General features: G+C 72.4%; 54 protein-coding genes and 1 pseudogene (1 of these 55 running past the window's edge). 14 read left to right on the top strand and 41 right to left on the bottom strand.

Annotated features, from left to right (window positions below):
* The 10 genes from pheT to AB0L06_RS38225 form a co-directional block, all read right to left on the bottom strand.
* Positions 1–1,225: the beginning of a phenylalanine--tRNA ligase subunit beta gene (gene pheT / locus AB0L06_RS38270; RefSeq protein ID WP_500236106.1), read on the bottom strand. 1,253 nt of this gene lie to the left of the window's left edge; 1,225 of the gene's 2,478 nt are visible here — the first part of the coding sequence; its start codon is at positions 1,223–1,225; its stop codon lies beyond the left edge, outside the window.
* Positions 1,225–2,334, bottom strand: a complete 1,110-nt coding sequence (gene pheS / locus AB0L06_RS38265; RefSeq protein WP_500236105.1) for a phenylalanine--tRNA ligase subunit alpha — start codon at positions 2,332–2,334, stop codon at positions 1,225–1,227. Before pheS ends, pheT begins: the two co-directional genes overlap by 1 nt.
* Positions 2,335–2,463: 129 nt before the next feature.
* On the bottom strand, positions 2,464–3,555 hold the full coding sequence (locus AB0L06_RS38260) for a sensor histidine kinase (RefSeq protein ID WP_500236104.1): 1,092 nt from the start codon (positions 3,553–3,555) through the stop codon (positions 2,464–2,466).
* A gap of 213 nt (positions 3,556–3,768) precedes the next feature.
* Entirely contained in the window at positions 3,769–4,302 is a 534-nt protein-coding gene (locus tag AB0L06_RS38255; protein ID WP_500236103.1) for an STAS domain-containing protein, read from the bottom strand.
* A gap of 365 nt (positions 4,303–4,667) precedes the next feature.
* On the bottom strand, positions 4,668–5,480 hold the full coding sequence (locus AB0L06_RS38250) for a TrmH family RNA methyltransferase (RefSeq protein ID WP_500236130.1): 813 nt from the start codon (positions 5,478–5,480) through the stop codon (positions 4,668–4,670).
* A 41-nt stretch (positions 5,481–5,521) separates the two neighbouring features.
* The gene (gene rplT, locus AB0L06_RS38245) at positions 5,522–5,899 is read right to left on the bottom strand and encodes a 50S ribosomal protein L20 (RefSeq protein WP_122195726.1); all 378 of its coding nucleotides are present in this window, start codon (positions 5,897–5,899) and stop codon (positions 5,522–5,524) included.
* Positions 5,900–5,972: 73 nt separating this feature from the next.
* Positions 5,973–6,167, bottom strand: a complete 195-nt coding sequence (gene rpmI / locus AB0L06_RS38240; protein WP_026415009.1) for a 50S ribosomal protein L35 — start codon at positions 6,165–6,167, stop codon at positions 5,973–5,975.
* 189 nt (positions 6,168–6,356) lie between these two features.
* The gene (gene infC / locus AB0L06_RS38235; protein ID WP_500236129.1) at positions 6,357–6,929 is read right to left on the bottom strand and encodes a translation initiation factor IF-3; all 573 of its coding nucleotides are present in this window, start codon (positions 6,927–6,929) and stop codon (positions 6,357–6,359) included.
* A gap of 208 nt (positions 6,930–7,137) precedes the next feature.
* On the bottom strand, positions 7,138–8,436 hold the full coding sequence (locus AB0L06_RS38230; RefSeq protein WP_500236102.1) for a CASTOR/POLLUX-related putative ion channel: 1,299 nt from the start codon (positions 8,434–8,436) through the stop codon (positions 7,138–7,140).
* Entirely contained in the window at positions 8,406–8,930 is a 525-nt protein-coding gene (locus AB0L06_RS38225) for a hypothetical protein (RefSeq protein ID WP_500236101.1), read from the bottom strand. The genes AB0L06_RS38230 and AB0L06_RS38225 overlap by 31 nt, the downstream gene beginning before the upstream one ends.
* Positions 8,931–9,191: 261 nt before the next feature.
* Between AB0L06_RS38225 and AB0L06_RS38220 the strand changes: the two genes are divergently transcribed.
* Together AB0L06_RS38220 and AB0L06_RS38215 are read left to right on the top strand one after the other, a co-directional pair.
* A complete protein-coding gene (locus AB0L06_RS38220) occupies positions 9,192–9,677 on the top strand; it encodes an NUDIX domain-containing protein (protein ID WP_500236100.1) in 486 nt (161 codons plus the stop codon).
* Complete coding sequence (locus AB0L06_RS38215; RefSeq protein WP_500236099.1) at positions 9,677–10,663, top strand: carbohydrate kinase family protein; 987 nt, start codon at positions 9,677–9,679, stop codon at positions 10,661–10,663. Before AB0L06_RS38220 ends, AB0L06_RS38215 begins: the two co-directional genes overlap by 1 nt.
* An 8-nt stretch (positions 10,664–10,671) precedes the next feature.
* Here the strand turns inward: AB0L06_RS38215 and AB0L06_RS38210 are convergent, their stop codons facing one another.
* Complete coding sequence (locus tag AB0L06_RS38210) at positions 10,672–11,358, bottom strand: HIT family protein (RefSeq protein WP_500236098.1); 687 nt, start codon at positions 11,356–11,358, stop codon at positions 10,672–10,674.
* A 130-nt stretch (positions 11,359–11,488) separates the two neighbouring features.
* Here AB0L06_RS38210 and AB0L06_RS38205 point away from each other — a divergent pair, with 130 nt between their 5' ends.
* Complete coding sequence (locus AB0L06_RS38205; RefSeq protein ID WP_500236097.1) at positions 11,489–12,862, top strand: prenyltransferase/squalene oxidase repeat-containing protein; 1,374 nt, start codon at positions 11,489–11,491, stop codon at positions 12,860–12,862.
* Positions 12,863–12,945: 83 nt separating this feature from the next.
* Here AB0L06_RS38205 and AB0L06_RS38200 read toward each other — a convergent pair whose 3' ends face one another.
* From AB0L06_RS38200 to AB0L06_RS38170, 7 genes are all read right to left on the bottom strand, one after another.
* Positions 12,946–13,773: a shikimate dehydrogenase gene (locus tag AB0L06_RS38200; protein ID WP_500236128.1), complete on the bottom strand. Its 828-nt coding sequence runs from the start codon at positions 13,771–13,773 to the stop codon at positions 12,946–12,948.
* Positions 13,770–15,509, bottom strand: coding sequence for an endolytic transglycosylase MltG (gene mltG, locus AB0L06_RS38195; RefSeq protein WP_500236127.1), 1,740 nt, complete (start codon positions 15,507–15,509; stop codon positions 13,770–13,772). Before mltG ends, AB0L06_RS38200 begins: the two co-directional genes overlap by 4 nt.
* Positions 15,510–15,514: 5 nt before the next feature.
* Positions 15,515–15,976, bottom strand: coding sequence for a Holliday junction resolvase RuvX (gene ruvX, locus AB0L06_RS38190; RefSeq protein ID WP_500236096.1), 462 nt, complete (start codon positions 15,974–15,976; stop codon positions 15,515–15,517).
* Complete coding sequence (gene alaS / locus AB0L06_RS38185) at positions 15,973–18,642, bottom strand: alanine--tRNA ligase (RefSeq protein ID WP_500236095.1); 2,670 nt, start codon at positions 18,640–18,642, stop codon at positions 15,973–15,975. Before alaS ends, ruvX begins: the two co-directional genes overlap by 4 nt.
* A gap of 1 nt (position 18,643) precedes the next feature.
* The gene (locus AB0L06_RS38180; RefSeq protein WP_500236094.1) at positions 18,644–18,964 is read right to left on the bottom strand and encodes a DUF6167 family protein; all 321 of its coding nucleotides are present in this window, start codon (positions 18,962–18,964) and stop codon (positions 18,644–18,646) included.
* Positions 18,961–19,389 (bottom strand): DUF948 domain-containing protein, encoded by a 429-nt coding sequence (locus AB0L06_RS38175; protein WP_500236093.1) that lies wholly within the window; start codon positions 19,387–19,389, stop codon positions 18,961–18,963. The genes AB0L06_RS38180 and AB0L06_RS38175 overlap by 4 nt, the downstream gene beginning before the upstream one ends.
* A gap of 191 nt (positions 19,390–19,580) precedes the next feature.
* Positions 19,581–20,849, bottom strand: a complete 1,269-nt coding sequence (locus AB0L06_RS38170; protein WP_500236126.1) for a replication-associated recombination protein A — start codon at positions 20,847–20,849, stop codon at positions 19,581–19,583.
* A 246-nt stretch (positions 20,850–21,095) separates the two neighbouring features.
* Here AB0L06_RS38170 and AB0L06_RS38165 point away from each other — a divergent pair, with 246 nt between their 5' ends.
* From AB0L06_RS38165 to AB0L06_RS38150, 4 genes are all read left to right on the top strand, one after another.
* Complete coding sequence (locus AB0L06_RS38165) at positions 21,096–21,563, top strand: hypothetical protein (protein ID WP_500236092.1); 468 nt, start codon at positions 21,096–21,098, stop codon at positions 21,561–21,563.
* Between the two features lie 76 nt (positions 21,564–21,639).
* The gene (locus AB0L06_RS38160; protein ID WP_500236091.1) at positions 21,640–22,356 is read left to right on the top strand and encodes a thioredoxin-like domain-containing protein; all 717 of its coding nucleotides are present in this window, start codon (positions 21,640–21,642) and stop codon (positions 22,354–22,356) included.
* Complete coding sequence (locus tag AB0L06_RS38155; protein ID WP_500236090.1) at positions 22,353–23,012, top strand: DUF305 domain-containing protein; 660 nt, start codon at positions 22,353–22,355, stop codon at positions 23,010–23,012. Before AB0L06_RS38160 ends, AB0L06_RS38155 begins: the two co-directional genes overlap by 4 nt.
* Positions 23,013–23,137: 125 nt before the next feature.
* Entirely contained in the window at positions 23,138–23,833 is a 696-nt protein-coding gene (locus tag AB0L06_RS38150) for a TIGR03086 family metal-binding protein (protein ID WP_500236089.1), read from the top strand.
* An 87-nt stretch (positions 23,834–23,920) separates the two neighbouring features.
* Here AB0L06_RS38150 and AB0L06_RS38145 read toward each other — a convergent pair whose 3' ends face one another.
* Positions 23,921–25,222: a DUF349 domain-containing protein gene (locus tag AB0L06_RS38145; RefSeq protein ID WP_500236088.1), complete on the bottom strand. Its 1,302-nt coding sequence runs from the start codon at positions 25,220–25,222 to the stop codon at positions 23,921–23,923.
* A 31-nt stretch (positions 25,223–25,253) separates the two neighbouring features.
* Positions 25,254–26,054 (bottom strand): peptidylprolyl isomerase, encoded by an 801-nt coding sequence (locus tag AB0L06_RS38140; protein WP_500236087.1) that lies wholly within the window; start codon positions 26,052–26,054, stop codon positions 25,254–25,256.
* A gap of 304 nt (positions 26,055–26,358) precedes the next feature.
* Here AB0L06_RS38140 and AB0L06_RS38135 point away from each other — a divergent pair, with 304 nt between their 5' ends.
* From AB0L06_RS38135 to aspS, 3 genes are read left to right on the top strand one after another with little or no spacing between them, the layout of a single operon-like run.
* Positions 26,359–27,054: an MBL fold metallo-hydrolase gene (locus AB0L06_RS38135; RefSeq protein ID WP_500236086.1), complete on the top strand. Its 696-nt coding sequence runs from the start codon at positions 26,359–26,361 to the stop codon at positions 27,052–27,054.
* A 9-nt stretch (positions 27,055–27,063) separates the two neighbouring features.
* The gene (gene hisS, locus AB0L06_RS38130) at positions 27,064–28,332 is read left to right on the top strand and encodes a histidine--tRNA ligase (protein ID WP_500236085.1); all 1,269 of its coding nucleotides are present in this window, start codon (positions 27,064–27,066) and stop codon (positions 28,330–28,332) included.
* Complete coding sequence (aspS, locus tag AB0L06_RS38125; RefSeq protein ID WP_500236084.1) at positions 28,329–30,104, top strand: aspartate--tRNA ligase; 1,776 nt, start codon at positions 28,329–28,331, stop codon at positions 30,102–30,104. The genes hisS and aspS overlap by 4 nt, the downstream gene beginning before the upstream one ends.
* Before the next feature lie 82 nt (positions 30,105–30,186).
* On the opposite strand, the gene AB0L06_RS38120 is transcribed toward aspS, so the two are convergent.
* A complete protein-coding gene (locus tag AB0L06_RS38120; RefSeq protein WP_500236083.1) occupies positions 30,187–32,361 on the bottom strand; it encodes a RelA/SpoT family protein in 2,175 nt (724 codons plus the stop codon).
* On the opposite strand from AB0L06_RS38120, the gene AB0L06_RS38115 reads away from it, so the two are divergent.
* Positions 32,360–32,665, top strand: a complete 306-nt coding sequence (locus AB0L06_RS38115) for a hypothetical protein (RefSeq protein ID WP_500236082.1) — start codon at positions 32,360–32,362, stop codon at positions 32,663–32,665. The genes AB0L06_RS38120 and AB0L06_RS38115 overlap by 2 nt on opposite strands.
* Before the next feature lie 521 nt (positions 32,666–33,186).
* Here AB0L06_RS38115 and AB0L06_RS38110 read toward each other — a convergent pair.
* The 17 genes from AB0L06_RS38110 to pgsA all read right to left on the bottom strand — a co-directional run bounded on the left by AB0L06_RS38110 (position 33,187) and on the right by pgsA (position 49,235).
* Entirely contained in the window at positions 33,187–33,711 is a 525-nt protein-coding gene (locus AB0L06_RS38110; RefSeq protein WP_500236081.1) for an adenine phosphoribosyltransferase, read from the bottom strand.
* Positions 33,712–33,863: 152 nt separating this feature from the next.
* Positions 33,864–35,039: a protein translocase subunit SecF gene (secF, locus tag AB0L06_RS38105; protein WP_500236080.1), complete on the bottom strand. Its 1,176-nt coding sequence runs from the start codon at positions 35,037–35,039 to the stop codon at positions 33,864–33,866.
* A gap of 2 nt (positions 35,040–35,041) precedes the next feature.
* Positions 35,042–36,841, bottom strand: a complete 1,800-nt coding sequence (gene secD / locus AB0L06_RS38100) for a protein translocase subunit SecD (RefSeq protein WP_500236079.1) — start codon at positions 36,839–36,841, stop codon at positions 35,042–35,044.
* Positions 36,842–36,925: 84 nt separating this feature from the next.
* On the bottom strand, positions 36,926–37,438 hold the full coding sequence (gene yajC / locus AB0L06_RS38095) for a preprotein translocase subunit YajC (RefSeq protein WP_500236078.1): 513 nt from the start codon (positions 37,436–37,438) through the stop codon (positions 36,926–36,928).
* Positions 37,439–37,681: 243 nt separating this feature from the next.
* Positions 37,682–38,731 carry a Holliday junction branch migration DNA helicase RuvB gene (gene ruvB, locus AB0L06_RS38090; protein WP_500236125.1) on the bottom strand — a complete coding sequence of 350 codons (1,050 nt, stop codon included), beginning with the start codon at positions 38,729–38,731 and terminating at the stop codon, positions 37,682–37,684.
* Between the two features lie 17 nt (positions 38,732–38,748).
* Positions 38,749–39,354 carry a Holliday junction branch migration protein RuvA gene (gene ruvA, locus AB0L06_RS38085; protein ID WP_500236077.1) on the bottom strand — a complete coding sequence of 202 codons (606 nt, stop codon included), beginning with the start codon at positions 39,352–39,354 and terminating at the stop codon, positions 38,749–38,751.
* Positions 39,351–39,962, bottom strand: coding sequence for a crossover junction endodeoxyribonuclease RuvC (ruvC, locus tag AB0L06_RS38080; protein ID WP_500236076.1), 612 nt, complete (start codon positions 39,960–39,962; stop codon positions 39,351–39,353). Before ruvC ends, ruvA begins: the two co-directional genes overlap by 4 nt.
* A gap of 144 nt (positions 39,963–40,106) precedes the next feature.
* A complete protein-coding gene (locus tag AB0L06_RS38075) occupies positions 40,107–41,264 on the bottom strand; it encodes a GNAT family N-acetyltransferase (RefSeq protein WP_500236075.1) in 1,158 nt (385 codons plus the stop codon).
* Positions 41,265–41,346: 82 nt separating this feature from the next.
* Positions 41,347–42,099 (bottom strand): YebC/PmpR family DNA-binding transcriptional regulator, encoded by a 753-nt coding sequence (locus AB0L06_RS38070; protein WP_500236074.1) that lies wholly within the window; start codon positions 42,097–42,099, stop codon positions 41,347–41,349.
* Positions 42,100–42,101: 2 nt separating this feature from the next.
* Entirely contained in the window at positions 42,102–42,719 is a 618-nt protein-coding gene (pdxT, locus tag AB0L06_RS38065) for a pyridoxal 5'-phosphate synthase glutaminase subunit PdxT (RefSeq protein WP_500236073.1), read from the bottom strand.
* A gap of 93 nt (positions 42,720–42,812) precedes the next feature.
* Positions 42,813–43,439 carry a DUF6928 family protein gene (locus tag AB0L06_RS38060; protein WP_500236072.1) on the bottom strand — a complete coding sequence of 209 codons (627 nt, stop codon included), beginning with the start codon at positions 43,437–43,439 and terminating at the stop codon, positions 42,813–42,815.
* 162 nt (positions 43,440–43,601) lie between these two features.
* The gene (gene pdxS, locus AB0L06_RS38055) at positions 43,602–44,528 is read right to left on the bottom strand and encodes a pyridoxal 5'-phosphate synthase lyase subunit PdxS (protein WP_500236071.1); all 927 of its coding nucleotides are present in this window, start codon (positions 44,526–44,528) and stop codon (positions 43,602–43,604) included.
* A 154-nt stretch (positions 44,529–44,682) separates the two neighbouring features.
* A complete protein-coding gene (locus tag AB0L06_RS38050; RefSeq protein WP_500236070.1) occupies positions 44,683–45,708 on the bottom strand; it encodes a DUF3048 domain-containing protein in 1,026 nt (341 codons plus the stop codon).
* A gap of 97 nt (positions 45,709–45,805) precedes the next feature.
* Positions 45,806–46,342, bottom strand: a complete 537-nt coding sequence (locus AB0L06_RS38045) for a LemA family protein (protein ID WP_500236069.1) — start codon at positions 46,340–46,342, stop codon at positions 45,806–45,808.
* Between the two features lie 9 nt (positions 46,343–46,351).
* Positions 46,352–47,536, bottom strand: coding sequence for a glycosyltransferase family 4 protein (locus AB0L06_RS38040; RefSeq protein ID WP_500236068.1), 1,185 nt, complete (start codon positions 47,534–47,536; stop codon positions 46,352–46,354).
* On the bottom strand, positions 47,533–48,507 hold the full coding sequence (locus AB0L06_RS38035; RefSeq protein WP_500236067.1) for a phosphatidylinositol mannoside acyltransferase: 975 nt from the start codon (positions 48,505–48,507) through the stop codon (positions 47,533–47,535). The genes AB0L06_RS38040 and AB0L06_RS38035 overlap by 4 nt, the downstream gene beginning before the upstream one ends.
* Positions 48,504–49,235, bottom strand: a complete 732-nt coding sequence (gene pgsA, locus AB0L06_RS38030) for a phosphatidylinositol phosphate synthase (protein ID WP_500236066.1) — start codon at positions 49,233–49,235, stop codon at positions 48,504–48,506. Before pgsA ends, AB0L06_RS38035 begins: the two co-directional genes overlap by 4 nt.
* Positions 49,236–49,471: 236 nt before the next feature.
* Here pgsA and AB0L06_RS38025 point away from each other — a divergent pair, with 236 nt between their 5' ends.
* Both AB0L06_RS38025 and AB0L06_RS38020 read left to right on the top strand, forming a co-directional pair.
* Complete coding sequence (locus AB0L06_RS38025; RefSeq protein ID WP_500236065.1) at positions 49,472–51,640, top strand: elongation factor G-like protein EF-G2; 2,169 nt, start codon at positions 49,472–49,474, stop codon at positions 51,638–51,640.
* Between the two features lie 128 nt (positions 51,641–51,768).
* On the top strand, positions 51,769–52,635 hold the full coding sequence (locus AB0L06_RS38020; protein ID WP_500236064.1) for a polysaccharide deacetylase family protein: 867 nt from the start codon (positions 51,769–51,771) through the stop codon (positions 52,633–52,635).
* A 163-nt stretch (positions 52,636–52,798) separates the two neighbouring features.
* On the opposite strand, the gene AB0L06_RS38015 is transcribed toward AB0L06_RS38020, so the two are convergent.
* From AB0L06_RS38015 to thrS, 3 genes are all read right to left on the bottom strand, one after another.
* Positions 52,799–53,419, bottom strand: a complete 621-nt coding sequence (locus AB0L06_RS38015) for an HIT family protein (protein ID WP_500236063.1) — start codon at positions 53,417–53,419, stop codon at positions 52,799–52,801.
* Positions 53,420–53,548: 129 nt separating this feature from the next.
* On the bottom strand, positions 53,549–54,139 hold the full coding sequence (locus AB0L06_RS38010; RefSeq protein WP_500236062.1) for a hypothetical protein: 591 nt from the start codon (positions 54,137–54,139) through the stop codon (positions 53,549–53,551).
* Positions 54,140–54,263: 124 nt separating this feature from the next.
* Positions 54,264–56,231: a threonine--tRNA ligase gene (thrS, locus tag AB0L06_RS38005; RefSeq protein ID WP_500236061.1), complete on the bottom strand. Its 1,968-nt coding sequence runs from the start codon at positions 56,229–56,231 to the stop codon at positions 54,264–54,266.
* Positions 56,232–56,292: 61 nt separating this feature from the next.
* On the opposite strand from thrS, the pseudogene AB0L06_RS38000 reads away from it, so the two are divergent.
* Positions 56,293–56,395, top strand: a pseudogene (locus AB0L06_RS38000) (50S ribosomal protein L2); the annotation flags it as partial.

Below are 56,395 nucleotides of genomic sequence, written 5' to 3'. Positions count from 1 at the left end.
GCTCGACCGGGGCCTCGGCGTGCGTGACGCCCGGGACGATCTCCGCTCCGCCCAGTTCGGCGAGCATCCGCGCCGCGCGCGCCGAAGCGTACAGCGGCAGCTCGCGGTCGACGCCGCGCTCGAACCGGTAGGACGCCTCGCTGTGCAGCTTGTGCCGCCGCACCATCCGCGCGACCGCGACCTCGTCGAAGTGCGCGGCCTCGATCACCATGTCCGACGACTTCTCGTCGATCTCGGTGGCGAGCCCGCCCATCGTCCCGGCCAGGCCGATCGGCCCGGACGCGTCGGTGATCAGCAGGTCCTCGGCGTCGAGCTTGCGCTTGACGTGGTCGAGGGTCTCCAGCTTCTCCCCCGCCGCGGCGCGCCGCACGACGATCGGGCCGTTCAGCTTGGCCCGGTCGAAGGCGTGCAGCGGCTGTCCGAGCTCCAGCATCACGTAGTTGGTGACGTCCACGGCGAGCGACACCGGGCGGACGCCCGCGCGGAACAGCCGCACGCCCATCCGCAGCGGCGTCTGGGCGGACGGGTCGAACCCGCGCACCTCGCGCAGGACGAACCGGTCGCAGCCGGACGCGTCGTCGATCGACGCCGGGTACACCTCGCCGGAGCCGTCCGGCAGCGCGACGTCGGCCGGGTCGTGGAACGGGACGCCGTAGGCGGTCGCGGCCTCGCGGGCGATGCCGCGGATCGACAGCGCGTACCCGCGGTCCGGGGTGACGGCGATGTCGAGGACGTCGTCGCGCAGGCCGAGCAGCTCCATGGCGTCGGCGCCGACGACGGTGTCCGGCGGCAGCACCAGGATGCCGTCGTGGTCGTCGCCGATCGCCAGCTCGCGGACCGAGCAGATCATGCCCTCGGACATGCGCCCGTAGGTCTTCCGCGCGCCGATCTTGAACCCGCCGGGCAGCTCGCCGCCGGGCAGGATGACCACGACGTGGTCGCCGACCGCGAAGTTCGTCGCGCCGCAGATGATCTGCTGCGGCTCGCCGGTGCCGTTGGCGTCGCCGACGTTCACCGTGCAGAACCGGATCGGCTTCTTGAAGCCGGTCAGCTCCTCGATGGTCAGCACCTCACCGACCACGAGCGGGCCGACGATGTCGGCGCCCGCGCGATCGACGGTCTCGACCTCGAGGCCCACGTCGATCAGCTTCGCGGCCAGCTCGCGGCCGGTGATCCCCTCGGGCAGCTCGACGTACTCGCGCAGCCAGGAAAGCGGGGCCCGCATCAGATCTCCATCCCGAACGGAAGGGTGAAACGGACGTCGCCCTCCACCATGTCGTGCATGTCCTCGACACCGTGCCGGAACATCAGCGTCCGCTCGACACCGAGGCCGAACGCCCAGCCGCTGTAGCGGGTGGTGTCGATGCCGCAGGCCACCAGCACGCGCGGGTTGACCATGCCGCAGCCGCCGATCTCGATCCAGCCCTCGGACGAGCAGGTGCGGCACGGCTCGCCGCCCGGCTCGGCCGACGCCCCGTGGCACACGAAGCACTGCATGTCCACCTCGGCGGACGGCTCGGTGAACGGGAAGTAGGACGGGCGGAACCGGGTCTTCAGGCCGCCGCCGAACATGCCGGTGACGAACGCGTCGATCGCGCCGCGCAGGTCGGCCATCGTCAGGCCCTCGTCCACCGCCAGGCCCTCGAGCTGGTGGAAGACCGGGGCGTGCGTCGCGTCCAGCTCGTCGGTGCGGAAGGTGCGGCCCGGCGCGACCACGTACACCGGCAGGTCACGCGACAGCAGGGAGCGGATCTGGACCGGCGAGGTGTGCGTGCGCATCACCACGTCGGACTCCTCCGACTCCACGAAGAACGTGTCCTGCATGGAGCGCGCGGGGTGGTCGGGCTTGAAGTTCAGGGCGTCGAAGTTGAACCAGCCCGCCTCGACCTCCGGCCCCTCGGCGACCTCGAAGCCCATGGCGACGAACACGTCGGCCATCCGCTCCTGGAGCGTGGTCAGCGGGTGCCGGGCACCGCGCGGCGCGCGGTCCCAGGGCAGGGTGACGTCGACGGTCTCCTCGACGAGGACGCGCTGGTCGCGTTCCTCCTCCAGCTCGGCCTGGCGCTTCTTCATCGCCTGGGCGACCGCGCCGCGGGCCGCGCCGACGCGCTTGCCCGCCTCGGCCTTGGCCTGCGGCGGCAGCGCGCCGATCTCCCGGTTGGCCAGGGCCAGCGGCGATCGGTCGCCCGCGTGGGCGAGCCGGACGGCCTTCAGGTCGTCCAGGTCGGTGGCGGCGGCGATCGCGGCGAGCGCCGCGTCTCGGGCCTTGTCGAGCTCCGCGGGTTGCAGCGCGGTCACCTCGACGGGGTCGTAGGACTTGTTGGGTGCAGACATGGTGATGTGATGACTCCGGTCGGCGTGGGACGTCCGCAGTCTAGTGCGCGGACGGGAAAGATCCGGAAAAGCGTGCGTCTGCGCGCCGCCCGCGCGGGGAGCCCGGTGCCGTGGCGGCTGAGCGGACGCTCAGGCGGTGGCGTGGTCGGGGGCCCCGGCGGGCACGGTAAATCGGAACTCGGCGCCGCCGCCGGGCGCGCGCCGCACGGTGATCGCTCCGCCGTGCGCCTCGACGAGGCCCTTCACGATGTAGAGACCGAGACCGGTGCCGCCACGGCGGCCGGAGGCGGGCCCGCGCCAGAACTGCCGGAAGACGCGCTGGGCGGCTTCGGGCGGAATGCCCTCGCCCTCGTCGCGTACCGACACCGCGGCTCCTTCTCCTTGTCCGTCCGGCTCCACCACGATCGTGACAGTACCAGCGCCGTGCCGCACCGCGTTTTCGACGAGGTTGCCGATGACCTGGTCCATCTTGTCGGGGTCGAGCCACAGCTCGGGCAGGTCGCCGCGGGCTTCGAAGCGGAACCGGTCGGCGGACTCGCCCGCCGCGACCCGGCCCGCGATGATCTTACGGACCTCCTCGGCGAGGTCCACCACCTGGCGGCGCATCTCCAGCCGCCCGGCCTCGATCCGGGACACGTCGAGCAGCTCGGTGATCAGCCGGGTCACCCGGTCGGCGTCGGCGTTCACCGTCTCCAGCATGACCAGCTTCTGGTCGTCGTTGAACCGGTGCCACTTGGACAGCAGGGTCGCGGTGAAGCCCTTCACGCTGGTCAGCGGCGACCGCAGCTCGTGCGCGACGGTCGAGACCAGGTCGGCGCGGTCGCGTTCGCGGCGGGCCCGGCGCAGCGCGTCCCGCAGCGTGACCGTGAATCGTTCCACACGTCCCTCCGCGTCCCGGCGGTAGGCGGCGCTCACCAGGAGCTCCGTGCCGTCCGGGAGGAAGAGGGTCTGCTCGGGGTGGCGCGTGCGGGTGGACAGGCCGTCGTAGGGCGCCGAGCACTTCCACCAGTCGCGGCCCTCGCCGTCGTGCAGCGGCAGGACGTCGCGGAAGTCACGGCCGATCGCCGCCTCCGCGGCGACCCCGGTGAGCCGCCGCGCGGCGATGTTGAACACCGCCACCCGGCCGTCCGGACCGGCGACGAGCAGGCCGTCCGGCAGGTCGTCGGGATCGAGCGCCCCGGGCCCGGGCGGGGCGACGTGCTCGGTCCTCGGACCGGGCACGCGCCGACGCGCGGTCGGGGAGTGCTCTCCACCCACGGACGGCCTCCAGAACACCGGACGGGACGCGGCCTGACGACAACAGACTCTATCCGGAGACGGCGACGCCGCGGGACCCGAGAGCCTCCGCCGGGCAAGCGTTTTGTGTCCCTCACGACCACCCGCGGCCCGGCCCCCGGCAGGGGTCCGGGCCACGGGGACGACGGTCGGCCGTGATCAGCCGCGGCCCGCGGCGGTGGCCGCCTCGGCGGCGGCGACCGCGCCCGCGACGTCGGCGTGCAGCGGGAACAGGGCGTCCAGGCCGACGACGCGCAGCAGGCGCAGCTGCGCCGGACGGACCCGGGCGAGCCGGACCCGGCCGCCGTGCGCGGCGAGGGCGTTGCGGACAGACACCAGCACGCCGAGGCCGCTGGCGTCGCAGAACCGCACCCCGCCGAAGTCGAGCACCAGGTCGGCGCAGGCGGGCCCGCCGTGCGGGACGGCGAGCTCGGTCAGCCGGGCGCGGAGCGCGTCGGCGGTGCGCAGGTCGATCTCGCCGGCGACGGCGACGACCGTGGTCGTGCCGCGGACGGCGGTGAGCTCGGCCCGCAGCTGCGCGGTGGCCGCGCAGCCGGTCTCGGCCCGCAGCTGTGCGGCGCGTCCCGCCGCCGGGGCGCCCGCCGGACGACCCGCGGGGACGCCGGTGTGGCATCGGACCTCGGGTCCGCGCCGGGCCGTGTGCCGGGCCGCCGTCCCCCTGTGGTCGGTCATTCGATCCCCCATCTCGCGGCGTCGTAGCCGTCCCACGGACTCACCGTAGGCGGCCGTCAACGCGTGTGAATCCCCCGCTGGACCGGTTCGGCCCTCCTCCCGAGGAAGGAACCGCCGGTCCAAGGCGTCCGGCCCCGACCCGCCGCCGCGCGGCGGGTGGCGCGGTCCCCGCCGCACCATCCGGACGGGGTCCATCTTCGCAGGCCGCGCGGGGTACGGCGGCCGTACGGCGCGGAACCGTCCGGTTGCGGTCAGCGCCGAACCGGACGGCCCCATGGCGCCGTCTTCTTTGGGACCTCGCACGGCCGTGACCAGGACATCCCCCGAAAACAGGGCGAAACGGATGTACCCGGCCGGGAGGGCCGTCAGGCGCGCTGCGCCCGCGCGGAGGCGTACAGGCACACGGCGGCGGCCGTGGCCAGGTTCAGGCTCTCGGCGCGGCCGTAGATCGGGACGCGGACCACCTCGTCCGCGTGCCGGAGGGTCTCCTCCGGCAGGCCCCACGCCTCGTTACCGAAGACCCAGGCGGTGGGACGGGCCAGCAGCCCGTCGTCGAGGGCCTCGTCCAGGGTCCGGTCGCCGGCGCCGTCGGCGGCGAGCACGGTCAGCCCCGCGGCCTTCAGGTCGGCGGCCAGGCCCTCGAACCGCGGGCCCGTCACCACCGGCAGATGGAACAGGCTGCCCGCGGAAGCACGGACGCACTTGCCGTTGTAGGGGTCCACCGACGCGTCGGTGAACACCACGGAGTCGGCGCCGGCCGCGTCGGCGGTGCGCAGCACCGTTCCCGCGTTGCCGGGGTCGCGCACGTGCGCGAGGACCGTCACCAGCTTCGGCGAGGCCGCCAGGGCGTCGCCGAGCTGGACGTCCACGAACCCGCAGACCGCCAGCAGCCCCTGAGGGGTGACGGTCTGGGCGAGTTCGGCCATCACCTCGCCGCTCACCCGCAGAACCGGCACGCCCGCCTTCTCGGCGGCCGTGACCAGCTCCGGGTGGCGGCTCTCCGCCTCGGCGGTGGTGAACAGCTCGGCGAGCCCGCCGGGAATGGCCAGAGCCTCGCGGACGGCCTGCGGCCCCTCCGCGAGGAACCGGTGCTCCTGGCGGCGGAACGCACGCTTGGCGAGCCGTCGAGCGGCCTTCACCCGTGGTGATCGGAGCGAGGTCAGCTCGCGGCCCGCCATGTTCACGCCGGTTCTCGTGCCTCTTGTCGTTCCGGCCGCGCTCAGGCGGCCTTCTCGCCCTCGGCCGGCAGCGCGGCCTTGGCGATCTCGACGAGCGCCGCGAACGCGGCGGCGTCGTTGACGGCCAGCTCGGCCAGCATGCGGCGGTCGACCTCGACCTCCGCGGCCTTCAGGCCCTGGACGAACCGGTTGTAGGTCATGCCGTTCGCGCGGGCGGCGGCGTTGATCCGCTGGATCCACAGCCGGCGGAACTGGCCCTTCCGGTCCTTGCGGTCCCGGAAGGCGTAGGTCATGGAGTGGAGCTGCTGCTCCTTGGCCTTGCGGTACAGGCGCGACCGCTGGCCGCGGTAGCCGCTCGACCGCTCCAGGACGACCCGACGCTTCTTGGCGGCGTTGACCGCCCGCTTCACGCGTGCCACGTGTTGAACTCCTTCGTGGGGGCCGGCGACTCAAGTGCCGGCCGGTCGTACGGACTGCTGGTCTGGCGGCTGCTTACTTGCGCAGCAGCTTCTTGATGTTCTTCGCGTCGGCGGGCGACACCACGACGGTGCCGTCGAGACGGCGGGTCCGCTTGGTGGGCTTGTGCTCGAGCAGGTGGTTCTTGTTGGCGCGGCGGCGGATCACCTTGCCGGAGCCGGTCAGCTTGAACCGCTTCTTGGCCCCGCTGTGGGTCTTGGTCTTCGGCATGGCGCCGTCGTCTCCCTCTCGTTCGGACCCCCGTGCTCGGGCACGGAGGCGCGCCTGATCGGCGTTGCACCACGGGTCGCGCGGTGCGACGCCAGGTCAGGCTCAATGTACGTGCGTCTTCGCCCCGCTGCCGCGGGGCACGCCCCGTTCACGCGGGGCACGGACGGCCCCGCCGGGGTGCGGCGACGCTCAGCCCTGGGCGGACTCCTGCTCGTGCTCCTGCTCCCGGGCGGCGCGCTCGGCCTTGGCCTCGGCCTTGGCCTCGGCCTTCTTCTTGTGCGGACCGAGAACCATGATCATGTTTCGGCCGTCCTGCTTCGGACGGGACTCGACGAAGCCGAGATCGTCGACGTCCTCGGCGAGGCGCTGGAGCAGCCGGTAGCCCAGCTCGGGGCGGGACTGCTCACGACCACGGAACATGATGGTCACCTTGACCTTGTCCCCGGCCTTGAGGAACCGCACCACGTGACCCTTCTTGGTCTCGTAGTCGTGCGGGTCGATCTTCGGCCGGAGCTTGATCTCCTTGATGACCGTGTGCGCCTGGTTCTTCCGCGCCTCACGCGCCTTCATCGCGGACTCGTACTTGAACTTGCCGTAGTCCATGAGCTTGGCGACGGGCGGGCGCGCGGTGGGCGCCACCTCGACCAGGTCGAGGTCCGACTCACGCGCGAGTTCAAGGGCCTTGGCGATGGGAACGATTCCCACCTGTTCGCCGTTCGGGCCGACGAGCCGGACCTCGGGCACGCGAATGCGGTCGTTGATACGCGGTTCGGCGCTGATGGGACCTCCTAGGAGCCGTACCTGTGCAAGCTTGCGACCGGTGTACCCCGGAGCCCTTCATGCGAAAAGCCCCGCACGACACGCATGCGGGGCCACCTTCGGTCGAGCGCATGCCCCCGCCGGGGCGGCGCGCTCAGGAACGGACACCGAGGTGCCGTCCACGGACCGGGACCCACCGGCCGATGGCCGGTCAGGTGGGAGGTGGCCTCCGCTTGAACGTCCGGCGCACTCCCTCCGCGAGGAAGAAGGCGCAGGACCGGTCGACCACCAAGACTAACACCTTCCTGGGACTCCTTGTTCCACCCTCACCGGGAACCGTCCGATTCGGCCGGGGCCGGCGCCGGAATTCCGGCTGGTCGTCCCGCTTGACGGGCCCGGGGTCAGCGACCAGGGGCGTCGGCGGGGCCGTCCTCGGTGAGAACGATGATCCGGTCGTCCTCGGCGAAGGTGAGCGGGAGGCCCTTGTCCGGGTTGAGCACCACGCCGAAGGAGGGCGGGACGAGGGCCTGCGCACCGACACGGTAGCCGATCGCCACGTCCCCTCTGCGGCGCACGGCCTCGACGACGGTGTGAAAGTCCATGGGCACGCCCGTCCACACGTAGTGGGTGACGGGCGTGAGGTAGATGTCAACACCCCGGGATCGAACAGGTGATCGAGCACGTCGGCCAGGTGCCGGTCCTCCGACAGCCGGACCATGAGCAGGCTGAGCAGCTTGTCCCCGACGACGAAGTCGTCCGCGCGGGTGACCTGGGCGAGCCGCCGGTTCCGCTCGTCGCTCATCTCGCTGACGATCGCGCACCGGCGGCCGTGCCCGGCCTGCATCTGGCGCAGGTGCAGCAGGGTGATCAGCGCGCGACTGTCGGCGTACTGGGCGTCGTCCTCGTCGTAGAGCACGATCACCTGGCCGTAGGACGCCGGGTCGCACGCCTCCAGCGCGGCGCGGGTGCCGGTGTCGCCGAGCGCGAACGCCACGTCCAGGCGGGTCAGGTCCGGCCGCGCCTCGTCCAGCTGGGACGCGCCGTCCGGGAGGTCGGCGACCACGTCGAGCCGGGAGCCCGCGGTGACGTGGGCGTCCAGGCGCCGGACGATCCCGGCGGCCCGCCGGTTCCAGCCGAGCATCAGGGTGCGGGACGGCCGGGTCCCGCGGTCGGGCGGCGGCGCGGCGGCCCGCTCGACGATCTCGCCGTCCCAGCGCACGGGGCCGGCGTCGCCGGCGGCGGAGATCGCGGTCACCTCGTCGCCGTCCTCGAACACCGCGTCCATCGGCGGACGCGGCTCCACCGGCCCGCGGGCCCGGCGGATCCCGACCACCGCGGCCCGCGGGTACAGGTGCAGCACCTCGCCGAAGGCGCGGCCGGTGACGGCGGGCTCGCGGGTCAGGGTGATCTCGTCCCCGGCGAAGTCGAGCAGGTCCTGGTAGACGACGGCGAGGCCGGACTGGAGGCAGGTCCGGACGATCAGCCGCGCGGCGATGTCGCCCGCGTCCACCAGGACGGTCTCGGCGCCCCCGGCGAGCAGCGCCGCCCAGCCCCGGCCCCGGCCAGTTCGGCGACCATGGGGAACACCTGGTCGGACCAGCCGATGATCACGGTGTGGCCCTTCTTCAGGACGGCCGTCCGGCCCTTGCGCAGCCCGTCGATCCGGTGGTGGACGCCGGAGGTGAGCAGGCCGACCAGGGCGCCGGCGAAGAACAGCCCGGCGAGGGCGAGGCCGATGACCCCGGCCCGGTGGAGCCAGCCGCCCCGGGCGGCGTCGCCGAGGTCGAACGCGTGGACCGCGTTCCGCCAGATCTGGGCGGCGGCGCCCGGGGCGGTGGGCCGCCGGTCGTCCACGACGACGAGCAGCGTGCTGAGCGCGATCACCAGCGCGACCGAGACGGCCGCCAGCCAGCCGATCAGGGCGGGCGTCCCCCGGGTCATGGTGTTGTCGAACCGGTAGCGCAACCGCTGCCGCGGCGTGGGACGTGGAGTGGGACCGTGCATCCGCTCTCCCCGGGACCATGATTACGTTGAGTAGCGAATATCTCACCCTTTGAAAAACGGGTCCGCTGCTCCGCGAGGGGCTGTCCAAAGGGCCTTGCCGGGGTGACCGCCGGAGGTGAGGTGCATCTTCCCGGACGGTGCGGACCGGCGGACCGATGCCGGGGTTACGGTTGGACCAGGACGGCCCGTCGGGCCGCGCTGCCAGGGGTTTCCGCCATGCCAGCATCCACCAGGCCAGCATCCGACGCTCCAGAACTCGCCGTGTCCTTTCCGCTGCCCGGCGCTCCGGCCCGGCTCGAGTTCGCGCAGAAGGCGTTCATCGTGTCCGGCGACCCGGTGTCCGGCGACCGGCTCCTGATGGTGCGCAAGGCCGACACCGATCCGCACCATCCGGGCCGCTGGGAGGTGCCCGGCGGTCGGCTGGACGTCGCCGGCGACCTCGATCTCGACGACCACATCCGGCGCGAGGTGTGGGAGGAGGTCGGGCTGAAGATCGATCCGGGGCCGCCGTTCCACCTGTGGGAGTGGTTCATGCCGGACGGGTCGGGCGAGCGGGTCCGGGTGGTCGCGGCGGCGCGGCACTGCCGCCCGCTGACCCTGGACGTCAGCCCGGAGAACCGGGTGCCGGACGACCACCTCGAGGAGTCGGCGTGGATACCGCTCGGCGCGGTGGCGTCGATGGACCTGATCCCGAGCCTGCGTCCGGTGCTGCGGGAGTTCCTCCGCCGGTACCCGGCGATCCGCTGATGCCTCCGCGCGACCGTCCGGACGGCGCGGCGGCGACCGGCGGACCGTCCGGGACGGCGGTCGGGGAGCCGGGGCTCGAGGGCGCGGCGCGGCGGCGGTTCTCGGTCGTGGTCATGGGCGACGTGCGCATCGAGGTGCGGGGGACGCTGACGGACGTCCGGTTCTCCGAGGTGACGGCCGACCGGCTGGCGTACGCGCCCGCGCGCGCCGTGGTCGGCGGGACGGCGGTGAACATGGCGCGCTGGGCGGTCCGGTACTTCCGGCGGGTGGCGGTGCTGGGCCGGATCGGCGACGACGGCTTCACCCCGGCCGTCCGGCGGGAGGTCCGCGGGATCGGGGCGCGTGACCTGCTGCGCGTCGAGCCGGGCGCCGCGAACGGCGTGACGGTCATGCTGCGTGACCGGGCTCCGGACGGCGGGCGCGGCGCGCGGCTGCTCGTCGCCGGGCGGGACGCGCCGGACCAGCGGCTCTCCCCCGCCGACGTGCGGGACGCGGCGCGTCCGATCCGCCGCGCCGACGCGCTGTGCTGCGACGGGTACGCCTCCCTCGCGCCGGTCTCGCGGGCGGCGCTGCGCACCGCGATGGAGACGGCGCGGGCGGCGGGCACGCTGGTGCTGTTCGACCTCGTCCCGCATGACGTGGACGTCCGGCTGCCCATCCAGGACGTGCTGGCGCCGCTCCCCCTCGCGGACATCGTGGTCAGCGAGGCCGGGACGGCGGCGCGGCTGCTCGGACGGCCCGTCCCGGTGGCGGCGGACGACGTGCGGGCGCTCGTCCCGTCGCTGGACGCGCTGGTGCCGGGGCGTCCGCTGTGGCTGCTGCGGTTCGGGCCGTCCTCGCTGGAAGGTGTGCTCGCGCATCGCCGGGACGACCTGACCCTCACCTACCCGTCCGGCTATCGGGAGGGTGTGGAGCGCGTCGGGTTCGGTGATCGGCTCGCGTCGGCCGAGTTGTACTGGTGGCTCGCCCGTCGGGCGGCGCGTTAGGCGGCGCGTCAGGCGGCGCGGCCGGTGTCTTCGACCGCGGTGCGGAGGACGTCCAGGGTGTCGTGGAAGCGCGCTTTGCTCTCGGGCGACGCGAAGACCTCCTGCCAGCGCCATGGGCCGGGTCGGCGCAGCGCGTTCGCGGCGGCCCGCCGAAGGTACTGACCGGGCGCACCGTCCCCCGGGTGGACGGTCGCGGTCCCCGATTCCTCGACGAGCAGGTAGGAGCGTCCGGCGCGGTGCCGTTCGGACAGGGCGGCGTGGCTCGCCTGGACGCCGTCCAGGCCGTCCCGCTCCAGGAGCGCGCGGACGCCGGTGACGCCCGGCAGCAGATGCCAGTGGAAGTGGTCGACGCAGGCCCCGCCTCCCTGCGGCCTGGCCGGGCCGTGCTCCAGGACGAGCAGAGCCGGATCCCCGTACGCGCTGCGGTAGAGGCGGGCGACCGTGCCGCGCCAGGCGAGCGCGCGCTCCCAGAGGTCGGGGCCGAAGGCTCCCGCGCACGGCAGGTGCGCGGCCGAGACGAGCAGCAGATGACCTGCGGCGAGCGGCGCGAGGTCGGGCATCAGGAAGAACGCGTCGTCGGCCGCGAGCACGGCGTCCCGTCCCGGCAGATCGGCGATCGTGTTCAACCGGAACAGCAGACCCGGGCACAACACACAGTCCACGTCCGTCCCCGCGGTCGACCGGCTTGTCGCCATGCCGCCTCCTCCGTTGTCCGGAGGGTGCCCGCCGGGACGTCCGCGATCTGCGCGGAACCGCCACAACCTTGACACCCGGACGGTAGATCACCTGTCCATCGGGGCACATACCCGGGAGAAGGCCCCGACAGTGAACCTCCCCCTGAACCAGCGATCGCAGCGCACCGGACGACCTCAGAGCCCCCGGACGGTCGGTGACGGGCCGGGCGGTGAGGTTCCGGGCGGCGACCGGCTGGACATGGCGCTGCTCCACCACGTGCTCGACGACTCCCTCGACGTCCTCCGCGACACCTACGCGCCGGTGAACGGCACCGGCGGCGGCTGGTACCACGAGCTGGCCCTGCCGGAGCCCGGCACGACCGCCACCGCGCTCGGCCTGCTCGCCTTCACGGCCGCCGGACGGCCCTTCGAGCACTTCGACGCCGGCCTGGCGTTCCTCGCCCACCGCCAGGTGGAGTCCGCCGACCCGCTGCGCGACGGCGGCTGGGCCACCAAGACCAGCCTCGGCATGCCGGTGGTGGAGGCGACCGCGTGGATCGCCCGGTTCCTCGCCGTCGCCCGCTGCGACCTGCGCCCGGACGCGCCGGACCTGCGCCGCGCCTACCTCTGGCTGCTGCGCAACCAGAACCCCGACGGCGGCTGGGGATCACTGCGCGGCGCGCCATCCCGGACCTGGCTGACCTGCCTGGCGCTGCGCGCGCTCGCCCGGCTCAACCCCTACGACCCGTCCGTCGAGCGGGGCGTGGAGTGGCTGACCGCCGACCGGACCGCGCTGCGGCCCGGCTGGGGCCCGACCCCGGCCGCCGCGCCGACCGTCGCACACACCGCGTTCGCGCTGGTCACGCTGGCCGAGGCCCGGCCCCGGCGGGAGGACGAGCGGCTGCTGAGCGCCTTCGACTGGCTCGCCGCGCACCTCGACCCGTCCGACGACCACACCTGGATCGAGACCTACGACGTGATGCCGCACGGCCCCGCCACGGCCCCGATCTGGCGGATGGCGCTGTGGCACTCCGGGCTGCCGATCGCGGTGACCGCGCTGGTGCACGACCCGCGCGGGGCGCCGGGGCCGCTGCTCGGACGGGCCGTCCGGACGCTGCTCACCAGCGATGTCGAGACGCCGTCCTGGGCCGGCCGTCCGGCGGACGGCCCCACCTCGCTGTGGACGCTCTGGTGGCGGCTGGACGCGCTGATCGAGCTGGCCCGGATGCCGCTCGCCCGCTCCCGCGACGTGCTGCACTGGCTGCCGGACGCCACGGTGGTGCAGCGGGCGCACGCCCGCGACCGGGCGCTGCCCGCGCTGCTGCCGGGTCGTCCGCGGCCTGATCCGGTCCGGTTCGTCCGGCGGTACTGGTCGTCGCTGCTGCTCGGCACGGTCGTGGCGGGCGGGCTCGGCGGGGTCGCCGCCCGCGCGTGGGGGTGGCGCGATTTCTGGCTCAGCGTGATCATCCCGATGGCGATGACCACCGCGCACGAGTCCCTGCGCCGCCGCAAGACGGCCGAGTGAGCGAGCGGGCGCGGCCCAGACGGAGCGGAGGGTCGGACAGAGCGGCTGGTCAGACAGAGCGGAGGGTCAGACGAAGCGGCGGGTCAGGCGGAGCGGCGGGCCAGTTCGGCCTCGCCCGCCGCGCGCATCGCCTCGACCGGAACGTCGTCGCGTCCGGTCATCAGGACGACCTGCCGCACCGCCTGGTGCAGCAGCATCTCGAAGCCCCCGACGACGCGTCCGCCCGCCACGGCGACCGCACGCGCCAGCGCGGTCGGCCACGGCGCGTACACCACGTCGAACAGGGCCGCCCCGGACGCGGCGACGGGCTCGGCGAACGCGTCGGCCGCCCGTCCGGGAAGCGTGGAGACGACCAGGTCGGCGGGGAGTGCCCCCTCGACCTCGTCCAGCCGGACGACCTGTGCGGACACGCCGAACCGCGCTCCCACCTCGACCGCCTCGGCCGCCCGTTCCGGGCTGCGCACCGCGACCGAGACCCGCGGCACCCCGAACCGGGACAGCGCGGCCAGCGCGGACGCGGCCGTCGCGCCACCGCCCAGGACGAGCGCCGACGCGACGCCGTCCAGCCCGGCCTCGCGCAGCGCCGTGACGATCCCGTGGACGTCGGTGTTGTCGGCGGCGCGCAGCCCGTCCCGCAGGACGAGCGTGTTCGCGCCGCCGACCTTCGCCGCGAGGTCGGACACCGAATCGGCGAGCGACAGCGCCACCCGCTTCAGCGGCATCGTCAGCGAAAGCCCGCGCCACGAGCCGTCCAGGCCGGCGAGGAACCCCTCCAGGGCGTCCTCGCCGACCTCGAACGCGTCGTAGGACCAGTCGTCCAGGCCCATCTCGGCGTACGCGGCGCGGTGCAGCACCGGGGACAGCGAGTGGGCGACCGGCGACCCCAGGACGGCGGCGCGGGCGGGGCTCACTTGCCCGCCGGGTGCTTGGCCAGCCACTTGTCGAGCTTGGCCTTCATCGTCGTGAACTCCGCCTCCGTCGTCCCGTACTCGGTGTAGCCGGTGGACGGGTTGGTGGTGACGAAGAACACCCAGTCGCCCGCCGCCGGGGCCAGCGCGGCCTTCAGCGCGTCGTCGCTGGGGTTGTCGATCGCGCCGACAGGCAGCGGCTTCACCTTGTAGGAGTTGTAGGGCGAGTTGACCTTCGTGTCATTGATGGTGACGTGGAGGGTCCGCTTGTTCAGCGCGTACAGGACGGTCGTGTCGAGCTGCAGCGGGCGGCCGATCTTGATCCGGTTGTAGAGCACCCGCGCGATCTTCGGGTAGTCCGCCTTGGTGCCGCCCTCCGCCTGCAGGAGGCTGGCGAGGGTGACGACCTGGCCCGGGTCGAGCCCGACGGTCTTGGACTTGTTGACCAGGTCGAGCTCGCGCGCCTGCTGGTTGAACCGCTCGACCATCATCTTGAGGATGTCCTTGGCCGGGGAGTTCGGGTTCAGGTTGTACTGCCCCGGGTAGAGGTAGCCCTCCACCTTGCCCTTGGCGTAGGACGGCAGGCCGAGGCCCTTGCCGTCCTTGGCGGCCGCCTGGAAGTTCCGCACCGGGATGTGGGTCTTCTTCGACAGCTTCTCGTAGACCTCGATGGCGCGCAGGCCCTCCGGCAGCGTGATCATGTTGCCGGCCCGGGCCTTCGGGTCCAGCAGCAGCGCCATCGCCGCCTTGGACGACATCCGCAGCCGCATCTGGTAGTACCCGGGTGGGAGGCTGGAGGCCTTCGGCTCCTTCCCGTACACCTTCAGGAACGCCCGGACGCTCTTCACCACGTCGTGCTGCTGCAGGGTCGCGGCGATCGACGATCCGGAGTCGCCCTCCTTGACCTGGACGATCACGTTGCCCGAACCGGGGCCGGCGTAGTCCGGCGGATGCATCCGGCCGTCGAGCCAGGCGTACCCGAGGACGCCGCCCGTGCCGACGATCGCGACCAGGAACGCCAGCGCGAACATCACCGCCGCGCGTCCCTTGCCCTTGCGGCGGCGCTGCTTCTTGCGGGAGCGCCGCTGGTCGCCGCGGCTGAGCTCGTCGCCCCGGTTCAGCTGGTCGTCGAGGAGGCTTCCGCCCTGACCCTGACCCTGGCCCTGCCCCTGACCCTGGCCCGGCTCCTCGTACTCGTCGTACTCGTCGTCGTAGTACTCGTCCTGGTCGTACTGCGGTTGCTCGTACTGCGGCTGACCGTGCTGCGACTGGGCGTAGTTCTGGCCGGGCTGCTGCCCCGGATGGCCCTGGGCCTGGCCCTGCTGACCGTACTGGTCGTACTGCCCCTGGCCGCCGTACTGCTGCTGCTCGTACTGCTGAGGCTGCTCGTACTGCTGCTGTCCGTACTGCTGGCCGCCGCCCTGTCCCTGTCCCTGGCCGTGCCCCTGCCCCTGGCCGTACTGGGCGCCCTGAGCGTAGGGATCCTGGCCGTACTGGTTCTGGGGGGACTGACCCTGCGGGTACCGGTCCTGGGGGGGCTGGTCCTGGGAGTGCCGGCCTTGGGGGCGCCGATCCTGGGGAGGCTGCTGGCCTTGGGGCTGCCGGCCCTGCTGGCCTTGCCGGCCTTGCTGGCCTTGGGGCTGCTGGCCCTGGGGGCGGGCCCGGCGACCGCGGCCACGGCCTCGGCCTCGGCCGGACCGTTCGTCGTCGTCGTTCTGGGGGTCGGAGAAGAAGTCCATGCCGCTCACCCGCTCCTCCGGACGACGCTCTCGCCCGGTGGACGCCCGGTCAGCCGTTCACCGTCCAGGGCCGCCTGCAGCAGGACCGCCGCGGCGGCCTGGTCGACGACCTTCCGCCGGGCCTGCCCGTGGACTCCGCCCGCGCGTAGACCGCTCTCGGCGGTGACGGTGGTGAGCCGCTCGTCGTACAACCGGACCGCCTCAGGGGATAGACGGCCCGCCAGCATCGCGGCGAACCTCCGGGCGGACGCCGCCGCCGGGCCCTCACGGCCCGACAGCGACGTCGGAAGTCCCACGATGACCTCGATCGCCTCGTTCTCCTCGACCAGCCTCACCAGCCGGTCGACGTCCCCCTTGCCCGCCTTCACGGTCTCCAGGGGAGAGGCGAGGACGCCGCCGGGGTCGCTGCGGGCCACGCCGATCCGGACGCTGCCCACGTCGACTCCGAGTCGGACTCCGATCCTCATGCGGCCCCTACGGCTCGTTCGACGGCGGCCAGCGCTTCGCCGATCTTGCCGGCGTCCGCGCCTCCGCCCTGTGCGAGGTCGTCCTTGCCTCCGCCGCCCCCGCCGAGGGTCTTGGCGGCGAGGCCGACGAGCTGCCCGGCCTTCAGGCCGCGCTCGCGGGCGCCCTCGGTCAGCGCGATCACCACGACCGGACGGTCCTTGGGCGCGCCCGCGACCATCACCACGGCCGGACGGCCCTGGAGGCGGCCGCGCACGTCCACGGCGAGCTTGCGCAGGTCGTCCGCGCCGGTGCCGTCGGGGGCGCGGTGGCCCACGAAGGCGATCCCGTTGACGTCCACGGCCTGCTCGGCGAGACCGGCCGCGGCCTGCAGCACCTGCTGGGCGCGGACCTTCTCCAGCTCCTTCTCGGCGTCGCGCAGCCGGGTGACGATGCCGGAGATCCGCTCGGGCAGTTCCTCCTTGCGCGCCTTCAGCTGCTCGGAGAGCTGGTTGACCAGCACGCTCTCGCGGGCCAGGAAGCGGAACGCGTCGATGCCGACCAGCGCCTCGACCCGGCGGACGCCGGCGCCGATGGACGACTCGCCGAGCACCTTGACCAGGCCGAGCTGCCCGGACCGCGCGACGTGCGTGCCGCCGCACAACTCCCGGGAGTAGTCGCCGATCTCCACGACCCGGACCTCGTCGCCGTACTTCTCGCCGAACAGGGCGAGCGCGCCCATGGCGCGGGCGTCGTCGATCGAGGTGTGGAAGGCCCGGACGTCCAGGTCGTTGACCAGGACCTCGTTGACCTCGTCCTCGACGTCGCGCAGCACGCTGACCGGGACGGCGCCGGAGGCGGTGAAGTCGAACCGGAACCGGCCGGGCGAGTTCTCCGAGCCGGCCTGGGCCGCGGACTCGCCGAGCGCCCGCCGGAATCCGGCGTGCACCATGTGCGTCGCCGAGTGGGAGCGGGAGATCGCGTGCCGCCGCTCGACGTCGACCTCGGCGTAGGCGGTGTCGCCCGTGCGCGCCTCGCCGCCGCGCACGACGCCCCGGTGCACGACCAGGCCCTTCAGCGGCGCCTGGACATCGCGGACCTCGATGGACGCGCCGTTGCCGAGCCGGATCGCGCCGGTGTCGGCGAGCTGGCCGCCGCCCTCGGCGTAGAACGGGGTGCGGTCGAGGACGACCTCGACCTCGGTGCCCTCGCCGGCGGCGGGCACGTTGGCGCCGTTCACCAGCAGGCCGACCAGGCGGGCCTCGCCGATCAGCTGGCCGTAGCCGATGAAGTCGACCTTGCCGCCCGCCTCGGTGAGCAGGGCGTCCAGGACGGAGACGTCCAGGTTGCCGGTCTTCTTCTCGCGCGCGTCCTGCTTGGCGCGGTCGCGCTGCTCCTTCATCAGGCGGCGGAAGCCGTCCTCGTCCACCGACAGGCCCTGCTCGGCGGCCATCTCGAGGGTGAGGTCGATCGGGAAGCCGTAGGTGTCGTGCAGCTTGAACGCCTGGTCGCCGGCGAGCACCTTGGCGCCGGAGCCCTTGGTGTCCGCGACGGCCGTGTCGAAGATCGTCGTGCCGGTGCGCAGCGTGGAGAGGAAGGACTCCTCCTCCGCGTCGATCACCGTGTGGATGTTCGCGGCGGTGCGGATCAGCTCGGGGTACTGCTCGCCCATCGCCTTGATCGCGACGGCGGTCAGCTCGTGCATGAGGCCGGCGTCCTGCGCGCCGAGCAGCCGCAGGTTGCGGATCGAGCGGCGCAGGATGCGGCGCAGCACGTAGCCGCGGCCCTCGTTGCCGGGACGGATGCCGTCGGAGACCATCATCGTGCCGGACCGGACGTGGTCGGCGACGACCCGCAGCGACACGTCCGCGCGGTGCTCGCGTCCGTAGGACGTGTCGGTGAGCTCCGCGGCGCGGTCGAGGACCCGCCGGAGGGTGTCGGTCTCGTAGATGTTCTCGACGCCCTGGAGGACGGCGGCCATCCGCTCGAGGCCCATGCCGGTGTCGATGTTCTTGTGGGCGAGCGGCCCGAGGATCGGGAAGTCGTCCTTGCCCTCGCCCGCGCCGCGCTCGAACTGCATGAACACCAGGTTCCACACTTCGAGGTAGCGGTCCTCGTCGACGACCGGCCCGCCCTCGCGGCCGTACTCCGGGCCGCGGTCGTAGTAGATCTCCGAGCACGGGCCGCACGGCCCGGGGACGCCCATCGACCAGAAGTTGTCCTCCATGCCGCGGCGCTGGATGCGCTCGGTGGGGACGCCGACCTTCTTGTTCCAGATCTCGGCGGCCTCGTCGTCGTCATGGAAGACGGTGACCCAGAGCCTCTCCTCGGGGAACCCGAACCCGCCCTCGCCCTGGGGCTTGGTCAGCAGGTCCCAGGCGAACGGGATCGCCTGCTCCTTGAAGTAGTCCCCGATCGAGAAGTTGCCCAGCATCTGGAAGAACGTGGCGTGCCGGGTGGTCCGGCCGACCTCGTCGATGTCCGGGGTGCGCACGCACTTCTGGGAGCTGGTCATCCGCTGCGACGGCGGCGTCCGCTGGCCGAGCATGTACGGCTTGAACGGGACCATCCCTGCGTTCACCAGCAGGAGGGTCGGGTCCTCGGCGACCAGGCTGGCCGAGGGCACCACCAAGTGCCCGCGCTCTTCGAAGAACTTGAGGAAGCGGCGCGCGACCTCTGCCGACTCCATATCAGTGGCCATCCTTGTCGTTGACGATCGTGTAACGCGCCCTCAGGACCCTGCGCCGGGCGCGGGGCTCCTCGGGTTCGGGGAGGGTCCGGTCGATCCCGACCGCCTCCCGCAACTCCTCTTCGCGCGCGGAGGTCTCCGCCTTCACATCGGCGGCGAAGTCGCGCAGCCTGCGGCCCGCGCCCTGCCCGGCGTTGACGGCCCGGACGGCGACACCCTCGGGCGACCACTCGTGGGCCAGGCGCTCCACGCGCCGCTTGACCCGGTGCGAGGCGTACACGCCCGCACCGGCGCCGACCGTGAGCCAGAACAGCCGCTTCACCGCCGCCTCCCGCCGCGTCCGGGCGTCCCGGACGTTCCGCTGCCGCCGCGCGCGGTGCCCCGCGACGCCTGGGCCGGGAGCTGCGGACGGCTCGGCGGCCGCTCCTCCCCCGCCCGGTTGCCGAGGGCCTTGCGCACCCCGTAGGAGAACGCGGCCGCCTTGACCAGCGGCCCGCCGACGACCGAGGTCATCACGGTGGTGACCGCCGAGACGTTCTGGGTGACCGTGCCGACCTGTTTGGTGATCACATCGGTGCGGCCGAGCTGCTCGTTGGCACGGCGGACGGTGCGGGCCATGTCGTCCATCAGCGGCCCCGCCTGCTCGCCGAGGTCGGCGACCATCTTGGTCGCCTCGCCGATCAGCCGGGCGAGTTTGAGGAGCGTGTAGGCGAGGAAGGAGACCAGCACCGCCCAGAACACGGCCACGATGAGACCTGCTAGCTGTCCACCAGTGAGCATCAGGGCTTTCCGTTCGCTGTGTCGTCTGTACGCGGTTTCGGCCATGGCCGGGCTGGTCTGACAGACCTTACCGTGGTCCGGCCCCGGTGGCGGGCCACCCGTCCAGCCCTCCACCGAAGATCATCTCGGCCCCGCCGGAGCCCGGCCCCAGGCCTGGTTCAGTTCTCCTTCGGACGGGACGTACCACGCAGAACGGCGCGGATTCGCCCCAGAACCTCCGTGAATCGGGCCTCGGCGCCGTGCCGGGTCGGCCGGTAGTACTCGCGCCCGTGCACGTTGTCGGGAGCGTACTGCTGCCGGACGACCCCGCCGGGGTGGTCGTGGGCGTATTTGTACCCCTCACCATGCCCGATCTTCGCCGCGCCCTTGTAGTGCGCGTCACGCAGGTGCCCCGGGACGGGCCCGACGAGCCCCTTGCGGACGTCGCCGATCGCCTCGTCCACGGCCTTGATCACGGCGTTGGACTTGGGCGCGACCGCGAGGTGGATCACGGCCTGGGCGAGGTTGATCCGGGCCTCGGGCAGCCCGACGAACTCGACCGCCTGGGCGGCCGCGACGGCGGTCTGGAGCGCGGTCGGGTCGGCCATGCCGACGTCCTCGCTGGCGTGGACGATCAGCCGCCGGGCGATGAACCGCGGGTCCTCCCCGGCCTCGATCATGCGGGCGAGGTAGTGCAGCGCGGCGTCGGGGTCGCTGCCCCGGATGCTCTTGATGAAGGCGCTGATGACGTCGTAGTGCTGGTCGCCCTCGCGGTCGTAGCGGACGGCGGCCCGGTCGACGGCGCGCTCCAGCACCGCCACGTCGATGGTCCTGCCGGGCTCGGCGACCATCGCGGCCGCCTCCAGGTAGGTGAGGGTGCGGCGGGCGTCGCCGCCGGCGAGCCTGATCAGGTGGTCCTCGGCGGCGGGGGCGAGGGCCGACTCGCCCTTCAGGCCGCGCTCGTCGGCGAGGGCACGGCGGATCACCTCGCGCAGGTCGTCCTCGGCGAGCGGCTCGAGCGTGAGCAGCAGCGACCGGGACAGCAGCGGGCTGATCACCGAGAAGAAGGGGTTCTCGGTGGTCGCGCCGATGAACGAGACCCAGCGGTTCTCCACGGCGGGGAGCAGCGCGTCCTGCTGGGCCTTGTTGAAGCGGTGCACCTCGTCCACGAACAGGACGGTCTGGCGGCCGCTCATGCCGAGCTCGCGGCGGGCCAGGTCGATCTCGGCGCGGACCCGCTTCACCCCGTCGGTGACGGCGGAGATCTCCACGAAGCGGCGGCTGGTGACATGGCTCACCACCGTCGCCAGCGTGGTCTTGCCGGTGCCGGGCGGGCCCCAGAGCACCAGCGACATGGGGGCGTCCCGCTCCACGAGCTGCCGGATCGGGGTGCCGGGGCCCAGCAGGTGCTGCTGGCCGACCACCTCGTCCAGACCGCGCGGGCGCATCCGCACCGCGAGCGGTTGGTGGGCGCCGACGGCCACCGGGTTCGCGCCGTTCCCCGGCAGGGGTTCAGGCCCCCGCTGAGGCTCCGGCTCGGCGGCGGTCGGGTCGTCGAAGAGGCCCTCCGGCTCCCCTGCTCCCAGGCTGCTCGTCACCTTCCGACACTATCTCGGTTCGGTGACAAGTCTGGTTGATCGGGAACGCGTGGATCGTGAGCGGCGTTGGTCCGTCCCGGAGGTGAACCGAACCAGGTGACCGGAACGGCGGTCCGGGCCGCGCGGCAGCGCGCGTCCAGGAGCCTCGAGGGCACACCACAGCGACGCCACGGGCTGGCGGGGCTGCTCGTGGTGCTCTTCGCCGTCGCCGGGCTCATGTTCAGCTACGGGCTCGAGCACGCCCCGCCGCCGGACCTCTGTCACCCGCACGACCACGTCACCTGGCTCGTCCCGGGCTCCGACGGTGCCCACCACCGGCCCGCCCTGACCGCAGGCGGGCCGCCGTTCTCGGAGTTCTCCTCGCACGACCGGACGCCGCACAGCCCCGTCGACACCTGCCTGTGCCTGGCCGTCCTGCTGGGCATCATGCTGCTCGCGCTGGCGACGCGTGCGGGACGGTGGCGGCTGCTGCTCCCGGCCCGCACAGGCTGGCGGTCGGCCGACCCGGCCCGTCCGTCCCCCGCGCCCCTCTCCCTGGCCTCCCTGCAGGTCCTCCGGCTGTAGAGGCCCCTTGGCCGCGCCCCCCGCGGCCTCGCCTCGACATCCCTGAGCACGGCCATCCGAGAGGACCTCTACAGCCATGTCCAAGAACGCGCGCTCGAACGCGCCCAAGAACACCCCGAACAAGGGCAAGCCCGCCGCCGGGAAGTCCGCGACCGGCAAGCCCTCCACCGGGAAGTCCCCCGCCGGGAAGCCCTCCGCCGGAAAGTCTGCCGCCGGGAAGTCCGCGCCGCGCAAGAACGCCCTGACGGAGCGGCAGACGCCGTGGGGCACGATCGCCTTCTTCACCGTGATCGGGCTGGTCGTGGCCGTCGCGATCGGCTTCGCGTTCAACCAGAACCGCTCGTCCGCCGCGGGAGCCAAGATCGAGGGCCTGGTCAGCAAGGAGGAGAAGAACCGCGACCACGTGAAGACCCCGGTCAAGTACGACACGAACCCGCCGATCGGCGGGGCGCACGACCCGCTCTGGCAGAACTGCGGGGTCTACACCAGCGCGCTCCGCAACGAGAACGCCGTCCACTCGCTCGAGCACGGCGCGGTGTGGATCACCTACCGGCCCGACCTGCCGCAGGACCAGGTGGTCAAGCTGTCGGCGAAGGTCGGCGCGACCGCCTACACCCTGCTCAGCCCCTACCCGGGTCTGGACGCCCCGGTCGTCCTGAGCGCGTGGGGCAAGCAGCTCAAGGTCCAGAGCGCCAACGACGAGCGGGTGGACGAGTTCCTGCGCGCGTTCGTGCAGGGCCCGCAGACGCAGGAGCCGGGCGCGGCCTGCTCCGGCGGCAAGGCCACCGCGTGACCGCCGTGTCCGAGGCCGAACCCGCGGCCGCCGTCCCCGGGCCTCCGCGCGGACGGCGGACGATCATCGTCCTCGTGGTGGCCGTCCTGGTGGTCGCCGCCGCCCTGACCGTCTGGACGCAGCGGTCGGACAAGCCCGCCTCCGAAGGCCCGGAAGCCGGGTTCGCGCGGGACATGAGCGTCCACCACGCGCAGGCCGTCGAGATGTCGTTCATCGTGCGCGACCGGACGCAGGACAAGCCCGTCCGGCTGCTCGCCTACGACATCATCAACACCCAGCGGGCCCAGATCGGCATGATGACGGCCTGGCTGGACGGCTGGGGCCTGCCGAAGACCGATCCGGCCGGGCCGATGCGCTGGATGGGCCACGGCGGGCACGGCGGGACGTCCCTCCCGGCGGGCGGCTCCATGCCCGGCATGGCCACGCCCGCGCAGCTCGCCGAGCTGGGGAAGGCACCCGGGCGGCAGGCCGAGACGCTGTACCTGCGGCTGATGATCGCCCACCACCGGGCCGGCGTCGCGATGGCCGAGGCCGTCCTCGGCCGGACCGGGAACGCCCAGGTCACCCGGCTCGCCCGGACGATGGTCGAAGGGCAGCAGGCGGAGATCACCCTGATGGAGGGGATGCTCACCGAGCGCGGCGCTCCCCCAGTGTGATCCACGGCGTGATCCACGGCGTGCGGGGCCGTCCGGCGGCGGCCTGACGGGCCGGGGCCGGTCCACGCGGACCGGCCCCGGCGGACCGCTTGACAGCGCCCGCCGATCGCGGGTGACTGGGCGGCATGACGTCCAGCGGAGCGAGCGGAAGCACAGGCGGCGGACAGGCCGGACGGAGCGGCGCAGGCGCCCTCCCCAGCGGTCCCGAGCTCCCCGGCGCCCGCGGACTCCCCCGCGGCGACGAGCTCCTCAGCGGCTACGAGCGGGCCCTGGACCTGTTCGAGGGCGTCGTCGCCGCGGTCCCGCCGGACGGCTGGGACGCGCCCACCCCGTGCGCCGGCTGGACGGCCCGCCAGGTCGCCGGGCACGTGACCGGCGGCCAGTACATGATCAGGGCCCTCGCCACCGGCACGCCGCGGGCCGACGTCAACACCGATCCCGAACGGTTCTGCCCGGGCGACGTCCTGCTCGCCTGGCGCGGCGCCCGCAAGGAGTGCACGACGGCGCTGTCGGACGAGGCGCTCGCCCGGCCCGTCCCGCTGGGCGGGCTCGGCGAGGTGCCGCTCGGCGACTTCCTCGCCGGGTACATCCTGGAGCCGCTCGTCCACGCCTGGGACCTCGCGGTCGCCACCGGACGGCCGTTCCGGCTGGACCCGGACCTGGTGCACCACGCCTTCGCCACCGCGCGGGTGATCGCCGCGCCGATGCGCGCCGAAGGCCATCTGGGCGCGCCGCTCACCGCCCCGCCCGGGGCCGACGAGCAGACCCGGCTGCTGTCCTTCCTAGGCCGCGCCCCGGCCGGGCACCGGGCCGGAACCTGACCGCCGCGGCGAACGCGGGCGAACCCCGGACATGAGTGAGCCCGGCGGCCCCCGAGGGCCACCGGGCTCAGCTCCTGCGACGTCGGATCAGGAGAACTCGGCGAGGGTGCGCTCGGCCTCCGAGAGCCAGGCGCGGCGGGCCTCCAGGGACTCCTCGGCGTCCCGGACGTCCTTGTCGCGGCCCGACGCGCGGGCCTTCTCCATGCGCTTCTCCAGCTGCTCGATCGAGGACCGAAGCTGGTTCACGGTCGCCTCGGCGCGGGCGCGCGCCTCGGGGTTGGTGCGCCGCCACTCCGACTCCTCGGCCGTCCGGACGGTCTCCTCGACCTTCCGGAGCCGGCCCTCGAGCCGGTCCCGCATCTCGCGCGGGACCATGCCGGCGGCCTCCCAGCGCTCCTGGATGCCGCGCAGCGCCTGCCGGGCCGCCCGCACGTCGGAGACCGGGAGCAGCTTCTCCGCGTCGACGAGGATGCGCTCCTTCTCCTCGGCGTTCCCCTGGAACTCGGCGTCGCGCTCGGCGAACACCGCGCTGCGTGCCTGGAAGAAGACGTCCTGCGCGCCCTTGAAGCGGCCCCACAGCTCGTCCTCGACCTCCCGGGAGGCGCGTCCGGCGAGCTTCCAGCGGCGCATCAGGTCGCGGTAGGCGGCGGCCGTGTCGCCCCAGTCGGTCGAGCCGGACAGGGCCTCGGCCTCGGCGACCAGCCGCTCCTTCTCGCGCCGGGCGCCATCGCGCTGGTCGTCCAGCGTGGCGAAGTACGCCTTGCGACGCTTGGTGAAGGCGTTGCGGGCGGTCGACAGCCGCTTCCACAGCGAGGTCTCGGTGGGACGGTCGACGCGCTCGGCGCCCTTCCACTCCTCGACCAGCTGGCGAAGCCGCTCGCCGCCGTTCTTCCAGTGCGTCTCCTCGGCCGCGATCCGCTCGGCCTCGGCGACGATGCGCTCCTTGACCTCGCGGGCCTCGGACCGCGCGTGCTCGCGCTGGGCCTTGACCTCCTCGCGGCGCTTGCCGACCAGCCCGTCCAGGCCGTCGAGCCTGCGCGCCAGAGCGTCCAGGTCGCCGACGGCGTGCGCCTCGGTGACCTGCTCGCGCAGCTTGGCGATGCTCTGCTGCGCCTGCTGGGGCTGCAGGTCGGTGGTCCGGACCCGCTGCTCCAGGAGGCCGATCTCGGTGACGAGAGCGTCGTACTTGCGCCGGTAGTAGCCGAGGGCCTCATCCGGGGCCCCGGCCTGCCAGGACCCGACGACGCGTTCGCCGTCAGCGGTACGCACGTAGACCGTGCCGTCCTCGTCCACCCGGCCCCAGGGATCGGTCGCGCTGGACACCCTTGCCTCCTGAATCGCGGGTCCGATCGTGTGCGCGCCGGAATGCGCGGTCGTGTCCACACTCATCGGACCCTCCACACCTTAGTATCCCGATCCCCTATTTCCCGGCGATCGCGACGTCCTCGATCGTGACCTTCTTCTTGGGCTCGCCCGTGCCGTCGCCTCCCGCCTTGGCGATGCCGGCCTTGGCGACCTTCGACAGCACGTCCATACCCGAGGTGATCTTGCCGAACACCGTGTAGTCGGGCGAGAGCTGCGAGTCCCCGTACACGAGGAAGAACTGGCTGCCGTTGGTGTCCGGGCCCGCGTTCGCCATGGCGAGGGTACCGGCGGTGTACTTGGCGCCCTCGGTGTTCTCGTTGGCGAACTTGTAGCCCGGGCCGCCCGAGCCGGTGCCGGTCGGGTCGCCGCACTGCAGCATCTGCAGGCCGGTTCCCGTGGACAGCCGGTGGCAGTGGCTGCCGTCCCAGAACTTCTTGCTCGCCAGGAACGCGAAGGAGTTGGTCGCGCAGGGCGCCTTGGCCCCGTCCAGCGTCAGGCCGATGTCGCCCTGCGAGGTCTTGATCTTCGCGGACACCGCGCCGGCGTAGGCGGGCTTGGCCGGCGGCTTCGAGCCGTCCTTCAGGCCGCCCTGGTCCTGCGAGCCGTTGTAGGCGCACTCGCCGGGCTTGGCCTTGGACTGGTCGGCCTGGGCCGAGGTCTTGGCGTCGCCCTTCTTCTTGTCGTCCTTGTTCAGGGCGAACGCGGCGGCCGAGCCGCCGCCGATCACGACGACGGCCGCGACGGCCGCGCCGACGATCCGCAGGTTGCGGGCGCGGGCCTGCTCGGCCTCCCGGCGTGCCTGCTGGCGCTCGTAGCGCTGACGCGCGAGCTGCTTCTTGCGGTCCTTCGCCGCCACGTGCCCTGCCCCTCGTGTCGATCATCATGTGATCAGGTGAACGTGCAGCGCATAGTAGCGGTACCGGGACGGTCGTTGGCCCCGGCAGGCCGCGCCGGGCGGACCCCTGGACCCGCCGACACGGCGATCCCGGGATCTCGTTCGCGGGGGGACCGGCCGCGCCGGTACCCTCGTAGGACCGCGTGTGCGGCGGTGACGGGCCGGTTCCGGCCAGATCGCCGGACCGCCGCGCCGTCCGGAAGCGGACGGCGCGCGGGCGCCCCGCGTCCACCGCACACTCAGCGAATTCACAGGAAGGACGGCCGTGCTCGTCGCCGGGTTCCCCGCCGGATCGTTCGCCGCGAACTGCTACGTCGTGGCGCCCGCCGCGGGCGAGGAGTGCGTGATCATCGATCCCGGCCAGGACGCCGCCGCCGGGATCGACGAGATCCTGCGCGAGCACCGGCTGAAGCCGGTCGCGGTGCTCCTCACGCACGGCCACATCGACCACGTCTGGTCGGTGGCGCCGGTCTGCGGCGCCAAGGACGTCCCCGCGTTCGTCCATCCGGACGACCGGGACCTGCTGACCGACCCCGGCAAGGGCCTGTCCCTCGCCGCCGCGCAGCAGTTCCTGGGCGGCCTGACGCTCTCCGAGCCGGACGACGTCCGCGAGCTGTCGGACGGCGCGACCCTGGAGCTGGCCGGGCTGGAGATCACCGTCGACCACGCGCCGGGCCATACCGGCGGGTCGGTGACCTTCCGGACCCCGGCCACGCAGGAGATCCCCGACGTGATGTTCACGGGGGACCTGCTGTTCGCCGGTTCGATCGGACGCACCGACCTGCCGGGCGGCTCCTACGAGGAGATCATGGACAGCCTCTCCCGGGTGTGCCTGAGCATGCCCGACGAGACGGCCGTCCTGCCCGGCCACGGACCCCAGACGACCATCGGCCGTGAGCGCGCGACCAACCCCTTCTTGGCGGATCTGAAGCCCGCCGACGGCCCGCACAAGGGATTCTGACCCACAGACATGAGTTCGAGCTTCCAGGCCCCCAAGGGCATCAGTGAGTACGTGCCGCCCCGAGCGGACCTCTTCTACGCCGTGCGCGAGGCGTTCGCCGAGCGCGCCCGGCTGGCCGGATACGGCTATCTGGAACTGGCGGTGTTCGAGGACACCAACCTGTTCAAGCGCGGTGTCGGCGAGTCCACCGACGTCGTCTCCAAGGAGATGTACACCTTCACCGACCGGGGCAACCGGTCGCTGACGCTGCGTCCGGAGTTCACCGCCGGGGTGCTCCGCGCCGTCCTGGAGCACGGCCTGCACAAGCAGGGCGCGCTGCCGGTCAAGGTGTGGACCAGCGGCCCCGCGTTCCGCGCTGAGCGGCCCCAGCAGGGCCGCTACCGGCAGTTCTACCAGCTCGACCTGGAGGCGATCGGCAGCGAGGACCCGGCCGTCGACGCCGAGGTGATCGCGATCGCGGCGGGCTGGTACCGCTCGCTGGGCCTCACCCAGGTGCGGCTGCTGCTGAACTCGCTCGGCTGCAAGCAGTGCCGTCCGGCCTACCGGAGCCTGCTGCAGGAGTTCCTGCGCGGCCTGGACCTGGACGAGGCGACCCGCGAGCGCATCGAGATCAATCCGCTGCGCGTGCTGGACGACAAGCGCCCGGCCGTCCGCGAGCAGCTCAAGGACGCCCCGCTCATGGCCGACCACCTGTGCGGCGACTGCAAGGCGTACCACGACCGCGTCCGCGAGCTGCTCACCGGCCTCGGCATCGCCTTCGAGGACACCCCGACCCTGGTCCGCGGGCTGGACTACTACACCCGCACCACCTTCGAGTTCGACCACCCCCTGCTCGGCGCCCAGTCCGGCATCGGCGGCGGCGGACGGTACGACGGCCTGTCGGAGGACATCGGCGGCCCCGAGCTGCCCGGCATCGGCTTCGGCCTCGGCCTGGACCGGACGATCCTCGCCCTCGAGGCCGAGGGCGCCGAGTTCACGGCCAAGCCGCGCTGCGAGGTGTTCGGGGTGGCACTGGGCGAGGCGGCCGAGCGGCGCGTGTTCGACCTGGTCGCGGGGCTGCGCGAGGCCGGGATCGCGGCCGACATGGCGTTCGGGGGCAAGAGGCTCAAGGGCGCGATGAAGGACGCGGACCGGTCCGGGGCGCGGTACGCGCTGATCCTCGGCGAGCGGGACATCGCCGAGGGGATCGTCCAGCTCAAGGACCTGACCTCCGGGGAGCAGACTCCCGTCCCGCTCACCGACACCACTTCGACGTTGAAGGAAAGGCTTTCACGATGATCCGCTCGCACGAGGCGGGGACGCTCCGCAGGGAGCACGCCGGGCAGCAGGTGACGCTGGCCGGCTGGGTGGCGCGGCGCCGCGACCACGGTGGTGTCACCTTCATCGACCTGCGGGACGCCTCGGGCACCGCCCAGGTCGTCTTCCGCGAGGAGGACACCGCGCACGACCTGCGGTCGGAGTTCTGCGTCAAGATCACCGGCGAGGTCCGGGTCCGCCCCGCGGGCAACGAGAACCCCGAGCTGCCCACCGGTGAGATCGAGGTCGCCGCGACCGAGATCGAGGTGCTGAGCGAGTCCGCGCCGCTGCCGTTCCCGATCGAGGGCGACGTCAACGTCAACGAGGAGATCCGGCTCAAGTACCGGTACCTCGACCTGCGCCGCGACAGCGTCTCCCGCGACATCCGGGTCCGCTCGCAGGGCTCGTACATCATCAACGACGTCATGCGCGAGCACGGCTTCGTGAACGTCGAGACCCCGACGCTGACCCGGTCCACGCCCGAGGGCGCGCGCGACTTCCTGGTGCCGGTGCGGCTGCGTCCGGGCCACTGGTACGCGCTGCCGCAGTCGCCGCAGCTGTTCAAGCAGCTGCTCATGGTCGGCGGCCTGGAGCGGTACTTCCAGATCGCCCGCTGCTACCGGGACGAGGACTTCCGCGCCGACCGGCAGCCGGAGTTCACCCAGATCGACATCGAGATGTCGTTCGTCGAGCAGTCCGACGTGCTGACCGTCGCCGAGGACCTCGTCCGGCGGCTCTGGCTCGACATCGCCGGGCACGAGATCGGCGAGATCCCCCACATCACCTACGCCGACGCCATGGCCCGCTACGGCTCGGACAAGCCCGACCTGCGGTTCGGCCTCGAGCTGACCGAGATGACCGAGTACTTCGCGAACACCACCTTCCGGGTGTTCCAGGCCCCCTACGTGGGCGCGGTCGTCATGCCCGGCGGCGCGGCCCAGACCCGCAAGGAGCTGGACGGCTGGCAGGACTGGGCGAAGCAGCGCGGCGCGCGCGGCCTCGCCTACGTGCTCGTCCAGGAGGACGGCACGCTCGGCGGCCCGGTCGCCAAGAACCTGTCGGACGAGGAGAAGTCGGGCCTGGCCGCCAAGGTCGGCGCCGAGCCCGGCGACGCGATCTTCTTCGGCGCCGGCAAGCCGCACGCCACCCGCGAGCTGCTCGGCGCGGCGCGCCTGGAGGTCGGCCGCCGCAAGAGCCTGATCGACGAGGACGCCTGGGCGTTCTGCTGGGTCGTGGACGCCCCGGTGTTCGAGTCCGTCGAGGACGACAAGGGCGAGCACATCGGCTGGACGTCGGTGCACCACCCGTTCACCGCGCCGAAGCCCGAGCACGCCGGCCTGGTGCAGACGGACCCGGGCGCGGTGCTCGCGAACGCCTACGACATCGTCTGCAACGGCAACGAGATCGGCGGCGGCTCGATCCGTATCCACCAGGCCGAGATGCAGCAGAAGGTGTTCGACGTCCTCGGCCTGTCCAAGGAGGAGGCCGAGTCGAAGTTCGGCTTCCTGCTGGAGGCGTTCAAGTTCGGCCCGCCGCCGCACGGCGGGATCGCGTTCGGCTGGGACCGCATGGCCATGCTGCTTGCGGGCGAGTCGTCCATCCGCGACGTCATCGCCTTCCCGAAGGCCGCGTCCGGCTACGACCCGCTGACGGCCGCGCCGACGCAGATCACGCCGGAGCAGCGCGCCGAGGCCGGGATCGACTTCGTCCCCGAGGACGAGGACGAGAACGCCGAGGAGAGCGCCAAGGCGTGACGCCCGGGGGCGTGAGAAGGCCCAGAGCATGAGGAAGGGGCCGGTCCGAATCTCGGACCGGCCCCTTCGTCGTCGGCGTGGGTCAGCGGTTGGTGCCGCTGGTGACCCGGTAGACGTCGTACACGCCGTCGATGGACCGGACGGCCTTCAGGACGTGCCCGAGGTGCTTCGGGTCGCCCATCTCGAAGGTGAACCGGCTGACGGCGACCCGGTCGCGCGTGGTGGTGACCGACGCCGACAGGATGTTCACGTGCTGGTCGGACAGCACGCGCGTGACGTCCGACAGCAGGCGCGGACGGTCGAGCGCCTCGACCTGGATCGCGACGAGGAACACCGAGTCCTCGCCGGGCGACCAGCGGACGTCGATCAGCCGGTCCGGCTGCTCCTTGAGCTGCGTGACGTTCGCGCAGTCGGCGCGGTGCACCGACACGCCGTGCCCGCGGGTCACGAACCCGACGATGTCGTCGCCCGGGACCGGGGTGCAGCAGCGGGACAGCCGCACCCACACGTCCGGGTCGCCCGCGACCACGACGCCCGGGTCCCCGGCGGGCCGGGTGCGCTTGCGGCGCGTCGGGAGGGCGATCTCCGCCATGTCCTCGTCGGCGGACTCGACGCCGCCGAGCGCCTCGACGAGCTTCTGGACGACGCTCTGCGCCGAGATGTGCCCCTCGCCGACCGCCGCGTACAGCGACGAGATGTCCGGATAGCGCAGTTCGCGAGCGAGGACGAGCAGCGCCTCCCCCGACATCATGCGCTGGAGCGGCATGTTCTGCTTGCGCATCGCGCGGGCGATGGAGTCCTTGCCGGACTCGATCGCGGTGTCCCGGCGCTCCTTGGAGAACCAGTGCTTGATCTTGTTGCGGGCGCGCGGCGACTTGACGAAGTTCAGCCAGTCCCGGGACGGCCCGGCGTCCGGGGCCTTGCTGGTGAAGATCTCGACGGTGTCGCCGTTGTCGAGGGCGGACTCCAGCGGCACCAGCCGGCCGTTCACCCGGGCGCCGATCGTGCGGTGCCCGACCTCGGTGTGGACGGCGAAGGCGAAGTCGACCGGCGTCGCGCCCTGCGGCAGCGCGATCACGTCGCCCTTCGGGGTGAAGACGAACACCTCCGAGACCGACAGGTCGAAGCGCAGCGACTCCAGGAACTCGGCCGGGTCGGCCGTCTCCTTCTGCCAGTCGAGCAGCTGCCGGAGCCACTGCATGTCGGCCGCCTTGCGGCCGCCGACCGTCTCCTCCTTGTACTTCCAGTGCGCGGCGACGCCGTACTCGGCGCGGCGGTGCATGCCCCAGGTGCGGATCTGCAGCTCGACCGGCTTGCCCTCGGGCCCGATCACGCTGGTGTGCAGCGACTGGTACATGTTGAACTTCGGCATCGCGATGTAGTCCTTGAACCGGCCGGGGACCGGGTTCCACCGCGCGTGGATGGTGCCGAGCGCCGCGTAGCAGTCGCGGACGGTGTCCACCAGGATCCGGATGCCGACCAGGTCGTAGATCTTGTCGAAGTCCACGTCCCGGGCGATCATCTTCTGGTAGATCGAGTAGTAGTGCTTGGGCCGCCCGACCACGGTCGCCTTGATCTTGGCCTCGCGCAGGTCGGCGGAGACCGCCTCGATGACCTCCTGCAGGAACACGTCGCGCCGCGGGGCCCGCTCGGAGACCAGGCGGGCGATCTCGTCGAACCGCTTGGGGTAGAGCGTGGCGAAGGACAGGTCCTCCAGCTCCCACTTCAGCGTGTTCATGCCCAGCCGGTGCGCCAGCGGGGCGAAGACCTCGAGCGTCTCGCGGGCCTTCTTCTCCTGCTTGTGCCGGGGCATGTAGCGCAGCGTGCGCATGTTGTGCAGCCGGTCGGCGAGCTTGATCACCAGGACCCGGATGTCCCGGGACATCGCGACGACCATCTTGCGGACGGTCTCGGCCTCGGCAGCGTCGCCGTACTTGACCTTGTCGAGCTTGGTCACGCCGTCCACCAGGGCGGCGATCTCGTCGCCGAAGTCGGCGCGCAGCTCCTCGAGGGTGTACTCGGTGTCCTCGACGGTGTCGTGCAGCAGGGCCGCGCACAGCGTCTCGGTGTTCATGCCGAGCTCGGCGAGGATGGTCGAGACGGCGAGCGGGTGCGTGATGTACGGGTCGCCGCTCTTGCGCTTCTGGTTCCGGTGGTAGTGCGCGGCCACGTCGTAGGCGCGCTCGATCTGCCGGAGATCCGCCTTCGGATGGGTGTTGCGGACGGTTTTGATGAGTGGTTCGAGTACCGGATTCATGGCGGGACCGCGTTGGGATCCGAGCCGGGCGAGCCTGCGCCGCACCCTGGCCGCTGACGGTGGGATCGGGGCCGCACCGGAACCCGCGGGGGCGGGCTCGGACGGGGTGCCCGGGGCCGGTGCCCCGCCGGGCGCCGTCGCGCCTCCGGCCGGGCTCCGCTGCGCGGGAGTGGACCCGGCGGGCTTCGCCGGGCCTTGGGACGAGGTGGGTTTCGCAGTGTCCCCGGACGCGCCGGGTGTCACCGAGTCTCCTGATGTGCCGGGTTTCGCCGGGCCCTCGGACGCGCTCTTCGCGGACGCCTGACCCTTGCCCGCGGGTTTCACGTCGGCGCCTGCCGGCTTCCCATCGGAACCTGCGGGGTTCACATCGGTGTTCGCCTTGGCGTCAAGCATGGGCTCGTCGGGCGCGGAGGCCGCGGACGCGGGGGCTGCCGGGAGGGGGTCGGCGGGCACGGGACCACCGGTCCGCGCGGACGCGCTCGGGGGCGCGGCCGGAGCACGCACCGCGGCCCCGCTCGGAGCGGCCGGACGCACGGCGTCCGCCCGCGTTCCGATCACCGCGTCGGTTGATACCACCTCACCGGGCACCCAGCCTCCTTGAAGCCGTGCGGGCGCGATCTCGCCTGGTCGCCGGGCGGGAGCGCCCGTCCCCGCCGGTCCCCTGATTCGGCCAGTGTATCCGGCCCCCTTTTCGCACCCGGCCCAATCCGCGATCTCGGGTGCGTGATCAGTAGAACATTCTTGCGAGACGGGACATTCCGCACGTTCCGGGAAGGTTCCAGGAACCTCCCGGAGGATCCGGGAGGGTTCTGGGAGGGTCCGGGGTCAGACGGTCACCAGGGCGTGGACGTCCAGGCCGTCCAGCTTGTCCCGGCCGCTGAGGAAGGACAGCTCCATCAGCACCGACAGTCCGACCACCTCGCCGCCGCCGCGCCGGACCAGCTCGGCCGCCGCGCGCGCGGTGCCGCCGGTCGCGAGCACGTCGTCCACGATCAGGACGCGGTCGCCCGGCGCGAACGCGTCGGTGTGCATCTCGATCGTCTCGGTGCCGTACTCGAGCTCGTAGCTCTGCTCGTAGGTCGCCGCGGGCAGCTTGCCCTTCTTGCGCACCGGGACGAAGCCCGCACCCATGTGGTAGGCGACGGGGGCGGCCAGGATGAACCCGCGCGCCTCGATCCCGACGATCTTGTCGACGGTTCCGCGGCCGTAGTGGTTGACCACCGTGTCGACCACGCCGGCGAACGCCACGTGGTCGGCCAGCAGCGGGGTGATGTCCTTGAACAGCACGCCCGGCTTCGGGTAGTCGCTCACGTCGCGAATACGGTCCTGGATCAGCCTGTCGAGGTCCACGGGTCTCCTCTTGCGTTTCTTGCGTTATTCACGGGGCCGGGTGGCCGGCGGGCGGCCGCCCGGCACAGTGCGACGGCCGTGCCCGCCCACCCCGGTGAACCGGGGGGACGGACACGGCCGTCATGCTCGTTCGAGCAGGTCGTCCCAGCAGCCTACTTGCCGCGGCGCTGTTGCCGGGTGCCGCGCTTGGGCTGCTGACGCGGCCCCTGCTGCATCACCTTCCGCAGCGTGACGCCCGCGGGCACCTCGCCCGCGGCGGCGCCGTCGTCCGACGTGTCGTCCGACGGAACGTCGTCGGACGGCGGAGTGTCGTCGTCGTCCGAACCGCCGCCGGCCGTCGCCCTGGCGACCTTCGCCTTCTGCTTCGGGCTCTGCTCGCGCTTGGCGATGTTCGCCCGCAGCTCCTTGAACCTCGGCTCGCGCTCCTTCAGCTGGACCAGCAGCGGCGTCGCCACGCAGATCGAGGAGTAGGTGCCGACGATCATGCCGACGAACAGGGCGAGCGACAGGTCCTTCAGCGTGCCCGCGCCGAACAGCGTGGTGCCGATGAACAGGATCGCCGCGACCGGCAGGATCGCCACCAGCGAGGTGTTCAGCGAACGGACCAGGGTGCTGGAGAGCGCCTGGTTCGCCGCCTCGCTGTAGGTGATCTTCGACTTGGCGTTCAGAGGCCGTGTGACCTCCTTGATCATGTCGAACACCACGACCGCGTCGTACAGCGAGTATCCGAGGATCGTCAGGAAGCCCAGGACGGTCGCGGGCGTGACCTCGAATCCCGACCAGGCGTAGACGCCGGCCGTGATGATCAGGTCGTGCACCAGCGCCACCATCGCGGCGACCGCCATCCGCCACTCGAACGCGACCGACAGGTAGGCGATGATCAGGATCATGAAGACGACGAGCGCCTGCCACGCCTTCTTGGTGATCTCACCGCCCCAGGACGCGCCGACGATCTGACTGCTGACGTCGTTCTCGGAGACGTTCAGCTTCTTGGCGACGTCCGCCTTGACCTCGTTGACCTGCTTGGGGTCCAGGCTCTCGGTGGTGACGCGCCAGTTGCCGCCCGCCTTCTGCACCGTCGTCTGGTGCACACCGGCCGCGGTGACCGCGCCGCGCACCTCCTCGATCGAGTGGTGCTGCGCCTTGGCGATGGTGAAGACCGAACCGCCCTTGAACTCCACACCGAAGGTCAGGCCCTGGACGAGCAGGCCGACGAGGGAGAACACGATCAGCAGGCCGGAGATCGAGTACCAGACCTTCGGCCGGCCCACGATGTCGGCGCTGATCTCACCCCGGTAGATCCGGGAGATGACCGCACGCAGTCCCATGATCAGGCCTCCTGGCTCGTCGGGCGGGAGACGCCGTTCGTGCGGGCCTCGGCCGTGCGGCGCAGCCGCTTGGCGTCCAGCCCCGACAGCTTGTGGCCCCTGCCGAAGAAGTTGGTCCGGCTCAGCATCGACATCAGCGGCTTCGTGAAGAAGAACACCACCACGACGTCGATCAACGTGGTCAGGCCCATCGCGAACGCGAAGCCCGCGACGCCGCCGACGGCGAGGAAGTACAGCACGACCGCAGCGAGGAAGGTCACCGCGTCCGCCACCAGGATGGTACGCCGCGCGCGCTTCCAGGCGACCTCGACCGAAGGCCGGAGTGCCCGTCCGGCGCGCAGTTCGTCACGGATCCGTTCGAAGTAGACGATGAACGAGTCCGCGGTGATGCCGATCGACACGATCAGGCCGATGATGTGCGGCAGGCTGAGCCGCCAGCCGATGTTCTCGCCGAGGATCACCACGGCCACGTAGGTCATCCAGGACGCGACGACCAGCGAGCCGACCGCGACCAGACCGAGGCCCCGGTAGTAGAGCATGCAGTACAGCAGGACCAGCGCCAGGCCGATGCCGCCGGCGATCAGGCCGCCGCGCAGCTGGTCGGCGCCCAGCGTGGACGACACCTCGTCGATCGCGCTCATCTTGAACTCGAGCGGGAGGGCGCCGTACTTGAGCTTGTTGGACAGGTCCTCGGCGTAGGTCTGGGTGAAGCTCTCCGCCGGGCCGTCGATACGGGCGCTGCCGCCGCTGATCGGACCCTGGTTGATGGACGGGGCCGACACGACCTGGCCGTCCAGCACGATCGCGACCTGCGACTGCGGGGACGACGGGTTGGCCTGGTAGGCCTTGGACGCCTCGCTGGTGGTCTGGGAGAACTGGTTGCCGCCCTTGCCGGTGAAGGTCAGGTTCACCGACCAGCTCGACTGGCCCTGCGAGGTGTCCGGCGGCATCGCGGTGGCGGACTTGACGTCCTCGCCGAGCACCCGCACCGGGCCGAGCAGGTACTTGGTGACGTTGCCCTTCTCGGCCTTGTCGTCACACGCCACGACCCACTTGCGGTTCACGTCGTTCGAACCCGGGACGGTCGGGCCGCCGTCGGGCTTGCAGACGGTCTGCTGGAACTGGGCGATGGCGGCCTTGTCGTCCACCCCGGCGAAGTCGTTGCCGTCGGCGGCCGGCGGCGTCTGCGTCTGCGCGGACGGGGATCCCGACGGCTTCGGCGAGGCCGAACCGGACGGCGTGGTCTTCGGCGACCCGGACGGCGTCGGGGCCGTCAGCGCCTGCGACAGCGCCCGGCCGCGCGGCGTGGACGAGTCGGACGGCTTGTCGGTCGGCTTGGCCGAACCCGACGGCTTGCCCGAAGGGCTGCCCGCTCCCGGGAGCGTCGCCTTGCCGGACGGCGTGCCGCCCGCCTTCGGGGTCGACGTCGCCGTCGGCGTGGTCGCCGGAGCCTGCGCCGGCAGCCCGCCGCCCTCGGCGAACACCTGCCGGAACTGGAGCTTGGCGGTGGAGCCGATGGTCTCCGCGGCGCGGCTCTGCCCCTGTCCGGGCAGGTTCACCACGATGTTGTTGCCGCCCTGCTTGGCGACCTCGCCGTCCGACACGCCGAGCCCGTTGACCCGCTGCGTCATGATCTTGACGGCCTGGTCCATCTGCTGGCCCGGCGGGGTCTTGCCGTTCTCGGTGTGCGCGGTCAGCGTGACGGTCGTCCCGCCCGCGAGGTCGAGACCCAGCTTGGGGGTCCCCTTCCCCTGCATGAACATCACGGCGGTCAGGGCCGCCATGACCGCGAAGAGCGCCACAAGGGTGCGCCCCGGCCTGGGGACATTGCTACGAGACGATGCCACTGGTCGTCGAACTTCCCGTCTTGTCGGTGCCGCCTCGGGTCAGGCGGAGGGCTTGTCGGCCGCGCCCGCGTGGGCGGCCTCGTCCTCGTCCTTCGCGTCGGCCTTGACGCCCGCCTTCACGGCGGTCTTCCCGGCCTTGTCGGCGTCGTCCTCGACGTCGTCGGCCTTCGCCTGCGACTCGGTGTCGCCCTTGGCGTCGGTCTCGTCGGCCGGGGCGTCCTGCTCGTCGCCGTCGAGCTCCTCGTCGGCGGGCTCGTCCTTCAGGACGGTCATGACCGCCTGCTTGACGAACTTGGCCTCCACGCCGGGGGCGATCTCCAGCACGATGCCGTCGTCGTCCACCTCGACCACCGTGGCGTGCATGCCCGCGGTGGTGATCACCCGGGTGCCGGGCGCGATGCTGTTCTGCAGCTGCGTCTGCTCCTTGCGCCGCCTGCTCTGCGGGCGGATCAGGAGGAAATAGAAGACCAGCGGCACGGCCAGCAGGAGCAGCAGGTTGAATGCACCGCTGCCCCCCGAGCTCGCCGCCAGGATGTGTGTGTCGCTGCCCATTACGGGGCGTCCTTCCGATTGATTTGCCCAGCCTGTGGCCGGTAGGCCGTATCTCGGGACCGCCGACTGGTGGACGGTGTGACCAAGTCCCGGAGTCTAGAGAGTACGCGAGACCCCGGCAACGACGTGACGAGCAGCACTCCAGGGAAGTTCCCAACCCGTTACGCCCCGATCACGCCGCCGTGATCATGCGGCCCTGATCTGCGCGCCGGTCACACCGGTCCCCGCGTCCCGCGGACCCCGCTACTCGGGATCATCGGCGCTCTCGTCGAGATCGAACAGGGCCACACCCGCCAGCGGCGCGGTGGGCGGCGGGGTGAGGCCCAGATGCGCCCAGGCCGCTGGCGTGGCGATGCGCCCCCGGGGGGTGCGGGCCAGGAACCCCTGCCGGACGAGGAACGGCTCGGCGACCACCTCGACGGTCTCCGGCTCCTCCCCCACCGACACGGCCAGGGTGGACAGGCCGACCGGGCCGCCGCCGAACTTGCGCAGCAGCGACTCCAGCACCGCCCGGTCGAGGCGGTCGAGCCCTCGTTCGTCCACCTCGTAGAGCGTGAGGGCGGCACGGGCGGCCTCGTGCGTCACCTTGCCGTCGCCGCGCACCTCGGCGTAGTCGCGGACGCGCCGCAGCAGCCGGTTCGCGATACGCGGCGTGCCCCGGGACCGGGACGCCACCTCCGCGGCCCCCTCGTCGCTGATCTCGACCTCCAGCAGCCGCGCCGACCGCTGGACGATCACCTCGAGCTCCGCCGGGACGTAGAAGTCCATGTGGCCGGTGAAACCGAACCGGTCGCGCAGGGGGCCCGGCAGCATCCCGGCCCGGGTCGTCGCGCCGACCAGCGTGAACGGGGCGATGTCCAGGGGGATCGCGGTCGCGCCCGGGCCCTTGCCGACGACCACGTCGACGCGGAAGTCCTCCATCGCCATGTAGAGCATCTCCTCGGCGGGACGGGCCATCCGGTGGATCTCGTCCAGGAACAGCACCTCCCCCTCGGCCAGCGTGGACAGCACGGCGGCCAGATCCCCGGCCCGCTCGATCGCGGGGCCCGAGGTGATCCGCAGCGGCTGCCCCAGCTCGGCGGCGATGATCATGGCGAGGGTGGTCTTGCCGAGCCCCGGCCCGCCCGACAGCAGCACGTGGTCGGGCGTGCGGCCGCGCCGCAGCGCGCTGCGCAGCACCAGCGACAGCTGCTCGCGGACCCGCTCCTGCCCGACGAAGTCGTCCAGGCGCTTGGGCCGCAGCGCGGCCTCGATGACCTGCTCCTCCGGCCCCTCGGCGCCGCCGCCGACCAGGCGCTCGCCGTACTCGCTCACCGGCTCAGCTTCTTCAGCGCGGCCTTGAGCAGCTCGCCGACCGGCGGGACCTCGGTGCCGTCCAGGTCGGCGGCGACCGCGTCCACGGCGGCGTCGGCGTCCCTGACCGTCCAGCCGAGGTTCACCAGGCCGGTCTGCACCTGCGCGCGCCACGCCTGGCCCGCGCCGGGACGGCGGCCGGGCGCCTCCGGCGCGCCGACCGGGCCGCCCAGCCGGTCCTTCAGCTCCAGGACGATGCGTTGCGCACCCTTCTTGCCGATGCCCGGCACCTTCGTGAGCGCGGTCACGTCCTCCTGCGCCACCGCGAGGCGCAGGCCGTCCGGGCTGTGGACGGCCAGCATCGCCAGCGCCAGCCGCGGACCCACGCCGCTCGCCGTCTGCAGCAGCTCGAACATCTGCCGCTCGTCGTCGTCGGCGAACCCGAACAGGGTGAGCGAGTCCTCACGGACGACCATCGACGTGGGCACGTGCGCGTCCTCGCCGACCTTGAGCCCGGCGAGCGTCGCCGGAGTGCACTGCACCGCCATGCCGACGCCGTGCACGTCGATCACCGCGCCGTCCGGCCCGGCGGCGGCGACCTTGCCGCTGACGAACGCGATCACCTCGGGAAACCTCCTCGACCACGGGAACGGGCCGCCTTCTGCGCCTCGGCGATCCGGGCGGCGTTGATCTCTGCCTGGGTGGGACCGGCCTGGCCGGGCACGGGACGGGGCCCGGCGGCCGCCAGCCGCGCCTGCCCGCCCCCGCGCCACACATGGCAGATCGCCAGGGCGAGCGCGTCGGCGGCGTCGGCGGGCCTCGGCGGCGCGTCCAGCCGCAGCAGCCGCGTCACCATGGACGTGACCTGCGCCTTGTCGGCGCGTCCGTTGCCGGTGATCGCGGCCTTGGCCTCACTCGGCGTGTGCATCGCGACCGGCAGGCCCCGGCGCGCGGCCGCGACCATCGCCAGCCCCGCCGCCTGCGCGGTGCCCATGACCGTGCTGACGTTGTGCTGCGCGAACACCCGCTCCACCGCCACGACCTCGGGGCACAGCTCGTCCATGAGCGCCTCGATGCCCCGCTCGACGCCGAGCAGCCGGAGCGCGATGTCCTCGTCGGGGGCGGTGCGGACGACCGACACGTGCACCAGGCTCAGCGGCGCGCCGGGAACGCCCTCCACGACGCCGACACCGCATCTGGTGAGCCCGGGGTCCACGCCCATCACCCGCACGGCCCCGCCCTTCGATCATGTGTTCGGCCGACGCCACGGTATCGGACCGGGACGACGAGCGCGCGCAGGCCGTGCCGGACCACCGCGATCGTCCCGTGGTCCCGGACGCCCGGGGCCCGGCCGGGCAGGACGCCCGCGGCCCGGTCAGTAGTAGTCGAGCGCGAACGGCTGCGCCGCGAACACCGCGTCCAGCGCCTCGGCGCGGACGTCCCCGCCGTGCAGGAGGCCCGCCCGGCGCAGCGTGCTCACCGGGACGCCCGCGTACAGCGCCGCCAGGCCCCGCGGGCCCACGCGGACGGCCGTCGGGTCGTCCGAGGCCGGTTCGAGGCGTCCCTCGCCGTCCTTGACCGACAGCATCCAGGAGCCGGTGTTGGCGGGCAGGAGCTCGTCGGTGATGTGGATCGGGACCTCCGCGCCCACCCCGGACCGGTAGCCGCGCAGCTCGACCGCCTTCGGCGCGTCCAAGACGCGCAGCATCCACTGCGTGCGCACCATCGCGTCCTTCTCGCGCTCGCCGATCAGCCACAGCACCGGGTCGTGGGGGGCGAGGTTCGCCGTCACCGTCTCGGCCGTGGACGCCCCGGACCCGACGATCGCCCACAGCGCCCGCGCCGTCCGCTCCGAGCCCGCCACGACCTTGTCGATCACCAGGGAGGCGTTGTCCTCGTTCCACCGGTAGGCCAGGAACCCGTCCTCGGCCAGGTAGGCGAACAGTCCGCTGTGCGTGAGCCGCGTCCGCCACAGGTCGGCCCCGGTGTCGAGCGGGCCGCAGTCACGGGCGCCCTCGTGCACGCGCGCGATCGTCGCCGCGACCTCCTCGGCGTCGTCCGGGCCGACCCGCCGCACCGGGACCCGCTCCGCGCGGATGCCGCGCAGCCCCTCGGTCTTCAGCGTCACCCTGTGCAGGCCGCCCGCGTGCTCCCAGCCGAGGCCCCGGTACAGCGCCGTGGTGGCCGGATGCAGCGCGGAGAGCGCGTCGCCGAGTTCCACGGCCCGCTGGAGGGTGGCCGTCACGATCGCGCGGCCCGCGCCGCGTCCCCGGTCCTCCGGAGCCACCGTGACGCCCGCCAGGCCGCCCATCGGGACGGCCCGTCCCGCCCACCACTGCCGGAACGCAAGGACGCGCGCGGTGGAGACGAGCCGTCCGCCGTCGAAGCCGCCGAGCTGCCGTCCCGCGGCGATCACGCTAGTCGAGCCCTCCCGCCACGAGCTGATGTCGGCCTCCGGCACGGGCCCGAAGGCGCGCACGCGGTTGTCCAGGGCTGCGTCGAGGTCGTCGGTGGTCAGCTCGCGAATCTCCATGATCCCCACCCTAGGCCGACGAAACGACGGACGCCGCCTCCCGAATCCGGGAGACGGCGTCCGTGAAGGGGCGTACGACGCGTCAGGCGTCGATCGCCTCCATGATCTCGTCGCTCACGTCGAAGTTCGCGTAGACCTCCTGGACGTCGTCGGAGTCCTCCAGCGCGTCGAGGAGACGGAACACCTTCTTGGCGTTGTCCTCGTCGAGGGGGACCGACATCGTCGGCAGGAACTTGCTCTCGGCCGACTCGTAGTCGATGCCGGCCTCCTGCAGGGCCTTGCGGACCGGGATCAGGTCTCCCGCCTCGGAGACCACCTCGAACTGGTCGCCGATGTCGTTGACCTCCTCGGCGCCCACTTCCAGGACGGCCATCATGACGTCGTCCTCGGAGGTGCCCTCCTTGGGGACGATCACGACGCCCTTGCGGTTGAACATGTACGCGACCGAGCCCGGGTCGGCGAGCGAGCCGCCGTTGCGGGTGAGCGCGACACGGACCTCGGAGGCCGCGCGGTTGCGGTTGTCGGTGAGGCACTCGATGAGCACCGCGACGCCGCCGGGCGCGTAGCCCTCGTAGGTGATGTTCTGCCAGTCGGCGCCGCCCGCCTCCTCACCGGCGCCGCGCTTGCGCGCGCGCTCGATGTTGTCGTTCGGCACCGAGCTCTTCTTCGCCTTGTAGATGGCGTCGTACAGCGTCGGGTTGGCCTCGGGGTCGCCGCCGCCGGTGCGGGCCGCGACCTCGATGTTCTTGATCAGCTTGGCGAAGAGCTTGCCGCGCTTGGCGTCGAGGGCAGCCTTCTTGTGCTTGGTGGTCGCCCACTTGGAGTGGCCGGACATGCTTAATCCTCCTCCATGGCCCGGCGCACCAGCTCGGCGAAGTAATGGTGCACGCGGTGGTCGCCCGTCAGTTCAGGGTGGAACGAGGTCGCCATGAGGCGGCCCTGGCGGACGGCGACGATCCTACCGACGTTCGGGCCGCTCTCGGCACGACCGAGTACCTGGACCGCGTCTCCGACGCCCTCCACCCAGGGGGCGCGGATGAACACGGCGTGGAACGGCGTGTCCTCCATGCCGTCCAGCCGGACCGGCGCCTCGAACGAGTCGACCTGGCGTCCGAAGGCGTTGCGGCGCACCGTCATGTCGATGCCGCCGACCGTCTCCTGGCCCTCGACCCCGCCCTCGATCCGGTCCGCCAGCATGATCATTCCGGCGCAGGAACCGTAGGCGGGCATCCCCGCCTCGATCCGCTTGCGCAGCGGTTCCAGCAGGTCGAAGGCGCGGGCGAGCTTCCACATGGTGGTGGACTCGCCGCCGGGCACCACCAGGCCGTCCACGCGCTCCAGTTCCTCGGGGCGGCGGACGGTCAGGGTCCGCGCCCCGGCGCCCTCAAGCGCCCGCGCGTGCTCGAGCACGTCGCCCTGCAGGGCGAGCACGCCGATCGTCGGCTCAGTGGTCACAAACGGTCCTTCCGGGGAGATTTGGGGCCATGACAACCCTAAACGTTCCTTACAACGCCCCCGGGCCCGCTCCCCCTTCCCGGGCGGAACCGATCAGGAGGCCGGCCGCCGGAGGCGGAAGCGGCGCAGCGGCAGCTCGAGCGGCAGGAAGCCGTCCGGGCCGAGCGACGCCAGGTCGCGGCCGACCATGTGCTCGCGGGCGATGGCCAGGCCGAACTCCTCGGGCGAGAACGGCAGCGGCACGTCGGACGCGCCGCCGTCGATCGCCGTCCAGTAGGGGCGTTCGGCGGGCATCCGGCCGCCCTGGTCGATGACCACGCCGTCCTCGCTGGTCACGAAGACCTCGCGGCACAGGCCGCCCTCCTCGTACCAGCGGAACCAGCAGCCGGACGCGACGTTCTGCAGGACCAGGACGCCGCAGCGGGCCCCGGGCAGGGCCGCGGCGACGGTGTCGGCGATGCGCCGGGCGTCGTCGTCCAGGCCGAACAGCCGCCGGTCGCAGACCAGCAGGGCGCCGTCGAAGGCGCCGACGAACAGCTCGTCCTCGTAGGGCCAGAGCGCGAAGTCCAGGACCGTCTCGCCGGTCTCGACGACGGTCGCGTCCGGGTACAGGCGCCGGGCGAGGTCCGCGCCCGCGTCGGCGTCGGGGGTCAGGCCCGGCCGGAAAAGCTCGGCGGGATCACCGGTGGTCGCGCAGGCCAGAGCGACGGTCCACCCCATGCTCGTCCATCCCCTCCCGCGGCCGGTCGCCGCCCACGGGGGTTCCGGGTCCCACCGGCCGCGCGGCCAGCGTAATCCCTCCCGCGTGGCGCGGGGAGGCCGGACGGGGAAGTGGCGGGGCCGGACGGGCGGCCGGAGGGACACTCCGGCCGCCCGCGGACGTCACCAGCCGCGGTGGGCGAACTTCTGGTCCTCGCCGAGGGAGGCGACGTTGATGCCGACCATGGCGTCGCCGAGGCCGCGGGACACCCGGGCGATCACGTCGGGGTCGTCGTGGAAGGTGGTGGCCTTCACGATGGCCTCGGCGCGCTGGGCCGGGTTGCCGGACTTGAAGATGCCGGAGCCGACGAACACGCCCTCGGCGCCGAGCTGCATCATCATCGCGGCGTCGGCCGGGGTGGCGATGCCGCCCGCGGTGAACAGCACGACCGGCAGCTTGCCGGCCTCCGCGACCTCCTTGACCAGCTCGTACGGGGCCTGGAGCTCCTTGGCCGCGACGAACAGCTCGTCCTCGGGCAGGTTCTGCAGCCGGCGGAGCTCGGCGCGGATCTTGCGCATGTGGGTGGTGGCGTTGGAGACGTCGCCGGTGCCGGCCTCGCCCTTGGAGCGGATCATGGCCGCGCCCTCGGTGATGCGGCGCAGCGCCTCGCCCAGGTTGGTGGCGCCGCACACGAACGGCACGGTGTAGGCCCACTTGTCGATGTGGTTGTCGTAGTCGGCCGGGGTGAGCACCTCGGACTCGTCGATGTAGTCGACGCCGAGCGACTGCAGCACCTGGGCCTCGACGAAGTGGCCGATCCGGGCCTTGGCCATGACCGGGATGGAGACCGCGTTGATGATCCCGTCGATCATGTCGGGGTCGCTCATCCGGGAGATGCCGCCCTCGACGCGGATGTCGGCCGGGACGCGCTCGAGCGCCATCACGGCGACCGCGCCGGCGTCTTCTGCGATCTTGGCCTGGTCGGGCGTGACGACGTCCATGATCACGCCGCCCTTGAGCATTTCCGCCATGCCGCGCTTGACCCGGGCGGTGCCCGTCGCGGGGACGGCGGCGTTCTCAGGGGCGTTGCTGGGAGTGGACACGGGCATTCCTCACGTGGACGGACGACAGGTCTGATCACATGATATTGCCTGCTAGGGACGCCCTTCGACCCGGCAGAGTGTCAGCGCCGCCCGGCCTCGTGTTACGGCATGTACGGCAGCCATCCCAAGATCGTGCCTTACAAGCTGTAAGGCCTCCGTGCTAGGGCATGTAGGGCTTTCCATCGTTCACCAGGACGATCCAGACCTGCCCGGGGGCGAAGTTCAGCGGCTTCCCGTCGGCCGTCGTGAACGTGGTGCCCTTGTCCTCGCTCGGGCGGGACCACTTCGCGTCGAACGCCTTGCCGTCGCGGTAGACGATGGCCGTGCCGGTCCCGGTGGTGTGGATCAGCGGCGTGTACGCGCCGAGGAAGTCGTGGAACTGGGAGCGGGTGGTCTTGACGTTCTGGACGACGACGGTCTGCCCGCCGATCCGTCCCCCGTTGGCGTCCATGTCCGGGCGGCCGTGGAAGGAGGCCAGCCACCGCTTCTCCTTGGCCGACCAGGCGAACTCCATGTCGGCGGCGGGCCACTTGGCGGTGATGGACGTGGCGGGCCTGCCGCCGTCCGGGGCGGGGCCGAAGCGGAATCCGACATCCTGCGGCCCCTGGGCCTTCGGGGCCTGCTTGAGCAGGTCCTTCGGGTCGGCGTACAGGTTGTAGGGGATCTTGCGGGAGTTGTCGCGGACGTAGGCACGCCCGCCGTTGTCCTGCGAGATGTCGTACACCGGCGCCTTGCGGATGTACTTCTTCATCTTGCTCTGGACGCCGGAGAACGCGAACGCCGGACGGCCGAACTGCGGCAGCAGGTGCAGGTCGGAGATGCGGGCGCTGCGGACCGGCCCGACCCGCTTGGGCAGCTGGGAGGAGAACACGCCCATCAGCCGGGTCTCGCCGCCCTCGACCTGCTCGACGTAGACCAGGTCGGCGGCGGACACGCCGCTCTGGGGCATCGCCGGGGAGGTGTTCTCGATCTTCACGGCGAGGACCGGGTTGTCCAGGCCCGTCCTCCCGCCGTTGAGGGGGTGGTAGCCGAGGGCCGTCGGCGACGGGCTCCGCGTGGGGGACTCCCCGGCCGAGGCCTTGCCCTTGCCGCCCCCGCCGCAGGCCGCGAGCGTCCCGCAGGCCAGCACGGCGCCGATCCCGGCGGCCGTCCACGTTCGCAGGGTCCGGTTTTGGACGAAACCCACGCGTTCTCCTCACCTTGGCGACGCGATCGGCCCCCGAGAGTAGCCGACGGCCGACGAACGGCTCTTCCCCGTCCCGGCCGGGCGCGGCGCCGTCCGGCTAGGGGCGGGGCGGGTCGTCGTCGATCTCGAAGAAGCCCGGCCAGGCGGCGCGTCCGGCCAACGCAAGCACTCTGACCAGCAGTTTCCTGCGGGCGGTCCGGGCGGACGCGACCGCGTCGTTGTAGAAGCTCCGAGCGTAGACGACCTTGGCGGACGCCGTGGTGAGCTCTTCCAGGACGGCCTGTCCCTCCGGCCGGGCGGACACGGTCGCGGCGAAGTCGGGCTGGTCCACGACGGCCCGCAGGGCCCGGGACAGGTCGCTCTCGGCGAACTCGCGGGACTCGGCGTCGGCGGTGCGGGCCTCGTGCGCGGCGGTCGCCAGGACGAGGCTGGTGGCCGGGTCGAGCAGCCGGGACGCGGCCAGCTCCAGCGCGACGGCGGCGCGCCGGACGAGCGCGGCGTCCAGCGCGGCGCGGGCGGTCTCCACGCGGACGTGCAGGCGGTCCAGCCGGGTGGCGCGCCACGAGACGTACAGGCCGACGAGGAAGACCACTGCGGTGAGGAAGACGGCGTCGTAGATCCAGTCGGGCGGCATGGGACGTCCTTACGCTCCCTGGGCGCCGCGTCCGGGCGACTCGACGACGGTGCGGCCGGGCAGGGCGACGGTCTCGTAGACCCGCAGCACGTCCCGGGCGACCGCCGACCAGTCGTAGCGCCGGACGGCGGCGCGGGCCTCGGCGGACAACTGCTTGCGGCGGGCGGGGTCGTCCAGCAGCTCGGCGGCGGACGCGGCCAGCGCCGTGGCGTCGCCGACCGGGAACAGGGCCCCGGCGCGTCCGCCGAGCAGGACGCGGTCGAACGCCTCGATGTCGCTGGCGAGGATCGGGGCGCCCGCCGACATGGCCTCGGCCAGGACGATCCCGAAGCTCTCGCCGCCGAGGTTGGGCGCGACGAACACGTCCACCGAGTGGTAGGCGCGGATCTTGTCGGCCTCGCTGACCATCCCGAGGACCACGACCCGGTCGCGCAGGCCGGGCGACACTCGGGCGACGACGTCGTCGGCGTCGCCGGGCCCGGCCAGCAGCAGCCGCAGGCCGGGGCGTTGCGGGGCGAGGATCTCGAAGGCGCGCAGCAGCACCTGCAGGCCCTTGCGGGGCTCGTCCATGCGGCCGAGGAAGCCGAGCACGCCGCCGCCGGCGTCCGTGCCGCGGGCGGCGCCGGTGGTGTCGCGGCCGGGCCAGCCGGGCAGCGGGTCGGCCATCGCGTACCGTTCGGTGGCGACGCCGTTGGGGATCAGCACCGCGTCCCCCCCGAGGTGCTCGACCAGGGTCTTGCGGGCCGCCTCGGACACCGCGATCCGGCCGGTGATCTTCTCCAGCGCGGACTGCAGGATCGGCGCGGTCGCCGTCACCACCCGCGACTTGGTGTAGGACGCGTGGAAGGTGCCGACGATCGGGCCGTCCGCGGCCCAGCAGGCCAGCAGGCCGAGGGACGGCGCGGCGGGCTCGTGCACGTGCAGCACGTCGAAGGCGCCGTCGTGGATCCAGCGGCGCACGCGGCTCGCGGACAGGAACCCGAAGGCCAGCCGGGCGACCGAGCCGTTGTAGGGCACCGGGACGGCGCGTCCGGCGGACACGACGTACCCGGGCAGCTGGGCGTCGTCGTCGGCCGGGGTGATCACCGACACGTGGTGGCCGTACCCGGTCAGGGCCTCGGCGAGGTCGCGGACGTGCTGCTGGACCCCGCCGGGGACGTTCCAGGTGTACGGGCAGACGATCCCGACCCTCACCGCGCGTCCCCCGCCGGGCGGGCCGGACGGCCGAGGTCGGCGACCCACACCTTCTGGAGCATGTGCCAATCCTCGGGGTGCTCGGCGATGCCCTCCTCGAAGACGCGCGCGAGCTCCTGGGTCATCGCCTGGACCTGTTCGCGCCGGTCCCCCGTGCCGGGGACGGTGATCTCGTCGTGCACCCGGGCCCCCCAGTCCTCGCCCTCGTACCAGAGTGTCACCGGATGGAGCGCCGCGCCCGTCCGCATGGCGAGAGTGGCGGCGACGGCGGGCATCCGGGCGGTCTCGCCGAAGAACTCCACGTCGATCCCGGAGTCGGTGAGGTCGCGGTCGACGACGAGGCAGACCGGGCGTCCGGCGCGGAGCCGCTGGGCGAGCCGTCCGTAGGCGGACGCGCCCTGGTGCGGCAGTACCTCCATTCCCAGACTCTCACGAAACTCAACAAACCGGTCAAAAAGGGACTCGGGCCTGAGGCGTTCGGCGACCGTGGTGAAGGGATGCCCCATGTGCACGAGCCAGGCCCCCGCCTGCTCGTAGTTGCCCATGTGGGGCAGGGCCAGGATGACGCCGCGGCCCGACTCGAGGGTCGCGAGCATCGTCTCGTGGCCGGTGACCCTCATCCGCCCGACGATCCGCTCCCGCGAGTACTCGGGCAGCCGGAAGACCTCGAGCCAGTACCGGAGGTAGGACCGCATGACCCGCTTGGACATCAGCCGGACCCGGGCGTCCCCCTCGTCCCGGCCGAGGACGCGGGACAGGTTGCGCTCCAGCTGCCGCACGCCCGCGCCGTGCCGCCGCCAGGCTCGGTCGGCGATCATGCGGAACAGCCCGCGGGCCAGGCGCTCGGGCATCTTGCGGACGACCGTCCAGCCGAGCGCGTACGCCCCGTCGGTGAGGCGGGACACCGCCCGCTCGCCGAGTCCGGGGGGCCGGGCGCCGGGACGGTCACCCTCCGTCCCGGTGGCGGTCATGCGCGCCGTCCCGGCGCGTGCCGCTCCTCGTCCACCTCGGCGGTCTCCGCGACCGGCTCCGGGGCCTCCGCGGGCGTCCCGCCGGGCGCGGATCCGTTCCCGGAGCCGGGCCGCGCCGGGGGCTCGGCCGGTCGCGCGTTGGCCTGCTTGTACACGGTCGCGAAGCGCTGCCCGACGGTGACCGTGCTGAGGACGGCCAGCAGCCACAGCGCGAAGGTCAGGATGTAGGGCACGCCGAGGCCGTCGAACCCGGCCGCGACCAGGACGATGATCAGCCGCTCGGACCGCTCGGCGATGCCGACGTTGCAGGTGTAGCCGAGGCCCTCGGCGCGGGCCTTGGCGTAGGACACCACGACCCCGGCGATCAGGCAGTACAGGGCGACGTTGGCGAGGCCGTCCTGGCCGTCCCGGGACAGGCCGAGCATCAGCCCGGCGAAGATCGCGGCGTCCGCGATCCGGTCCATGCTGGAGTCCAGGAACGCGCCGAACTTGGAGGATTTGCCCGTGACGCGGGCGACCGCGCCGTCCAGCATGTCGAACAGCACGAAGGCGGTGATCACCATCGTGCCCCAGAAGTAGTGCCCCTGGGGGAAGAAGACCAGCGCCCCGGTGACGGTGCCCGCCGTGCCGACGACCGTGATCGCGTTGGGCGTCACGCCGGTGCGCGCCACTCCACGTCCGATGGGCGTCAGGACGCGGCCCAGCACGGGCCGCAGTTTGTTGAGCATCGCCGTCCGTTCATCGAGAGTTTCGGAGCCGGGCATCAACGGGGGCCGGAGGCGCGGCCCCGCGCGCGCCGCGCGGCGCGCCCATCGTAGTGCTCATCAATACCAGCTCAGCTCTTGTGATCCGCGCCGACACGGGAAAGGGTGAGGAGACGGATGTGACGCCGCTCACTCCGGGCAGAACCACCAGAGGAGCGTGACGGGCTCCCATGGCGGGAGCCCGCCCGAGGAGGTGTGTCATGACGGACAGAGCAAGCCACCCGGGAGGCCACGGCAGGGCACCGGAGGCCGACCGGCCCGACAGGGTGCGCAACGTCGCGCTGGTCGGCCACTCGGGGGCGGGGAAGACGACGCTGACCGAGGCCCTGCTCGCCGCGACCGGGACGGTCCAGCGCGCCGGCCGGGTCGAGGACGGCACCACGGTCAGCGACTTCGACGAGGTCGAGGTGCGCCAGCAGCGCTCGGTCAACCTCGCCCTGGCCCCGTTCGAGTACGGCGACGTGAAGGTCAACCTCATCGACACCCCCGGGTACGCCGACTTCGTCGGGGACCTGCGGGCCGGGCTGCGCGCCGCCGACGCCGCCCTGTTCGTGGTCTCCGCCGTGGACGGCGTCGACGGGCTCACCCGGATGCTGTGGGAGGAGTGCGCGGCCGTGGCGCTGCCGCGCGCGGTCGTGGTCACCAAGATCGACCAGCAGCGCGGCGACTTCGACGACACGCTGGCGCACCTCCAGGAGGCGTTCGGGGAGGGCATGCTGCCCTGCTACTTCCCGGTGTCCAAGGGCGAGGAGCTGACCGGGCTGGTCGGGCTGCTGACGCAGCGGTGCTTCGACTACTCGTCCGGGGAGCGGGCCGAGTGCGCCCCGGACCCGGCCCACCTGGACCGGATCGCCGAGCAGCGGGCCTCGCTGATCGAGGGGATCATCCAGGAGAGCGAGGACGAGTCGCTCATGGAGCGCTATATCGGCGGTGAGGAGATCGACGTCAAGGCCCTCATCGAGGACCTGGAGAAGGCGGTCGCGCGGGGCAGCTTCTACCCGGTGCTGGCGACCTCGGTGCCGCACGGCCAGCAACCCGGCCCGGTGATCGGGATGGCCGAGCTGCTGGAGGTCGTCACCGAGGCGTTCCCGTCCCCGCTGGAGCACACGTGCCCGGAGGTCGCGCCGGTCGCCGGCGGGCCGCCGCGGCGGATCGAGTGCGACCCGGAAGGGCCGCTGGTCGCGGAGGTCGTGAAGACCGTGTCCGACCCGTACGTGGGGCGGATCTCGCTGGTCCGGGTGTTCTCCGGGACGCTGCGCCCGGACACCACCGTGCACGTCTCCGGGCACGGCCTGACCGACCGGGGCCACGAGGACCACGACGTGGACGAGCGGGTCGGGGCGATCAGCTCGCCGCTCGGCAAGACCCCCCGGACGGTCACCGAATGCCGGGCGGGCGACGTGTGCGCGGTCGCCAAGCTGGTCCGCGCCGAGACCGGCGACACCCTGTCGGATCCGTCGAACCCGCTGATCATGGCGCCCTGGTCGATGCCGGACCCGCTGCTCCCGGTGGCGATCCGGGCGCGGTCGAAGGCCGACGAGGACAAGCTCGGGCAGGCCCTCGGACGGTTGGTCGCCGAGGACCCGACGCTCCGGCTGGAGAACAACGCCGAGACCCGGCAGCTCGTCCTGTGGTGCATGGGCGAGGCCCACGCGGACGTGCTGATCGACCGGCTGGCGTCCCGGTACGGCGTCGAGGTCGAGCGGATCGACCTGCGCGTCCCGCTGCGCGAGACGTTCGGCGGCGAGGCGGGCGGGCTCGGGCGGCACGTCAAGCAGAGCGGCGGGCACGGCCAGTACGCCATCTGCCACCTCGAGGTGGAGCCGCTGCCGTCCGGGGAGGGCTTCGAGTTCGTGGACCGCATCGTCGGCGGCGTGGTCCCGAGGCAGTTCATCCCGTCGGTGGAGAAGGGCGTCCGGCAGCAGATGGAGCGCGGCGTCTCGGCCGGGTACCCGCTGGTCGACATCCGGGTGACGCTGCACGACGGCAAGGCCCACTCGGTCGACTCGTCCGACATGGCGTTCCAGGCGGCGGGCGCGCTCGCGCTGAAGGACGCGGCGGGCAAGGTCCCGGTGCTGCTGCTGGAGCCGGTGGACGAGGTCAGCGTGCTGATCGCGGACGAGTACATGGGCGTGGTGATGTCCGACCTGACGTCCCGGCGCGGGCGGGTGCTCGGCACCGAGGCCCTCGCCTCGGGCGGCCGGACGGTGATCCGGGCCGAGGTCCCGCAGCTGGAGATCACCCGGTACGCGATCGACCTGCGGTCGATGTCGCAGGGCACGGGCAGCTTCCACCGGACGTTCCTGCGGTACGAGCCACTGCCCTCGCACCTGACGGAGAAGGTCGCCGAGGAGGAGAAGGCGGACTGACCCACCCCTGAAAGGGGGGCGTGAATGGGGGGCCGTCCTCGCCCGGACGGCCCCCCTTTCCCCGCTTTCCTCACAGCTTGGTCACCCCGCTGGGGAATTCTCGGCGAACTATGAGATTCTGTTCAGCTGTGACAAGTACGGGGGACGAGCGGGGTCCGGCGAAGCCGAACCGCCGCAATATCATCAAGAGCGCGGGTCTGGCAGCGGGCGGCCTCGCCGTGGGGGCGGCGGGAGGAGCCGGAGCCGTCGCGGCGGTCCCCGAGGGGACGCCGAAGTCGGCCATGGCGATCCCGGTGGCGGGACCGTGGCGTCCGGCGCACGGGCACGTGGACGTGACCTGGTCGGTCGACACCTCGCAGAAGCTGGTGGCGCTGACCTTCGACGACGGCCCGATGCCGAACTGGACCGGGATGGTCCACGACATCCTGGACGCCGAGAAGGCCAAGGCCACGTTCTTCATGGTCGGCGAGCGGGCGGTCGCCAACGCGAAGATCATCCACGGCCGGATGGACATGCACGAGGCCGGGAACCACACGTGGGCGCACAAGGACATGTCGCGCCTGACCCACGCCGAGGCCGTGGACGCGATCCACCGGGCGCACAAGGCGATCGCGCAGATCACCGGCAAGGAGCCCCGGCACCTGCGGCCGCCCTACGGGCAGCTCGGCGGGACGACCATGAGCGCGGCGGGCCAGCTCGGCTACGACCTGACGCTCTGGAGCATCAAGATGCTCGAGAAGACCTACGAGCACCACCCGCAGGGCCTGGTCGACTACATCGTGAACAACGTGACGCCGGGGACGATCGTCCTCGCCCACGACCACGGCAACCCCGACCGGCTCGTGGCGCTGCGGAACCTGTCGAAGATGATCCGCGGGCTGCGCGCGAAGGGCTTCGAGTTCGTCACGATCTCCGAGCTCGTCGCCGCGTCCGGGCCGCCCGCGCAGCCGTCCCGGACGCCGTCCGGATCCCCCTCGCCGCTCACCGGGCACTGACCCGGAGCGGTTCAGGACCCGTCCGGCCGGGCGGACGATCATCGCCGGGCCAGGCTGCAGAGCGGGGCTGACGGGCCGGTCATCGCCGGGCCGGGCTGCAGGGCGGCGCTGACGGGCCGGTCATCGCGGGGATGGGCGGCGTCATGCCGGGCCGGGCGGACGGTCAGGACGCGTCGGGCCAGGCGCCGGCGATCAGGCGCCGGGTTTCGCGGAGCAGCTGCGGCAGCACCTTGGTGTGGCCGACGACCGGCATGAAGTTGGTGTCCCCGCCCCACCGCGGCACGACGTGCTGGTGCAGGTGGGCGGCGATGCCCGCGCCCGCGACGTGCCCGAGGTTCATGCCGACGTTGAAGCCCTGCGCGCCACTCGCCCCGCGCAGGGCGGTGATCGCGCGGCGGGTGAAGACGGCGAGCTCGGTGTACTGCTCCTCGTCCAGCTCGGTGTAGTCCGCGACGTGCTGGTACGGGACGACCATGAGGTGCCCCGAGTTGTACGGGTAGAGGTTCAGCACGGCGTAGACGCGCTCGCCGCGCGCCACGATCAGGCCGTCCTCGTCGTCCATCAGGGGGATGTCGCAGAAGGGGCAGCCGTCCTGGTCGGCCGGCTTGTTCTCGCCCTTGATGTAGGCCATCCGGTGCGGCGTCCAGAGGCGCTGGAAGGCGTCGGGGGCGCCGGCGCCGCCGCGCTCCTCCTCGATCTCGGGCCCGACCGGGCCCGCCGCTCCGGTCCCGGGCGCGTTCCCGCGCACCTTCGGCACCACGGGCCCCTCCGGCTCTACGCTCAAGGCGGCGCTCTCCTTCGTGCTGACGGCCTGACCAGCCAGCATAGAGAGCGGCGCCGGACGGCCCGACGCCGGGTCGAGGGCGCCCAGGTCAGGCGGCGTGGCCGGGGCCCGGGCCCGGGGAGGGCCCGGTCAGGCGGGGCGGGCGTAGCAGGTCTGCATGTCCACGCCGACCGACAGCGTGGTGATCTTGACGCGGCGGACCAGGGTCGGCGCGACGGCGAAGTGGAAGGTCCGGGTGCCCGCCTTCCGGACGGTCGCCTGGTCGCTCAGCGGGCCGTGGCCCGCGACGGTGACCTCGGCCTTCACCACTCCGGCGCCGCCGGTGGTGACTGCGACCTCGACTCCGGAGGAGCGTCCGGCGCGGTAGAGGGCCGTGCCCGCCGGGCAGAAGTCGGTGCCGACGCCGCCGCCCGTGCCGGGCATGGGGGCGCCCTGGTCACCGGGTTGCGAGCTCGTGTCGGGCCTGGACGGGGACCGGCCGCCGCCCTGCGGCTGCGCCGGACCTGAGGGGACCGTGCCGGCCGGGCCGCCGGACGAGCCGTTCGAGGAGCTCTGGCCGCCCGTGCCCGAGGCGGACGAGCCGGAGTCGTTCCGTCCGCCGAACGCCTGGAACACCAGCACGGCCAGGGCCGCCGAGACCAGCAGGGCCGCGCCCCCGTACCCGAGGAGGCGGGCCGCCGTCACGCCCGGTCCGGCGGACGGCGGGGTGCTGGTCTTCATGCTGCGTACTCCCGGGGGGTGCCGACGTGCGGGTGCCGCCCGAGGCCGCGGGCCGGCCGGGCGACGCCGGGCGGGGGTGACGCCCGGCGGACGGGGCCTCCGCGTGGAGGCCCCGTCACCGTGTTCAGACCTGGACGCGCTCGCGCACGGCCTTGACGATCTCGTCGACGGCGTCCTGGATCGTGACGCCGTTCTTCTGCTCGCCGTTGCGGTACCGGAACGAGACGGCGTCGGCGTTCACGTCGTCGTCGCCCGCGAGCAGCATGAACGGGATCTTCTGCTTCTGCGCGTTGCGGATCTTCTTCTGCATCCGGTCGGACGAGGCGTCCACGTCGATCCGGATCCCGTGCTCGCGCAGCGCGGCGGCGACCTTCTCCAGGTGCGGGACGTGCGCGTCGCCGATCGGGACGCCGACGACCTGCACCGGGGCGAGCCACGGCGGCATCGCGCCCGCGTAGTGCTCGATCAGCACGCCCATGAACCGCTCGACCGAGCCGAACAGCGCCCGGTGGATCATCACCGGCTGCTGCCGGGTGCCGTCGGCCGCCTGGTACTCCAGGCCGAACCGCTTGGGCTGGTTGAAGTCGAGCTGGATGGTGGACAGCTGCCAGGTGCGGCCGATCGCGTCGCGCGCCTGGACGGAGATCTTCGGGCCGTAGAACGCCGCGCCGCCCGGGTCGTCCATCAGGTCCAGGCCGGAGTCCATCGCGGCCTGGCGCAGCGCCTCGGTGGCCTCCGCCCAGTCCGCGTCCTCGCCGATGAACTTGTCGGACTCGTCGCGGGTGGACAGCTCGAGGTAGAACTCGCGGAGGCCGAAGTCGCGCAGCACGCTCAGCACGAACTGCAGCAGCGACTTGATCTCGTCGCCCATCTGCTCCTTGGTGGCGTAGATGTGCGAGTCGTCCTGGGTCATGCCGCGGACGCGGGTGAGGCCGTGCACGACGCCGGACTTCTCGTACCGGTACACCGACCCGAACTCGCACAGCCGCAGCGGCAGCTCGCGGTAGGAGCGGCCGCGGGCCCGGAAGATCAGGTTGTGCATCGGGCAGTTCATCGGCTTGACGCGGTAGTCGACGCCGTCCAGCTCGAAGGGCGGGAACATGTCCTCGCCGTAGTAGGGCAGGTGCCCGGAGAGCTCGAACAGCGACGACTTGGTGAGGTGCGGGGTGTTGACGAACTCATACCCCGCCTCCATCTGCCGCTGGCGCATGTAGTCCTCCATCTCCTTGCGGATGATCCCGCCCTTGGGATGGAAGACCGGCAGGCCGCTGCCCAGCTCGGGCGGGAAGGAGAACAGGTCGAGCTCGGCGCCCAGCTTGCGGTGGTCGCGCTTCTCGGCCTCGGCGAGCATCGCCAGGTACTCGTCCTGCCGCTCGCGGGACTCCCACGCGGTGCCGTAGATGCGCTGGAGCTGCGGGTTCTTCTCGCTACCGCGCCAGTAAGCGCCGCCGGTGCGCATCAGCTTGAACGCCGGGATGACCCGGGTGGTCGGAACGTGCGGGCCCCGGCACAGGTCCTTCCAGCGCAGGTCGCCGGACTTGGCGTCGAGGTTGTCGTAGATGGTCAGCTCGCCCGCGCCGACCTCGACGTTCGCACCGTCCTCGGCGGACGCCGAGCCCTTGAGCCCGATCAGCTCCAGCTTGTACGGCTCGGCGGCCAGCTCGGCGCGCGCGTCGTCGTCGGAGACGGCCCGGCGGGAGAACCGCTGGCCCTGCTTGACGATCTCGCGCATCCGCTTCTCGATGCGCTTGAGGTCGTCGGGGGTGAACGGGTCGGCGACGTCGAAGTCGTAGTAGAAGCCGTTCTCGACGGGCGGGCCGATGCCCAGCTTCGCCTCGGGGTGCAGCTCCTGGACGGCCTGGGCCATCACGTGCGCCGCGGAGTGCCGCATGATCGCGCGGCCGTCGGCCGAGCCGATCTCGACCGGCTCGACGACGTCGCCCTCGGCCACCTGGTGCTCGAGGTCGCGCAGCTGCTCGTTGACCCGCGCCGCGATCACGGTGCGGCCGTCGGCCTCGAGGGCCTGGCCGGCGGTCGTGCCCGCAGGCACCACCCGCTCGCTCCCGTCGAGGGTGATGCGCAGCTCTGACACGGTGTCTCCTCGCGATTCTGGTCGGGTTTCGGAATGGTATCGAGCGGGACCCCTGAACGCGGTGAGGCCCCGGGAGCGAGCTCCCGGGCACAAGCGCGCGTACCGGCTGATCGACTTCCGCCGGCACGACAAGGACGGCGTCCCGGCGAAGGTCGCTCACATCG

The sequence above is a fragment of the Spirillospora sp. NPDC052269 genome (assembly GCF_040679435.1).
In the GTDB taxonomy this organism is placed as follows: domain Bacteria; phylum Actinomycetota; class Actinomycetes; order Streptosporangiales; family Streptosporangiaceae; genus Spirillospora.
The sequence above is the reverse complement of the archived record's forward strand: the minus strand, read 5'-3'. Positions and strand labels throughout refer to the sequence as shown.

Bases quoted from the DNA above. Each gene is read 5' to 3' on its own strand.
- pheS (WP_500236105.1), bottom strand. From the start codon at position 2,334: ATGTCTGCACCCAACAAGTCCTACGACCCCGTCGAGGTGACCGCGCTG.
- AB0L06_RS38255 (WP_500236103.1), bottom strand. From the start codon at position 4,302: ATGACCGACCACAGGGGGACGGCGGCCCGGCACACGGCCCGGCGCGGA.
- AB0L06_RS38250 (WP_500236130.1), bottom strand. From the start codon at position 5,480: ATGGCGGGCCGCGAGCTGACCTCGCTCCGATCACCACGGGTGAAGGCC.
- rpmI (WP_026415009.1), bottom strand. From the start codon at position 6,167: ATGCCGAAGACCAAGACCCACAGCGGGGCCAAGAAGCGGTTCAAGCTG.
- AB0L06_RS38225 (WP_500236101.1), bottom strand. From the start codon at position 8,930: ATGCACGGTCCCACTCCACGTCCCACGCCGCGGCAGCGGTTGCGCTAC.
- AB0L06_RS38215 (WP_500236099.1), top strand. From the start codon at position 9,677: ATGCCTCCGCGCGACCGTCCGGACGGCGCGGCGGCGACCGGCGGACCG.
- AB0L06_RS38210 (WP_500236098.1), bottom strand. From the start codon at position 11,358: ATGGCGACAAGCCGGTCGACCGCGGGGACGGACGTGGACTGTGTGTTG.
- mltG (WP_500236127.1), bottom strand. From the start codon at position 15,509: ATGGACTTCTTCTCCGACCCCCAGAACGACGACGACGAACGGTCCGGC.
- ruvX (WP_500236096.1), bottom strand. From the start codon at position 15,976: ATGAGGATCGGAGTCCGACTCGGAGTCGACGTGGGCAGCGTCCGGATC.
- alaS (WP_500236095.1), bottom strand. From the start codon at position 18,642: ATGGAGTCGGCAGAGGTCGCGCGCCGCTTCCTCAAGTTCTTCGAAGAG.
- AB0L06_RS38170 (WP_500236126.1), bottom strand. From the start codon at position 20,849: ATGCGCCCGCGCGGTCTGGACGAGGTGGTCGGCCAGCAGCACCTGCTG.
- AB0L06_RS38160 (WP_500236091.1), top strand. From the start codon at position 21,640: ATGTCCAAGAACGCGCGCTCGAACGCGCCCAAGAACACCCCGAACAAG.
- AB0L06_RS38150 (WP_500236089.1), top strand. From the start codon at position 23,138: ATGACGTCCAGCGGAGCGAGCGGAAGCACAGGCGGCGGACAGGCCGGA.
- AB0L06_RS38145 (WP_500236088.1), bottom strand. From the start codon at position 25,222: ATGAGTGTGGACACGACCGCGCATTCCGGCGCGCACACGATCGGACCC.
- hisS (WP_500236085.1), top strand. From the start codon at position 27,064: ATGAGTTCGAGCTTCCAGGCCCCCAAGGGCATCAGTGAGTACGTGCCG.
- aspS (WP_500236084.1), top strand. From the start codon at position 28,329: ATGATCCGCTCGCACGAGGCGGGGACGCTCCGCAGGGAGCACGCCGGG.
- AB0L06_RS38115 (WP_500236082.1), top strand. From the start codon at position 32,360: ATGGCGGGACCGCGTTGGGATCCGAGCCGGGCGAGCCTGCGCCGCACC.
- AB0L06_RS38120 (WP_500236083.1), bottom strand. From the start codon at position 32,361: ATGAATCCGGTACTCGAACCACTCATCAAAACCGTCCGCAACACCCAT.
- secF (WP_500236080.1), bottom strand. From the start codon at position 35,039: ATGGGACTGCGTGCGGTCATCTCCCGGATCTACCGGGGTGAGATCAGC.
- yajC (WP_500236078.1), bottom strand. From the start codon at position 37,438: ATGGGCAGCGACACACACATCCTGGCGGCGAGCTCGGGGGGCAGCGGT.
- AB0L06_RS38075 (WP_500236075.1), bottom strand. From the start codon at position 41,264: ATGGAGATTCGCGAGCTGACCACCGACGACCTCGACGCAGCCCTGGAC.
- AB0L06_RS38070 (WP_500236074.1), bottom strand. From the start codon at position 42,099: ATGTCCGGCCACTCCAAGTGGGCGACCACCAAGCACAAGAAGGCTGCC.
- AB0L06_RS38060 (WP_500236072.1), bottom strand. From the start codon at position 43,439: ATGGGGTGGACCGTCGCTCTGGCCTGCGCGACCACCGGTGATCCCGCC.
- pdxS (WP_500236071.1), bottom strand. From the start codon at position 44,528: ATGCCCGTGTCCACTCCCAGCAACGCCCCTGAGAACGCCGCCGTCCCC.
- AB0L06_RS38045 (WP_500236069.1), bottom strand. From the start codon at position 46,342: ATGCCGCCCGACTGGATCTACGACGCCGTCTTCCTCACCGCAGTGGTC.
- AB0L06_RS38035 (WP_500236067.1), bottom strand. From the start codon at position 48,507: ATGACCGCCACCGGGACGGAGGGTGACCGTCCCGGCGCCCGGCCCCCC.
- pgsA (WP_500236066.1), bottom strand. From the start codon at position 49,235: ATGCTCAACAAACTGCGGCCCGTGCTGGGCCGCGTCCTGACGCCCATC.
- AB0L06_RS38025 (WP_500236065.1), top strand. From the start codon at position 49,472: ATGACGGACAGAGCAAGCCACCCGGGAGGCCACGGCAGGGCACCGGAG.
- AB0L06_RS38010 (WP_500236062.1), bottom strand. From the start codon at position 54,139: ATGAAGACCAGCACCCCGCCGTCCGCCGGACCGGGCGTGACGGCGGCC.